The organism is Clostridium sp. CM039 (assembly GCF_055081075.1).
In genome coordinates this window covers 3,072,844-3,130,514 of record NZ_CM143649.1, presented here as the reverse complement: position 1 = coordinate 3,130,514, position 57,671 = coordinate 3,072,844, and the positions used below count along the sequence as shown (strand labels likewise).

The 57,671-nt window shown below is 31.0% G+C and carries 58 protein-coding genes and 1 pseudogene (2 of these 59 only partly in view); 11 read left to right on the top strand and 48 right to left on the bottom strand.

Going from position 1 to position 57,671, the window contains the following annotated elements; translation table 11 throughout:
- The 4 genes from ACWJJ2_RS14575 to ACWJJ2_RS14560 form a co-directional block, all read right to left on the bottom strand.
- Positions 1-187, bottom strand: partial view of a S24 family peptidase gene (locus tag ACWJJ2_RS14575; protein WP_216303769.1) — the 5' end (the start) only. Its footprint begins 479 nt before the window's first position; 187 of the gene's 666 nt are visible here — the first part of the coding sequence; the start codon lies at positions 185-187; the stop codon falls past the left edge of the window.
- Between the two features lie 88 nt (positions 188-275).
- Entirely contained in the window at positions 276-653 is a 378-nt protein-coding gene (locus tag ACWJJ2_RS14570) for a DUF3783 domain-containing protein (protein WP_216303768.1), read from the bottom strand.
- Between the two features lie 31 nt (positions 654-684).
- Positions 685-1,200, bottom strand: coding sequence for a peptidylprolyl isomerase (locus ACWJJ2_RS14565; RefSeq protein WP_216303767.1), 516 nt, complete (start codon positions 1,198-1,200; stop codon positions 685-687).
- Positions 1,201-1,355: 155 nt separating this feature from the next.
- On the bottom strand, positions 1,356-1,736 hold the full coding sequence (locus ACWJJ2_RS14560) for a hypothetical protein (protein ID WP_216303766.1): 381 nt from the start codon (positions 1,734-1,736) through the stop codon (positions 1,356-1,358).
- Positions 1,737-1,986: 250 nt separating this feature from the next.
- Between ACWJJ2_RS14560 and ACWJJ2_RS14555 the strand changes: the two genes are divergently transcribed.
- Complete coding sequence (locus ACWJJ2_RS14555) at positions 1,987-2,283, top strand: zinc ribbon domain-containing protein (protein WP_165412371.1); 297 nt, start codon at positions 1,987-1,989, stop codon at positions 2,281-2,283.
- Between the two features lie 126 nt (positions 2,284-2,409).
- Here ACWJJ2_RS14555 and ACWJJ2_RS14550 read toward each other — a convergent pair whose 3' ends face one another.
- The 17 genes and pseudogenes from ACWJJ2_RS14550 to ACWJJ2_RS14470 all read right to left on the bottom strand — a co-directional run bounded on the left by ACWJJ2_RS14550 (position 2,410) and on the right by ACWJJ2_RS14470 (position 20,226).
- Positions 2,410-3,774, bottom strand: a complete 1,365-nt coding sequence (locus ACWJJ2_RS14550) for an MATE family efflux transporter (protein ID WP_216303765.1) — start codon at positions 3,772-3,774, stop codon at positions 2,410-2,412.
- Between the two features lie 214 nt (positions 3,775-3,988).
- Complete coding sequence (locus tag ACWJJ2_RS14545; protein ID WP_216303764.1) at positions 3,989-5,437, bottom strand: HAMP domain-containing sensor histidine kinase; 1,449 nt, start codon at positions 5,435-5,437, stop codon at positions 3,989-3,991.
- Positions 5,430-6,119: a response regulator transcription factor gene (locus ACWJJ2_RS14540; protein WP_165412408.1), complete on the bottom strand. Its 690-nt coding sequence runs from the start codon at positions 6,117-6,119 to the stop codon at positions 5,430-5,432. The genes ACWJJ2_RS14545 and ACWJJ2_RS14540 overlap by 8 nt, the downstream gene beginning before the upstream one ends.
- A gap of 337 nt (positions 6,120-6,456) precedes the next feature.
- Positions 6,457-7,782: a pyrimidine-nucleoside phosphorylase gene (locus tag ACWJJ2_RS14535; protein WP_216302050.1), complete on the bottom strand. Its 1,326-nt coding sequence runs from the start codon at positions 7,780-7,782 to the stop codon at positions 6,457-6,459.
- A gap of 68 nt (positions 7,783-7,850) precedes the next feature.
- Positions 7,851-8,501 (bottom strand): deoxyribose-phosphate aldolase, encoded by a 651-nt coding sequence (deoC, locus tag ACWJJ2_RS14530; protein ID WP_216302051.1) that lies wholly within the window; start codon positions 8,499-8,501, stop codon positions 7,851-7,853.
- A gap of 1 nt (position 8,502) precedes the next feature.
- A complete protein-coding gene (locus tag ACWJJ2_RS14525; RefSeq protein WP_216302052.1) occupies positions 8,503-9,552 on the bottom strand; it encodes a LacI family DNA-binding transcriptional regulator in 1,050 nt (349 codons plus the stop codon).
- A 376-nt stretch (positions 9,553-9,928) separates the two neighbouring features.
- Positions 9,929-10,453 carry a VanZ family protein gene (locus ACWJJ2_RS14520; RefSeq protein ID WP_216302053.1) on the bottom strand — a complete coding sequence of 175 codons (525 nt, stop codon included), beginning with the start codon at positions 10,451-10,453 and terminating at the stop codon, positions 9,929-9,931.
- Between the two features lie 163 nt (positions 10,454-10,616).
- The gene (locus ACWJJ2_RS14515; RefSeq protein WP_462952663.1) at positions 10,617-11,555 is read right to left on the bottom strand and encodes a polysaccharide deacetylase family protein; all 939 of its coding nucleotides are present in this window, start codon (positions 11,553-11,555) and stop codon (positions 10,617-10,619) included.
- A gap of 347 nt (positions 11,556-11,902) precedes the next feature.
- A complete protein-coding gene (gene vanT / locus ACWJJ2_RS14510; RefSeq protein ID WP_462953435.1) occupies positions 11,903-13,066 on the bottom strand; it encodes a serine racemase VanT catalytic subunit in 1,164 nt (387 codons plus the stop codon).
- A 44-nt stretch (positions 13,067-13,110) separates the two neighbouring features.
- Positions 13,111-14,160: a D-alanine--D-serine ligase VanG gene (gene vanG, locus ACWJJ2_RS14505; RefSeq protein ID WP_216302055.1), complete on the bottom strand. Its 1,050-nt coding sequence runs from the start codon at positions 14,158-14,160 to the stop codon at positions 13,111-13,113.
- A 4-nt stretch (positions 14,161-14,164) separates the two neighbouring features.
- Entirely contained in the window at positions 14,165-14,989 is an 825-nt protein-coding gene (gene vanW / locus ACWJJ2_RS14500; protein WP_462953434.1) for a glycopeptide resistance accessory protein VanW, read from the bottom strand.
- A gap of 142 nt (positions 14,990-15,131) precedes the next feature.
- Complete coding sequence (locus ACWJJ2_RS14495) at positions 15,132-15,365, bottom strand: hypothetical protein (RefSeq protein WP_216302057.1); 234 nt, start codon at positions 15,363-15,365, stop codon at positions 15,132-15,134.
- 80 nt (positions 15,366-15,445) lie between these two features.
- Complete coding sequence (locus ACWJJ2_RS14490; RefSeq protein ID WP_216302058.1) at positions 15,446-16,417, bottom strand: D-alanyl-D-alanine carboxypeptidase family protein; 972 nt, start codon at positions 16,415-16,417, stop codon at positions 15,446-15,448.
- A gap of 848 nt (positions 16,418-17,265) precedes the next feature.
- Positions 17,266-17,496 (bottom strand): annotated as a pseudogene (locus tag ACWJJ2_RS14485) (aldo/keto reductase); the annotation flags it as partial.
- Between the two features lie 6 nt (positions 17,497-17,502).
- Positions 17,503-18,606: a sensor histidine kinase gene (locus ACWJJ2_RS14480; RefSeq protein WP_216302059.1), complete on the bottom strand. Its 1,104-nt coding sequence runs from the start codon at positions 18,604-18,606 to the stop codon at positions 17,503-17,505.
- Complete coding sequence (locus tag ACWJJ2_RS14475) at positions 18,584-19,294, bottom strand: response regulator transcription factor (RefSeq protein ID WP_216302060.1); 711 nt, start codon at positions 19,292-19,294, stop codon at positions 18,584-18,586. The genes ACWJJ2_RS14480 and ACWJJ2_RS14475 overlap by 23 nt, the downstream gene beginning before the upstream one ends.
- A 224-nt stretch (positions 19,295-19,518) precedes the next feature.
- A complete protein-coding gene (locus ACWJJ2_RS14470; protein WP_216302061.1) occupies positions 19,519-20,226 on the bottom strand; it encodes a M15 family metallopeptidase in 708 nt (235 codons plus the stop codon).
- 364 nt (positions 20,227-20,590) lie between these two features.
- Here ACWJJ2_RS14470 and ACWJJ2_RS14465 point away from each other — a divergent pair, with 364 nt between their 5' ends.
- On the top strand, positions 20,591-21,043 hold the full coding sequence (locus ACWJJ2_RS14465) for a YsnF/AvaK domain-containing protein (protein WP_216302062.1): 453 nt from the start codon (positions 20,591-20,593) through the stop codon (positions 21,041-21,043).
- A 62-nt stretch (positions 21,044-21,105) separates the two neighbouring features.
- Positions 21,106-21,561, top strand: a complete 456-nt coding sequence (locus ACWJJ2_RS14460) for a YsnF/AvaK domain-containing protein (RefSeq protein ID WP_253198099.1) — start codon at positions 21,106-21,108, stop codon at positions 21,559-21,561.
- 170 nt (positions 21,562-21,731) lie between these two features.
- Here ACWJJ2_RS14460 and ACWJJ2_RS14455 read toward each other — a convergent pair whose 3' ends face one another.
- The 6 genes from ACWJJ2_RS14455 to ACWJJ2_RS14430 all read right to left on the bottom strand — a co-directional run bounded on the left by ACWJJ2_RS14455 (position 21,732) and on the right by ACWJJ2_RS14430 (position 27,143).
- Positions 21,732-22,478 carry an ABC transporter permease gene (locus ACWJJ2_RS14455; protein ID WP_253198101.1) on the bottom strand — a complete coding sequence of 249 codons (747 nt, stop codon included), beginning with the start codon at positions 22,476-22,478 and terminating at the stop codon, positions 21,732-21,734.
- A gap of 143 nt (positions 22,479-22,621) precedes the next feature.
- A complete protein-coding gene (locus ACWJJ2_RS14450; protein WP_253198103.1) occupies positions 22,622-23,293 on the bottom strand; it encodes an ABC transporter permease in 672 nt (223 codons plus the stop codon).
- 16 nt (positions 23,294-23,309) lie between these two features.
- The gene (locus ACWJJ2_RS14445) at positions 23,310-24,233 is read right to left on the bottom strand and encodes an ABC transporter ATP-binding protein (protein WP_216302063.1); all 924 of its coding nucleotides are present in this window, start codon (positions 24,231-24,233) and stop codon (positions 23,310-23,312) included.
- Positions 24,234-24,392: 159 nt separating this feature from the next.
- Entirely contained in the window at positions 24,393-25,328 is a 936-nt protein-coding gene (locus tag ACWJJ2_RS14440) for a sensor histidine kinase (protein ID WP_216302064.1), read from the bottom strand.
- A gap of 1 nt (position 25,329) precedes the next feature.
- On the bottom strand, positions 25,330-26,028 hold the full coding sequence (locus tag ACWJJ2_RS14435) for a response regulator transcription factor (RefSeq protein WP_216302065.1): 699 nt from the start codon (positions 26,026-26,028) through the stop codon (positions 25,330-25,332).
- 149 nt (positions 26,029-26,177) lie between these two features.
- A complete protein-coding gene (locus ACWJJ2_RS14430; protein ID WP_216302066.1) occupies positions 26,178-27,143 on the bottom strand; it encodes a MerR family transcriptional regulator in 966 nt (321 codons plus the stop codon).
- 226 nt (positions 27,144-27,369) lie between these two features.
- Between ACWJJ2_RS14430 and ACWJJ2_RS14425 the strand changes: the two genes are divergently transcribed.
- From ACWJJ2_RS14425 to ACWJJ2_RS14410, 4 genes are all read left to right on the top strand, one after another.
- Positions 27,370-28,044, top strand: a complete 675-nt coding sequence (locus ACWJJ2_RS14425) for a response regulator transcription factor (protein WP_216302067.1) — start codon at positions 27,370-27,372, stop codon at positions 28,042-28,044.
- Positions 28,045-28,049: 5 nt separating this feature from the next.
- Complete coding sequence (locus ACWJJ2_RS14420) at positions 28,050-29,060, top strand: sensor histidine kinase (RefSeq protein ID WP_462953433.1); 1,011 nt, start codon at positions 28,050-28,052, stop codon at positions 29,058-29,060.
- A gap of 100 nt (positions 29,061-29,160) precedes the next feature.
- On the top strand, positions 29,161-29,955 hold the full coding sequence (locus ACWJJ2_RS14415; protein ID WP_462953432.1) for an ABC transporter ATP-binding protein: 795 nt from the start codon (positions 29,161-29,163) through the stop codon (positions 29,953-29,955).
- Complete coding sequence (locus ACWJJ2_RS14410) at positions 29,952-31,916, top strand: FtsX-like permease family protein (protein ID WP_462953431.1); 1,965 nt, start codon at positions 29,952-29,954, stop codon at positions 31,914-31,916. The genes ACWJJ2_RS14415 and ACWJJ2_RS14410 overlap by 4 nt, the downstream gene beginning before the upstream one ends.
- Positions 31,917-32,131: 215 nt before the next feature.
- On the opposite strand, the gene ACWJJ2_RS14405 is transcribed toward ACWJJ2_RS14410, so the two are convergent.
- From ACWJJ2_RS14405 to ACWJJ2_RS14365, 9 genes are all read right to left on the bottom strand, one after another.
- Entirely contained in the window at positions 32,132-33,991 is a 1,860-nt protein-coding gene (locus ACWJJ2_RS14405; RefSeq protein ID WP_462953430.1) for a glycosyl hydrolase family 18 protein, read from the bottom strand.
- 101 nt (positions 33,992-34,092) lie between these two features.
- Positions 34,093-36,300 carry a glycosyl hydrolase family 18 protein gene (locus ACWJJ2_RS14400; RefSeq protein WP_462953429.1) on the bottom strand — a complete coding sequence of 736 codons (2,208 nt, stop codon included), beginning with the start codon at positions 36,298-36,300 and terminating at the stop codon, positions 34,093-34,095.
- Positions 36,301-36,346: 46 nt separating this feature from the next.
- Positions 36,347-38,365, bottom strand: coding sequence for a hypothetical protein (locus tag ACWJJ2_RS14395; RefSeq protein WP_220319881.1), 2,019 nt, complete (start codon positions 38,363-38,365; stop codon positions 36,347-36,349).
- A 406-nt stretch (positions 38,366-38,771) separates the two neighbouring features.
- Complete coding sequence (locus tag ACWJJ2_RS14390) at positions 38,772-40,841, bottom strand: FtsX-like permease family protein (RefSeq protein WP_462953428.1); 2,070 nt, start codon at positions 40,839-40,841, stop codon at positions 38,772-38,774.
- A complete protein-coding gene (locus tag ACWJJ2_RS14385; RefSeq protein WP_216302073.1) occupies positions 40,831-41,598 on the bottom strand; it encodes an ABC transporter ATP-binding protein in 768 nt (255 codons plus the stop codon). The genes ACWJJ2_RS14390 and ACWJJ2_RS14385 overlap by 11 nt, the downstream gene beginning before the upstream one ends.
- A 94-nt stretch (positions 41,599-41,692) precedes the next feature.
- On the bottom strand, positions 41,693-42,727 hold the full coding sequence (locus tag ACWJJ2_RS14380; RefSeq protein ID WP_462952652.1) for an ATP-binding protein: 1,035 nt from the start codon (positions 42,725-42,727) through the stop codon (positions 41,693-41,695).
- On the bottom strand, positions 42,724-43,392 hold the full coding sequence (locus tag ACWJJ2_RS14375; protein WP_462953427.1) for a response regulator transcription factor: 669 nt from the start codon (positions 43,390-43,392) through the stop codon (positions 42,724-42,726). Before ACWJJ2_RS14375 ends, ACWJJ2_RS14380 begins: the two co-directional genes overlap by 4 nt.
- Before the next feature lie 159 nt (positions 43,393-43,551).
- Positions 43,552-43,866, bottom strand: coding sequence for a hypothetical protein (locus ACWJJ2_RS14370; protein WP_462953426.1), 315 nt, complete (start codon positions 43,864-43,866; stop codon positions 43,552-43,554).
- Positions 43,867-44,214: 348 nt separating this feature from the next.
- Positions 44,215-44,628 carry a hypothetical protein gene (locus ACWJJ2_RS14365; RefSeq protein WP_462953425.1) on the bottom strand — a complete coding sequence of 138 codons (414 nt, stop codon included), beginning with the start codon at positions 44,626-44,628 and terminating at the stop codon, positions 44,215-44,217.
- A gap of 292 nt (positions 44,629-44,920) precedes the next feature.
- On the opposite strand from ACWJJ2_RS14365, the gene ACWJJ2_RS14360 reads away from it, so the two are divergent.
- The 4 genes from ACWJJ2_RS14360 (at position 44,921) to ACWJJ2_RS14345 (ending at position 47,078) form a co-directional block, all read left to right on the top strand.
- Positions 44,921-45,301: a MerR family transcriptional regulator gene (locus ACWJJ2_RS14360; protein WP_462953424.1), complete on the top strand. Its 381-nt coding sequence runs from the start codon at positions 44,921-44,923 to the stop codon at positions 45,299-45,301.
- A 34-nt stretch (positions 45,302-45,335) separates the two neighbouring features.
- On the top strand, positions 45,336-45,542 hold the full coding sequence (locus tag ACWJJ2_RS14355; RefSeq protein ID WP_462954345.1) for a YjdF family protein: 207 nt from the start codon (positions 45,336-45,338) through the stop codon (positions 45,540-45,542).
- A 33-nt stretch (positions 45,543-45,575) separates the two neighbouring features.
- On the top strand, positions 45,576-46,547 hold the full coding sequence (locus ACWJJ2_RS14350; RefSeq protein WP_462953423.1) for a helix-turn-helix transcriptional regulator: 972 nt from the start codon (positions 45,576-45,578) through the stop codon (positions 46,545-46,547).
- A 72-nt stretch (positions 46,548-46,619) separates the two neighbouring features.
- The gene (locus ACWJJ2_RS14345) at positions 46,620-47,078 is read left to right on the top strand and encodes a GyrI-like domain-containing protein (RefSeq protein ID WP_216302090.1); all 459 of its coding nucleotides are present in this window, start codon (positions 46,620-46,622) and stop codon (positions 47,076-47,078) included.
- A gap of 124 nt (positions 47,079-47,202) precedes the next feature.
- On the opposite strand, the gene ACWJJ2_RS14340 is transcribed toward ACWJJ2_RS14345, so the two are convergent.
- The 12 genes from ACWJJ2_RS14340 to ACWJJ2_RS14285 all read right to left on the bottom strand — a co-directional run.
- Positions 47,203-48,396, bottom strand: a complete 1,194-nt coding sequence (locus ACWJJ2_RS14340) for an ArsA family ATPase (protein WP_462953422.1) — start codon at positions 48,394-48,396, stop codon at positions 47,203-47,205.
- A 19-nt stretch (positions 48,397-48,415) separates the two neighbouring features.
- Positions 48,416-48,640 carry a hypothetical protein gene (locus ACWJJ2_RS14335; RefSeq protein WP_216302092.1) on the bottom strand — a complete coding sequence of 75 codons (225 nt, stop codon included), beginning with the start codon at positions 48,638-48,640 and terminating at the stop codon, positions 48,416-48,418.
- Positions 48,641-49,819 (bottom strand): ArsA family ATPase, encoded by a 1,179-nt coding sequence (locus ACWJJ2_RS14330; protein WP_216302093.1) that lies wholly within the window; start codon positions 49,817-49,819, stop codon positions 48,641-48,643.
- An 83-nt stretch (positions 49,820-49,902) separates the two neighbouring features.
- Positions 49,903-50,391 carry a MarR family transcriptional regulator gene (locus tag ACWJJ2_RS14325; RefSeq protein ID WP_220286245.1) on the bottom strand — a complete coding sequence of 163 codons (489 nt, stop codon included), beginning with the start codon at positions 50,389-50,391 and terminating at the stop codon, positions 49,903-49,905.
- 110 nt (positions 50,392-50,501) lie between these two features.
- Positions 50,502-51,704, bottom strand: coding sequence for a BaiN/RdsA family NAD(P)/FAD-dependent oxidoreductase (locus ACWJJ2_RS14320; RefSeq protein ID WP_216302095.1), 1,203 nt, complete (start codon positions 51,702-51,704; stop codon positions 50,502-50,504).
- A gap of 231 nt (positions 51,705-51,935) precedes the next feature.
- Entirely contained in the window at positions 51,936-52,802 is an 867-nt protein-coding gene (locus tag ACWJJ2_RS14315; protein WP_165411753.1) for a phage holin family protein, read from the bottom strand.
- Positions 52,803-53,185: 383 nt separating this feature from the next.
- Entirely contained in the window at positions 53,186-54,043 is an 858-nt protein-coding gene (locus tag ACWJJ2_RS14310) for an AraC family transcriptional regulator (protein ID WP_462953421.1), read from the bottom strand.
- Positions 54,044-54,098: 55 nt separating this feature from the next.
- The gene (locus ACWJJ2_RS14305; protein ID WP_462953420.1) at positions 54,099-55,007 is read right to left on the bottom strand and encodes an alpha/beta fold hydrolase; all 909 of its coding nucleotides are present in this window, start codon (positions 55,005-55,007) and stop codon (positions 54,099-54,101) included.
- Between the two features lie 357 nt (positions 55,008-55,364).
- A complete protein-coding gene (gene rlmH / locus ACWJJ2_RS14300; RefSeq protein WP_220319886.1) occupies positions 55,365-55,844 on the bottom strand; it encodes a 23S rRNA (pseudouridine(1915)-N(3))-methyltransferase RlmH in 480 nt (159 codons plus the stop codon).
- Between the two features lie 2 nt (positions 55,845-55,846).
- A complete protein-coding gene (locus tag ACWJJ2_RS14295; protein ID WP_462953419.1) occupies positions 55,847-55,969 on the bottom strand; it encodes a hypothetical protein in 123 nt (40 codons plus the stop codon).
- An 87-nt stretch (positions 55,970-56,056) separates the two neighbouring features.
- Positions 56,057-56,854, bottom strand: coding sequence for an ABC transporter permease subunit (locus tag ACWJJ2_RS14290; RefSeq protein WP_220286242.1), 798 nt, complete (start codon positions 56,852-56,854; stop codon positions 56,057-56,059).
- A gap of 50 nt (positions 56,855-56,904) precedes the next feature.
- Positions 56,905-57,671, bottom strand: the 3' portion of a protein-coding gene (locus tag ACWJJ2_RS14285) for an ABC transporter permease subunit (protein WP_462953418.1). 31 nt of this gene lie beyond the right edge of the window; only the last 767 of its 798 coding nucleotides appear in the window; its start codon lies beyond the right edge, outside the window; its stop codon occupies positions 56,905-56,907.

Sequence of the window (57,671 nt, the reverse complement as noted above, 5' to 3'; positions counted from 1 at the left end):
ATGTATCTTCAATTTCTTCCCCTAAGATTTTAGAGATTTTTTCTAAAAATTTCTCATTTATAATCTTTTTTCCCATTTCAACTTCATTAATAAAATTTTCAGAAACTCCGATTTTTTTACCTAATTGTTTTTGACTTATCGCTTTTGATTCTCTTACCTCTTTAATTCTATCTCCTACTCTGCTCATAATTCTCCACCTTTCCAGTTGAATAATTTTCCGTAAAATATAAATCTCCTGCTATCTTGCAGAAGATTTATATTTTGTGCCACATGCCTTATTCCATTTTTCTATAGGCTTCTCTTTCTTCAATTAGATGTTGCATAAGATAATTAACCGTCCAGTTTATAGATGTTGGTGTTACAGCGGCTAGTATAGTATTACTGCTTTTAATTTGCCTTATACTATCAATTAAATCATACAGTTCCTTATCTTTATAACTATTAAATAAAAGTAATTTTTCGTGGGGTAGTTCGATTTTATTTTTTTCACTTTCTATATTCTCTAATACTTCTTTAATTGTTACATTGCCCATATTTTTCTCAATTACTTTGCAAGGTAACATATTTTGTTTTGATAGTAAACTATTAAGTTTTTCTTCTTCATCCTCGTTTAGTCCATATGCAAGGATAAGTTTTTCATTAATAAGCTCCACAATATATACCCCCTACAATTTAATATTTTTATTACATTTTTTCTGGCTGATCGTACTCAATTCCTAAAGTATCAACGCTCATGCTTTTTATCCTTTGCACCTTACGTGGCATATCTCTAAAATCTCTTTCTACCTTAGCTATTTCTAAAGCATGCTCCATACCCTCAGTTACTTTTCCAAAAGCTGCATAACTTCCATCTAAATGATAAGAATTAGCTACCATAACAAAAAACTGGCTTCCTGCTGAATCTGAATCATTAGATCTAGCCATTGATAGAACACCAACTGAATGCTTTAAATCATTTTTAAATTTATTAGAAGAAAACTCACCTTTTATTGAATAATCTGGTCCACCAACACCTGTTCCCTCAGGGCAGCCACCTTGAATCATAAATCCTGGAATTACCCTATGAAAAGTAAGTCCGTTATAAAATCCCTTGTTTATAAGACTTATAAAATTATTTACCGTGTTAGGTGCAACTTCTGGGAACAATTCAGCCTTTATTACTTTTCCATTTTCCATATTAATTGTTACTATTGGATTCATATATTTATCTCTCCTTCTATTATGTATTCATTATAAATTATATCACATTTTATGTTATTTACTAATTTATATATATAAGCCGTATATTTAGTAATCTAAAAAAATAACTAGTAACTTCCCTAGTTATTTTTTTAGATGATGCGCCTTGTAAAAAGTTAAATAACTTGATGACCGACACTTATTTGCAAAATCATTTTTTCTTGAGGGTTCTCTAATTTTATATGAATGTTACCTCCAGGAAGTATTATTAGAAAATGTTCATCTAGCATGTCTACCTCTCGATTTTTTTCAATATTTACTGTATCTATTTCTAAGTTTCCGTAAGCCTCCGCTATATTGTATTCATATCCAATGTTTAAACTACCAAAGTTAGTTATATTTTCTAACTGTTTATCCTCATTTGCAATGATTAAATGTGCGATATTTTTATTTTCTTCGGATTTACATACTAGATGATTTATAATACATAAACAATCACTTTGAACTGGATTATTGATAATTATACAATTAATTTTTTTTGATTCTTCAATTTCCATATTAAATATATCCTGACCTATATGGTGTTCATTATTATTTTTTAATTGAAATACTCTGATTTTATCACCTTATTTCTGTTGTTCTTTGTATAGTTTAGTCTATTCTCATAGTCATGATATTGCTATACTTAATTAAAATAAAATATGTAACATCTTCATGTTTTTTAGTCACAAATACACATTATATTAAATAATATATTATTAAGTCTATGCATTAAATTCAGACTGCACCATAAAAAGGAGGAATATTATGCCTTCCGCACCCAATTTGGACAAAATTAAAGATTCAATAAGCAATAGTTTAGATATTATATCAAACAAGTCTGAATATTTTATTGAAATATCAAAACTTAAATATAAAATTCATTCTGAAGAGAACAGTATGGAAGATCTCTACAAAGATATAGGAAAAGAACTGTACGCAATTTTTAAAACTAATAATCACATTGATGACTCCCTTTTAGATTATTGTAAGACATTAAAAAAAATAGAAGCCCGAATAAAAAATCTAGAAAAAAAGCTCAATAAAATTGATAATAAAAAATAAATAAAAAAGTATATATTACTATTAATGCATTCATTTCGCTATGAACTACTAATTTCAATGCATTATACGTAATATATACTTTGTTTTGCGCATGAAAATATTTGTTATTTATTTTAACGTACCCTGTTATGTAATTACATCCATGCCTTCATCATGTAGTTTATTTAAATGTCTTATCTCTACAAAAATAAACACGGCTGTTATAATTGAAGCTAATGCATCTGAACTAGGTCCCGATAACCATACACCATCTAATCCAAAGAACCTTGGCAGAATAAATAGTAATGGTATGAGGAGTATTACTTGTCTGCTTAATCCTAAAAATATGGATATTTTAGCTTTACCTATAGCTTGGAAGTAGTTCGAACTAACTATTTGAAATCCTATTATAGGGAGCATAAACAGGTATATTCTAATGCCATGGCTACCTATTACTATTAGTTCTGGATCCTTATTAAACAAACTTATAATTTGTTTTGGAAATACCTGTATAATTATAAACCCAGTTGTAGTAATAGTTGTAGCTGCGATTATTGCTAATCTTAGGGCATGTTTTACTCGTCCATAATTTTTTGATCCATAATTGTATCCGATAATTGGTTGACACCCTTGGTTAATTCCAAAAGTAGGCATCAACACCATCATCACCACACTCATAATAACTCCCATGGCTCCGAGTGCCATGTCCCCACCATATTTAACTAAACTTCTATTAGAAATAATAGACACTATACTTGCAGCAAGTTGCATTGAAAATGGCGACATACCTATAGCAAAAATGCTTTTTACAACCTTAGCATCTAATTTTAAATTTTTATAGCGTATTTTTAGCACACTATTCCCACCAAAGAAATAGGATAATACCCATATCATACTTACAGCCTGAGAAAGAATAGTTGCAATAGCTGCACCTCTAGTTCCCATATGAAAAACAAAAATGAAAATTGGATCTAAAATTGTATTTAATACTCCCCCAATCAACATTGTAACCATAGCTGCTCGCGGGTTACCCTCAGACCTTATTATATTATTCAGTCCAAATCCTACACTTTGAAACATTCCGCCTATAAGTATTATTGTTATGTATTCCTTAGCATATGGCAATATATCTTTACTCGCTCCAATTTTAAGTAACAGGGGTTCTAAAAATATAAGCCCTAAAATAGTTACTACAATTGAAAGTATAATAAGAAGAGTAAAGGCATTTCCTAAGATATGTTCTGCCTCTTCTTTTTTTTGTTGTCCAAGTTTAATAGATATAAGTGCGGCACTTCCAATTCCCACAAGCATTGCAAACGCCATAATCATAATAGCAATAGGAAATGTAACTGTAACTCCTGATAGTGCAAGTTTTCCTATTCCTCTTCCTATAAATATTCTATCTACAACATTATATAAACCATTAACTAGCATCCCTATAATGGCAGGAATTGAAAACTTCATAAGCAATTTACCTATATTTTCCTCTCCTAATTGTTTTGAGCTATCCAAAAAATCTCCTCCTCGTATGTATAATTATATAATCTTATCACAAAAGCTATCATTAATACAAAAAAGTATATAATATTACAAATTAGTTTAACGATATTTTAGAATAAAAGTCCTCCTCTTCTATAAGATGGGTTACGGACTATAACAAATAAAAAACTTCAGAAGGAGTATAAATCTCCTTCTGAAGTCGTCGATGCATTATCTCCGTACCCCTTTACTTTAATTTAATTATAAATTTGCAACCTTTATCTATATCGCGCCCTAAATATATACTTCCTCCATGCTTTTCAATTATTGCCTTTGATATTGCAAGTCCAAGTCCTGTACCACCATTTTTAGAGTTTCTTGTAGAGTCTACTCTAACAAAAGGCTCAAAAATATCTCCTTCAAATTCCTTAGATATTCCTACTCCATCATCTTCAATAATAATTACAGCCGTGCCATCATCTATTAACAGCTTGATACTAATAGTAATCCCTGGACCATTGTATTTAATACTATTTAGTATAATGTTACTTATAGCTCTATCTAAATTTTTTCTATCAAACGGTATTTCAACTTCATCTTCGGTAATATCAAATTCATATTGAACACCTTTTTGCTCCATCATTGGTACATACCCGGCAATAAGTTCTCTTAAAAACTCGCCTACATCATGATTTCCTATATCTAATTTATATTCCGTACTTTCAACACGAGAAAATTCAAAAAGATCTTGAATTAAGTCATTTGCTCGTCTACTATTATTATTAATAACTTTTAATAACTTATTTTTATCTTCTGATGAGATATCCTCATTTTCTAATAAGAATTCTGAATACCCCAATATACTTGTTAATGGATTTTTTAAATCATGAGATATATCAAGAATCATCCTCTTCCTGTTATGTTCCGCTTTTTTCTTTAGTAGCTTTTCTTGCTGTATTTTTTCAGCCATTAGATTAAAAGCATCTTTTAGTTGACCTATTTCATTCAAAGAATTAATTTCAACTCTCGCTGAATATTCTCCATTTTTTATAGTATTAACCCCTTGTAATAGTTTTTTTAATGGTTTAACAAAAATCCTTGATGTGAGTTTAGAATAAAGTACCATTGTAGATATTAAAAATATAAATATTATAAAGGGAAATATATTTAAAAAAATATGTCTTGTGTTTTTAGGTTTAGCGGCTTCTTCTATTTGATCTTTATGTTCAAGCCCCCAGGTATATGCGTCAAAAATACTGTCAGGCATAGCAGTTATTAAAATAAAGTCTTTATTTTCTCCATATTTACTAGAATAAAAATAACCATCTTTTAAATTATTAGTAATCATATCATTATAATAATCTAGTGAGTACTTAAATCCTGCTTTATGGTTACTTCCATTTTCCATCACAATAACTAGGTTTTTATCAAGCACTTCAACATATCCCTTATGTTTTATAAAATTCGTTACATTAATATCCTTATAATTTTGTTTTATCATATACTGTGCTGTAGCCTTATCCGTTGATGGATCAACATAATCAATAGAAATGTAAAAAAATAAAGCACCCATGGCTAGCATAAATATTGCAATTATAATAACCAAAAATAAAATGTAATTTTTAAACAATTGAGTTTCCATCTTCTTACTTTTAAAATATGTTGCTATCTTTTTTAATTTATTTCTATTAATCATGGTTCTTCTCCATTTTATATCCTATACCTCTTATTGTTTTTAAATATTTAGGATTTTTAGGGTCGTCTTCAATTTTTTCTCTAATATGGCTTATATGCACCATAATAGTATTAGAATCTCCATAATATGTATCACCCCAAACTATTTCATATAACTGTTTTTTGGTGTATACCTTTCCTGGATTCTCTAAAATAAACCCAAGTAGCCTATATTCCTTTGGATTTAAAACTATCTCTATATTGTTTTTATAAATAATACAACTTTCCTTGTCTAGCATCAACTCTCCAATTATTATTCCAGTTTTATAAGTTTTATTAGAATATTTATAATACCGTCGTAGCTGAGCCTTAACTCGTGCAATTATTTCAATGGGACTAAAAGGTTTTAATACATAATCATCAGCCCCTAGTCCAAGACCAAGGATTTTATCCGACTCTTCTTCTCTTGCAGTAATAAAAATCACCGGTATTTCGCTAGTTTCCCTAATCTTTTTTAAAACCTTAAATCCATCAATTTTCGGAATCATAACATCAAGTAGTGCAATATCTATATCTTTATTTTCAAATATATTTAAAGCTTGCATACCATCTTCTGCTGTGAATATTTGATATCCTTCTTTTGATAAATGAATCTCTAGCAATTCTCTAATATCCTGTTCATCTTCTACAATTAGAATATTCATCATATATCTCCCCCCAGCTTATATACATTGTACCTCTAAACTGCACTTTAACTCAAATAAAAAAAGAAAAAAGTATATATTACTGGTGCTTGCTCAAATGCATTTTCCATAATATATACCTTTCTCAGCCTGCTAAAATAATGTAAATCATATAATTTCTAATGAAAAAAGAATAGAGGGTATTCCCCCTCTATTCTTTACTTTATTAAATCATCTCCTGCGGAGCTGCAATATTAACGACTTCAGAAGGAGATTTATACTCCCACTGAAGTTTTCTATTTGTTAGGGTATGTAACTCCCACTTATATATGTGGGAGACTTTCCCTCTGAAATGTCGTTAAAATCTTGTCGTACCGTCTTTCGTAACAATACCTTTGATTAATGACTTAGCTATTATTTTTTCTTGTACTATTTCATACGCATCTAATACCATTTTTACAGATAATTTTTGTTTTTCAACACTACTTGCATAAACAGTTGCAATAGCCTCACCCTTGTTTACAAAATCTCCGATTTTCTTATGAAGAACAATTCCCACTGATAAATCTATTTTGCTTTCTTTAGTTTCACGCCCAGCCCCTAAAACTAAAGCAGCCTTTCCTATGTCGTCAGCTTTTATTCCTTTCACATAGCCTTCATGGATTGATATAATGGGCTCTATAATAGCTGGCACTGGGAATATAGATGGATCGTCTACGTAAGCTGGATTTCCACCTTGTGATACTACAAGTTCTCTTAATTTCTGGATACCTTTTCCTGATTTTATAATATCCACAAGCACTTTTCTCGCCTGCTGCGCGTCCGTTGCTTTTCCTCCTAATACAAGCATATGTGCTCCTAAGGTTAAACAAAGTTCTGTAAGATCTTCTGGACCTTCACCTTTTAATGTATCTATAGCTTCTTTTACTTCTAAAGCATTACCAACTGCATAACCTAATGGTTGGTCCATATCAGTTATTACACCAATAGTATTCCTACCTACATTAGTTCCTATATCAACCATCTCTCTTGCAAGTTCAAAGGCATCATCCTCATTTTTCATAAATGCACCACTACCTGTTTTTACATCGAGTACTATGGCATCTGCTCCAGAAGCTATTTTTTTACTCATTATACTTCCTGCAATTAAAGACATATTATCAACAGTCCCGGTAACATCACGAAGTGCATATATTTTCTTGTCTGCTGGTGCTAAATCAGCAGTTTGACCACCTATAGCAATTTTGGCTTTGTTTACATTTTGCATAAACTTTTCAATTGACATGGCAACTGAGAAGCCTTCAAAAGATTCTAGCTTGTCAATAGTTCCACCAGTATGTCCGAGTCCTCTTCCTGACATCTTAGCAACTGGCACGCCTGCTGCTGCAACAATAGGCCCAAGAATTAAAGTAGTTGTATCACCTACACCACCAGTACTATGCTTATCAACCTTTACACCTTCAATAGACGATAAATCAATAGTTTCACCACTATTCACCATTGCCATTGTTAAATCTTTAGTTTCTCTCTTATTCATTTTTTGAAAGTATATAGCCATAAGCAATGCTGAAACTTGATAATCCGGGATAGTTCCATCTGTATATCCGCCAACAAAAAAATTAATTTCTTCTGTAGTAAGTTCGTTGCCATTTCTTTTTTTTATTATTAAATCATTCATTCTCATACTAATCACCCCTAATTATTCATTTTAAATATATTTATATGTCTTCAAATTTAATAATTATAATTTGACTATTTAAATCCCTGGACTATTGCTATAGAACTACTAGCTCCTACTCTACTAGCGCCTGCTTCAATAACAGCTTTTGCATCTTCAGCTGTCCTTACTGCTCCAGACGCTTTAACTCCCATTTCTGGTCCTACAGTCTCTCTCATTAATTTTACATCATGAATTGTTGCTCCACCTGTTGAAAATCCTGTTGAAGTTTTTACGAAGTCCGCTCCAGCTTCTTTAGCTATTTGACATACCCTAACTTTTTGTGCATCTGTTAAAAGACAAGTTTCTATTATTACCTTTACTAGTGCGTATCCTTTACAAGCACCAACTACTGCTTTAATTTCATCTTTTACTACATCAAACTTGTTTGATTTTATAGCACCAACATTAACTACCATATCTATTTCCTGCGCACCATTTTCAATTGCTTGTTTTGCTTCAAATGCTTTAACTTCTTTTGTTGTAGCTCCCAGTGGAAAACCAACAACGATACAAGTTTTTACGTTACTTCCTTCTAATTCTTTTCTTACAAGTGATGCGTAATATGCATTAGCACATACTGAAGCAAATCCGTATTCTTTAGCTTCAGAACAAACTTTTATAATTTGGTCCTCGCAGGCTTCTTGTTTTAATAGTGTATGGTCTATATATTGTTCTATTTTCATATTAATCTTCTCCTTTATTTTTTATAAAATTATTTCCTATATACTTTTCTGATCCTTTTAAGAGAATCTCTGGCAAAATAGTTACTCTTTTAATTTCGGTAGGCTTGTTACTATTTAAATTTTCTAATAACATTCTCATACCAATTCTGCCAAGTTCAATAGATGGCCCATTAATAAAACTAATGTCCATCCCTATTATATTTAACATATCAAGCTTATCAAACCCAATAATCGCCATATCACGCGGTACATCTATTTTTTCTTCATAAAAAGCTTTTATGCATCCCAAAATCATGGTATTACTACTTACAAAAATAGCAGTAGGTCTATTATCCATTTTCAATATTTGCTTTGTGATTTCATAAGCAGTTTCATATTTGTAGTCACCATAAAAAATATATTCCTTTGCTACAGGAATATTATTAGCTTCTAATGCTTTTTCATATCCTAGCAATCGTTCTTTTGCAGGTCTAGAATTCATATTTCCTGTAATTATAGCAATTTTTGTGTGACCTGCTTCTATTAAAGTAGTTGTTCCAGCATCAGCCCCTTTTATATGATCTATAAAAACTCCACTAAAATCAAGATACTCAACATGCCCATCAATTAAAATTATTGGAATTTCTAAGCTTTTAAGAGCATTTAAGTTTTCACTATTACCTGAATCTTTGTAGAACGTTGGAGTTATAAGGAGTCCTTGAATCCTTTGCTGCTTAAGAACATTAATAGCTTTTAGTTCCTTATCTTTATTCTCATCAGTATCACAAAGAATTATATTTAGATTATGTTCATCCGCAATTTCAGTTACACCTTTAATAATCTCCCCAAAAAACAAATTGTTTATATCAGGAACTATAACTCCAATAGTATTAGTTTTACTTTTGGATAGGCTTCTAGCTATAGCACTAGGTGTATAATTTAGATCTTTTATTACCTTTTGAACTTTTTTTCTTGTTTCATCTTTTACATAACCTGAATTGTTTAACACTCTTGACACTGTTGCATGTGATACTTTAGACTTTTGCGCAATATCACTTATTGTCACTGTCATTTTAGCCATCCTCACTTTCAGGAAAACGATTGTAAAATTCTAAATAAATACCCTTAAGACTCAATTTTCTGAAATATGTTACCGCTTTCACATTTAGTATACTGCAAGGTTATGTAAATTTCAATAGGATTTATTCGACATTTTTATGAATTTTATAACTCTATGTTTGTCTTTCAAAACATGTAGTCACCATTTGAAATATGTCAGAAATAAATAAGATGTACTTTTGGTACACAAAACAAACGCCTAAGGACTATTTCAAAAAGTATACTTTATGAAATAGTCCTTAATCCACCTTTTGGATGCTGCATGTAAAAATATAACATACATGCCATCATTAACTAATATGATAGAAAGGAATAGGCAATAAAGAAATTCAGAATCTCATTCTCACCATGAATAAATAATATAATATACAAGGTAATCCGATGGCAGATAGTATTGTGATTGCAGTATGTACTTTTTTCTCATCTCGTAATATACACAATAAAAACTTATACCCTAAAATACCAATCAATCCACCCAAACAATTTAGAAATATATCATCAATGTCTGATGCTCCAATGCCTAAAAGCCCCTGAATGATTTCAACAAACAAACTCACTATAAATATAAACAACAAATTGGTTATTACTCTTTTATCATTTTTGAATAATGACAAATATGTACCAAGTGGAATAAAAATAACTATATTGCCACCCACATTACCAAAAGCAAATGCTTTTATATTCGCAGAACTGCCAGTTATATATTGCATTATACTATAAAAAGGAATGAGATTGATTGACCTATGCTCCAAATGCGAAATTCTTGATAACAACAATATTTTACTTAATAAAAGTATGTAACAAATGAAAACACCATATAAAAAGACTGTTTTAATTCTCTCTCGTTTATTCATAATACCTCCATTTATTCCTCTATTGATTTATTTAATGGTGCATGGAATCTAATCGATATGATGTTCTGTACACTAAAATAAGCGAACTATTAGATATTAAAAAAGCTACGGAAGATTAATAATTTTTCTTAGCTTTTTTTTAGCTACTAAATGAATTTTAGCCCTATTTCAATGTTCTAAATTCATATCCTTTTTCTTTTAAATACCTTATGATTCTAGGTAATGCTTTAGCCGTTTCTTCCTTACCATATGTATCATGCATCAAAAGGACTACCTTTTCAGTAGTTCCTATAGATGCTTTTGTTAACTCGAATATTTCATCTGCAGTTTTCTTTTTCCCCTCTGAATCGAAATCATAGGCATTCCAATCAATCTCATACATATTGTTTTCCTTTAATCTAGTACTAAACTCATCCAAATTAGGGTCATTATAGTGTTTTCTAGACATATATCCACCTGGCATTCTCAGAACTCTTGTATGAAAATCTTGTCCAATAATTCCTCTTATTACCTCATTGGTTTCATTAACTTCATTCATGTAGGTTCCTATATCAATCTTATTCCCAGGATATATCTTTTTTAAATCGTGGCTATATGTATGATTTCCTAAGGCATGACCATCTTCAAAAGCTCTTTTTACTATCTGCTTACTTTTTTCATCAGCTTCTACGCTTTTCCCAATTAAAAAGAAAGTTGCTTTCACTTCTTCTTCATTTAATACATCCAATATTTTAGAAGTCACCGTGACAGATGGCCCATCATCAAAAGTAAGAAAAACCATTTTTTTACCATCTTTCTTACTACTCATTAAACCCTTTAATTTTGAAATATCATAGGTATACTTATCCCCTTTTTCGTTCACATTTGACCCCTTGATAAGACCTCTATCCGTTGTACTACCTTCATTTTTAGGTTTAGTTTCTTCAACATCCTTAACTATTTCTACCCTACTAGCTTGTCCATCTTTATTATAAAAATGATTATATACCTTATAACCCCCAGAAAAACTTCCAATAATTAAGGATAATATTAAAATATTCTTTATTGTTACAAGGCCTTTGTTTTTTCGCCTATTTCTTCTTATCATTTGTGTTATTTGCATTATTTTTTCTCCTCATATAATCTAGTTATGAATTTTATCGCTTTAGTTCTCACAGGGACAATTAAAATGGCCGCCCAAAGCTTCCCATTCCCATACAGAATATCAATAACGGCTCGGGCTTCTTCTCAGCATTTCCCTATTATTTCATAGGTTCAAATTCTGGTTCAGAAGTAAAATTATTTTCATGATCAATAAATGTTATGCATACATTATTATTTTCTAAGTGTACTGAAACTGCTTAGCCATTTTGATCCTTGCTTTGTTTATAACGTACATTTATATACTATTCCTTTTTTTTAAATAATTATATTAATTTCAATTGTAATTACTTGTAAATTTTTGCAGATTCATAAAATTACCCTTTTCAACCGACCTCCTAAACGACTTAGCAGTTCACTGGCAATTGTCCCAGCATTTTTAGCTAATTGTTGTGCTGTAATTTTCTCTGGGCCATCACAACCAATCAATGTAGCAATTTCATTTTTACGAGCATCAGGAATATCGGTGACATCAACCATGAGTTGATCCATACAAATCCGGCCAATTGTTGGTGCAAAGCAGCCGTGAATCAAGACATAACCCACTCCACAGGAAAGGCTTCTCGGCAGGCCATCTGCAAAACCTATAGGAAGAATGGCAACGCGTGTCTCCCTTTGTGCAATAAATTGACGGCCATAGCTGACACTTTCTCCTGTATAAATTGTTTTTACGAGTACAATTCTCGCTTTTAAAGCCAGAACAGGTTGCAAATTTATCTGCATTCTTGTTTTATTATCGGGCGAACTTAATGCACCGTATAGTGCATCTCCGATTCTGACATAATCGCATTGGAGTTCTGGATAGTTCAAGACTCCATAACTGCTTTGAATGTGAATTTTAGGTAATGTATGCCCAAGTTTCTCAAGCCGATGCAACAGTGCATAAAAACTATGAAATTGATTTATGGTAAATTCAGTATCATCTGCTTTTGTGCTATCTGCGACGCATAGATGAGTGAAAATTCCACAAACCTTCAAATTCTCGCATCCCAGGATTTTATCAATCTCCATCGTGTTGTTGCAGCGTTCACCCAAACGATGCATACCAGTATCAATTTTGATGTGAACCTGTATAAGTTTTCCGAACACATTAAGCTGTTTTGCGTGCTCATAATCGGTTATCGTCTGCATCAAATTGTAACAAAGCATTTCTCTAGACCACTTCGGTGAGGTATAACCTAAAATCAGTATATTGCCTTCAATTCCGTGCATCCGCAAATGGATAGCCTCGTCTATTGTGGCAACAGCGAAAGATTTAACGCCCAATTGGTTTAGATTGGCTGCTACCTCCACATCGCCGTGCCCATAGGCATTGGCTTTCACAACAGCCATCAATTCGCATCCATCTGAAAGAACCTCACTTAAGGCTTTCACATTATGTTTTAAGTTGGTTAAATTGATTTCAATCCACGCTCTGTCCATATGTGTTTGTTTTGAATTAAATTCCATTCTTTTCGTTTTTTTTAAAATCATACTGCTAAGGTTCGCAGTATCTTTAGGGTCTAATGTCAGTGTCCTCATCGTCTCATCTCCAGCATTATTAGGGAATCTACAATTTCATCAAAAGTCATACCAATTCCTTTAAGCATATTGGGATAGCGGCTATGAGAAGTAAACCCGGGAATGGTATTGACTTCATTAAAAATGATATCTCTATCCGGTGTTAAAAATAGGTCTACCCGTGCAAATCCGGAACATCGCAGCGCCTGATAAATTATGACAGATGTCCGCTTGATCCGCACAGCCATATCTGCGTCAATGCGGGCAGGCATATGAATTTGGGAGGTTTTCGGGGTGTATTTTTCGATATAATCATTAAACCCATTCGACAGTTCTATCTCATCCACCTCTCCAATAGTAAGTGAATCATTGCCAAGGACAGCGCAACCAACTTCGAATCCATTGATTGCTTCCTCTATGAGGATCTTATTGTCATACTGAAAGGCGACAGCGATCGCACCTTGAAGTTCACTCTCTTGCGAAACCTTTGTGATGCCAAGAGAGGACCCTCCACTTACGGGTTTAACAAACATTGGAAATTTTAAGGGAACAATCCGCTCCATCAGTTCTGCATCGGAAATCTTAGATCTAAGCAAAATTGATGGGGGCGTTTTTACTCCAGCCAAATGAACGATTTTATGGGCAATGTCTTTGTCCATGCACATTGCCGAGCTCAACGTGTCGCATCCTACAAAAGGGATACCAGCCATCGTCAATAAACCTTGTACTGTTCCGTCCTCACCGTTTTTTCCATGAAGGACGGGAAAAACCACATCAATTCTGGTCGCAATTATCTTATCATCATAAAACTCAAGCATCCCATGAATATGCCGATCAGGTGAAATAATAGCCGGAACACAGGCCCCAATATCCATCCATGTATTGTCACGAATTTGCTCCGGTGAACCATCATATCTCATCCAAACTCCCCACCGCGTAATACCGATTAGGATTACATCGTAATATTCCATATTAAGGCTTATAATAACAGAATAAGCAGATTGTAAGGAAACCTCATATTCGCTAGAACATCCCCCAAATATGATTGCAATTGTTTTCTTTTTCATTGTATTATTCTCCTTTTTCTATAATTTCTATATCATCATGTAACTGATATCCTATTTCACATATATTGTTATAAAGAAGACTATCGTAAAACTGTTGTAATTTTTCATCTGACTTTCTTTGATAAATAGATACCTGCTGAAATACATTGCACCCTTTTCTATAATAGGATATATCTCGATCAAATATTTCGTACGTGAAATCTAGCTCTTTATTTGTCAAAATACAACCCTGCATATAGCTGTCATTGAATGTAATCTTTATTTGGAATATGGAATTTGTCTCATTTTTAACCTTTAAATCCAACCACCCCTCACTGACAGTAGCATCCGTAGCTTCGGGAATATCACTTGCTTCTGATGAAAATGTTTTAATATCGTGGGTATGTCTCTCTACAATTGTAAGTGGGGTGTGAATCAGCAACAAAAAAATTAAATTACTTAATTGACAAAGTCCACCACCATACTCCCCTACTATTTTTCCATCCTGTAAGACTAATCCATCTTTATAATTTTCATAACGGTCGGCTGATTTGACAAGTTGCCAAAAGGAAAAGGTTTCTCCAGGTTGTATTAAAATATTGTTAACTGTTTTGGCAGCAAGTTTTAGGTTATATACTTTATTAATTTGATATTGTAAATCAAATCCACTGTTGTCGTTTATCAACAAAGACCCTGCTTCGAATACCTTGTAGGGTAATTCATTATCTTCTTTCGTTTTCGCATAGCTGTTTTTATCAAAATACATATGTATGTAGAAGAAATTTTTTCTTTGCATTTTTCTAAGTGGCAATAAAAATGGGAATATATGTGTAATTCTCTTTCGTGTCATATAATCTATCCTTCCATCTATTTATTTGTAATATCTTTTCCTTACTCTCTAATATTACAAGAATTAGTTTAAGAAAATTGTAATTAAATCTTAAGATTTCTTAAGATTACAACTTATTAAGCAATATAATTAAACAATAGTTTTAATTTTTTTTTGTAGCATTTTTGTTAATTTTATCATTTGCATCATATGGAGATATATTCATTATTGAAAACAGATCTGAAAATAGCCTACGTGCTGCTGGTACTGCTGTCTGTCTCGCATAATATTTCATTGAGTTTGGCTCCTCTATAGTAGCTATTGAGCTTACCTTTGTATTACTTGAAGGGTCCATACCTACAGTTGAATTTACAGTAATTATATTTAAATACAACAATACAGTATCCTGCATTTATCATATTATAAATTAGGTAATCATTATACGAGTAGTGTTGTTAATAAGTTTTTATGGGAAGCTTATTTTTTTCCTAAGTTGTTGTACACTGTTAATGCATCGGTAATATTGTACTGCTCAGATTTGTGATTTCCCTTAGCACCGACTGTAATCAAAATATATTCTTTCCCGCCTACTTTAGCGAGACTTGCGAGGCATAGACCAGCCTTATCGGTATACCCAGTTTTTCCTCCTAAAATTTTTCCGCCACCAATATTTGAACCGTTAAGTTTTTCAAACATTGTACTGTTAAATGTTATCCCATCAGGGTGCTTATTCGTGGATTGGGTTGAATAGCTGGAAGAAGTGAAAATCTTACGGAATGTATCATTTTTAAGTGCATAGCTAAGAATTATAGTCATATCCTTAACCGTTGTATAGTGATTTTTATTGTCAAGTCCAGTCACATTGTCAAAATGGGTGTTATTCATACCGAGCTCTGCCGCCTTTTGGTTCATCATCTTTACAAAGTTCTGCTCTGAACCAGCAATTTTGTCGGCAAGCCCAATAGAACACTCCCCACCACTTGGTAGCAGCGCCCCGTATAGCAGGTCAATTGCACTGACTTGCTCATTCGGTAAGAAGCCGGCCATTGAAGCATCTGCATTGTACAGCTTTTTAAACATAGAATTAGGGAGTTCTATCTTTTCCTGCAAATTTGACAAATTTTCTATTGCAACAATTGCGGTAATTATTTTGGTCAAGGACGCAGGATTAATTTTTTCTTCACTCTTTTTCTGCATCATGATAGTGTGATCATTTAAGCAGACCAGAATCGCATGAGGACTATTCAGATTATTTGAAGATATAGAACTAGATGGGTCAGATGCTACCATTACCGAGGGCCTCAGCGTGGTTTTATTATCGCCACTCTTATCATGTAAAGATCGGCCTCCAACGATAGTAATAGATTTATATACGAGAAGGACAATGACAACCATCAATAATAATGACAAAAAAATTACTTTTGTTTTCTTCTTAGGTTTTTTAAGCATAATAAAACATCTCCTTATTTTGTGCTGGTTTTGTTTAATCACAGAAGATTGCACTTTTCTTCTCTTATGTATTATTTATTCATCACGTTTTACAAGAGTAAAATTATAAACTCCTTAATTTAATATTTTTAAAACTCATCCTTTTAACCATTTAAAGGATTGCTATTTTAATAACCTGTTTATTTTATGGTATTTACATATCTCGCCTTACCCTCAAAATATATATCTCACCTGGATGTTACCTTTCCATATCTCTGCACCTAGTTTATTATCATGTTCAAAACATATTTACTCTTCAAAGCTTGTACATTACCTTCTTCACTATCTTATTTCTAATATTACCAAAAGGAGTTTAAGAAAATTGTAATTAATTCTTAAGATTTCTTAAGATTACAATTTATTAAGAAATATTATTACAAAGCTTTGGTCCCAATTCTCATATTATAAACAACCGCTCCATAAAAAAAATAAAAAGGCTACATTCCTTTAAATTATCTTAAAGGGAATGTAGCCTTTTTATTTGGATATTTATTCTGAAGTCATAAATTGACTTTATTAAGAATTTTGCGGTAACTTCTAAATTTTTTTACCATTTTATATACCCAAAATCCTAAAATTGATCCTAAAACATTTAATATAATATCATCAATATCCAAGAACCTAAACTAAAAACTAACTGTATTATTTCAATTGATAAACTTACTGCAATTGTATAAAGAAGATATTTTTCAACTTGTTATATTCATTAAATACCTGTAGCCTAAGATGCTTTTATATTAATAGCTACAGATGTGAATTAACCTATACCATCCTTAGGTAATTCACTTTATTACTCTTATATCAGCTATTTATGGAAGCTTATTACCCGCTGCCCTATATATCTCATACCACTCAATCCTTGTTAGTTTAACCTGCGAGGCCTTACAAATATCCTTTAAACGCTTTTGGTTTGTTGTACCCACTAATGGCTGGATTTTAGCAGGATGCCTTAGAATCCAAGTAATTGCAATTGCTGTATTTGATACACCTCTAGTAGCTGCAATTTCGTTTATTTTATTGTTTAGCTCTGGGAATTTATCACCTTATTAACTATCCAAGGGCAATTTAATTATAAAAGCAGTTCTCTCATAATTGCTTTCAACAAAAATTTCACCTTCATGAAGCTCTATTATACTTTTGGTTATAGCGAGACCTAATCCTGAACCTCCAGTAAATCCTGAACGTGATTTTTCAACTCTATAGAACCTTTCAAAAATAAAAGGTACATCTATACTTGGTATTGGCTCACCATAATTAATTATCTCTATAACCGCACTATTATTTTCTTTCCTAGTACATATGTCAATATACTCAGTCCCACTACCATAGTTCATGCCATTAGAAATTAGATTTTCAAATGCCCTAGCCATTTTAACTGCATCAGCCACTATTAAGAGTTTATCCTCCGAAAAATATGTCCTACACTCTATATCTACTTTTCTAAACTCTAGCCTAAATTCCAATACCATTTGATTTATTAGTTCAATTACGTTTATTAATTCTTTATTTAATTTTAAAGTACTATTTCTCATTATAGTATACTGAAATAAATCATTGATTAAATTATTCAATCGTTTTGATTTTTCATAGGCAATATTCACATAATATCTAAGTTCAACTTCATCTTTATATTTATCCTTATCTATGAGTTCAAGATACCCTAGTATTGATGTTAATGGAGTACGTAAATCATGAGATACATTTGTTATTAATTCATACTTTGTTTGTTCGGATCTCCGCTCTTCCTCTATTGATTTATTTAATTTTTCTATTATTTCATTCATATTTTTAGCTATTTTCCCTAGCTCTGCTTTCGATTGTTCTGGTATCTTTTTATCTATCCTACCCTCTGCTATAGCTTTTATATGTTCATCGACTTCTACAAAGTACTTAATCTTCTTGTAAAGCAATAAATGGGAATAACTTATAAAAATTATTATCCATAGTTCAATTGCTATCTTTATAAAATCGTAATGTAGCCTTGCCCTATAAATTCTATCTAAAACTTGTTGTGAATAGATTGCACCTATTTCCAAAAAAAACTTCCACATAATATACATTACTGCCATTGTTAATGCTGATAATAGAAAAGCAAGTAATATATTAAAAACTACTTTTAACTCTAATTTATATATAAGTTTTCTTTTCAATTTTATACCCTACTCCCCATATAGTATGAATAAGTTTCTCACCATCTAAAACCTCATCAAGCTTATCTCTTAATTTACTCATGTGAGTCATAACTGTATTATTAGATTGATAATATTTTTCCTTCCAAACTCTTTGAAATATTTCTTCTGCACTAAAAACCCTCCCTGGATTATTAGCTAAGACGTGTAATATTTCAAACTCTGTAGAAGTTAAAGCAATAATCTTATTATATACTTCTACCTGATGAGTGGATTTTTTAATTTTAAGTGGTCCTATAACTATAATATCTCTATCTTTTAATTCGTCGCTATTTTTATCGAATTCGTAAATTCTTCTAAATATAGACTTAACTCTAACCATAAGCTCTAAAGGATTAAATGGTTTTACCATATAATCATCAGCTCCTGACAATAGCCCTTTTATTTTATCTGAATCTTGATTTTTAGCACTTAACATAATTATAGGTATATTAAGCTTCTCGCGAACTTTGTTACACACTTCTATACCATCAATTTTAGGCATCATTATATCTAGTATTATAAGATTTATATTATAATTATCTATAACCTGCAAAGCTTGTTCCCCATCATATGCTTTGTAAATATTATGTCCTTCATTGGTTAAATATATTTCAATTAAATTAACTATTTCTTTATCATCATCTACAACTAATATATTTTTACCCATATAATCACTCCATTTATTTGTTCAGATAGCATTTTGTTCAATATATAACTTCTAAGCGTACTTAAGGTTGAAACTTATACATTTTTAATAAGTATATAACTTAAAAATATATTTGTCGAACATAAATATAGAAACACAAAATATGGAGGATTTATTCCAAGTTCATTTACTAAAAACACAGGTAATATCATACCAAACATACTTTGATTATATGCTTTGATTGTTTAAGATTCTAAAAACTCCTCCAAAGTAATATCTTTTGAGTAAATTTTCTCTGAATTTTCAACACCTACATACCTTATATGCCAAGGTTCATAATTATAACCTGTAATATCTTCTTTTCCTTTTCCATACCTTATTATAAATCCAAATTTATAAGCATTCTCTTGAAGCCATTTACCTTCTTTAGTGTTTTCAAAACCTGTACTCTTTTCAGCATTAGTTATATCCATTGCTAACCCTGATTGATGCTCACTTTTACCTGCCGTTGCCACATACTTATATGTATACCCTTTCCCTCTTATTTTAATACTATTTTCATATAACTCTTTTTGAGTTGCATAAGACCTATAACCAGATAATGCATAAAGTATAATTCCTTCCTCCTCACCTTTATCAAATAGTCTTTTAAGTGCATCTACTGCATTACCTTCCATTTGCATTTCTTCATTTGACACGTTAGGATAAATTTTAACCTTTGCCACTTTTAAATTATGTGGAACATAATCCTTATCCAGAGTATTTTTTCTATTCACTAACATTAACTCTCCATCATCTACATTGCTATTGTCATTAGACATATCTTTAATAGATTCAATATAAGCATTCCTTTCAATTACATCCCCTATAACTTTTATACTACCATATTTGCTGTTTATATACATTAAGCATACAATTCCTAAAATCAAAATCACTCCGATTTTCTTCTTCACCTTAAACTCCTCCTTATTTACTTTTAAAACTTAATTTCAAGTAAATAACACATTTATTTTATTTGAAATTTTTCAACAAAGTAAAATGTATATTCCTTACTTTCTTATATTACAAAAAGGAGTTTAAGAAAATTGTAATTAAACCTTAAGATTTCTTAAGATTACGGTATGATTATCTTTATGTAGAATACAGCTACACCTTCAAGCTTCATTATTATGTATAAGTAAACAATAGAAAATGGTTAATTTAAACATTTTAGTATTTATTGAATCAATCATTACATACAAATCTTTAGGATAATATATTTCTTTAAAGGACAATATATTAATGAATTAAAATTATTAATATATGGAGGTATTATATATGAGCATACTTGATGGATTTTTTGAAAAAGGTGATTCCGCTGTCAAAAAAACTACTGATGATACCGCAAACCTTAGTCTGCGCAAAGAAGAGCTTGATATTTCGAAAAGCAGAGTACAAAAAGGTGATGTAGAAATTAGTAAGGAAATTTTAGAAGAACATAAAAAAGTTGAAGTACCCGTAATACGTGAAGAAGTAGTAATTGAAAGAAGAACCTTAAACAATGAAGCAAGTGATTCCCCTATTACTAGTGAAGAAACCATTAACATTCCTGTAAGTGAGGAGAAAGTTAATGTAGGTAAACATACAGTAATAACAGGTGAAATTTCAGCTCATAAACACGAAATTGAAAATACAGTGCATATAGATGAGACCCTTAAACGAGAAGAAGCTCGAATAAATAAAATTGGTGATGTCAATATAATTGACAATGGAACCGATCAAAAACAATAAATTAGAAAACACCTCACTAATGGCTCGTGAGGTGTTTTTCAAGATAAGTGGAGGGAAAAAGCATGGCAATGGATTCCACAGAAAACAAAAACGGTAAATATATGCCAAAAGCAGCTGCTTTGAAACAAAGCATATGTGACCCTAATAAAAATGTTACCCTTAAAATTAAAGAAGAACAACTTGATATCTCTAAAGAGTGGATGCAAACAGGAGATGTTAAGATTTATAGAGAGTCTTCTACGCTACAAAAAAGTTTTACTGTGCCTGTTGAACTCGTAGATCTTGTAATAGAACATACAATTCCTGCAGATATTACTACAAAACACAAAGATATGCATACAGAAGTAATACGCATCCCTCTTAGTGAAGAAAGTATCGAATTTACAAGGCACAAAGTTACTTTAGAAGATGTATCCATATATAAACAGAAGATACAAGATATAAAAATCATTGAAGCAACATTAAAAAGAGAAGAAGCTAAAGTTAAGATATCTGGCTCCCTAAGAATTAAAGACTAATTAAGTTTAAAGCGCTTTTAATTTCTAAATTTTATGTTACTTTTTCAAAGATTGAAAATATCCACATAAGTATATTAGGATGAATAGCTCTAGAATCTAGAAATTAAACCATCACCGTGTTATTGAAAACTCACTGTGATGGTTATTTCCATATCTTTCAATACAATACCTTATTTAATCGCATCTATATGTTCTATATTCCTTATAGATAGATACGCAATAAATCCTCCTATAATAGAAAGTGCTATTGATATTGAAATAATATTACTTAATGAGACCCCCCCCATATCGGAGCATACAATAGATACTATTAATATTGAAGATACTATCGTAGTAGGTACCGATTTTTTTCTCATCCCAAAATATAGAGGGATTAGTCCCATACCGGTAGAAGCTAAAGCATTAATACCAATAGTCATAAAACTCCTTATTATTGTGGAACTGGTTAATTTATCAGGCGTAAAATTGTAAAAGTTATTAATAATGCATAAAACAAGATCTATAAAAATATTAGATAAAACTGTAGATATAAAGGTGAATAATACAACAATAAGTAATTTAGCCATAATCAATTTTTTTCTACTTATAGGATACATAAACAATACCGTAATTGTATTGCTTTTATATTCTTCAATTATGAACCTAGCAATAAGCACTGAAGCAAATATTGTGAAATTAGCTTTTACCATTCTATCAACCATAGAAAAAGTAAAAAGAATGCTAGTAAACTCTATTTCCCCTTCATGTTTGGATACAAAAATTATTGCTACTAACATAGCTATTATAATTATGTTTGCGATTATCGCTCCTTTTATATACCCCCCCATCTTAACCTTTTTCATTTCTAATTTCATTAATTTAAACATCCATGTCATCTCCATGTAATAAATTTTAAAAGTGTATTTACCATTTTTCATACCTCTAAATCTACTTGCGGTTCCTTAATCAAGTTACTTCTAACAACCTGTACTCATTACTGTACTTACCCTTCCCATCATTGATAAATGCAAGAAGTTTCAACTTCAGTTATTCCTCCGTCAATATACAAATTTGCTAAATATTATTTAATAACATCTACATGTTCTATATTCCTTATAGATAGATACGCAATAAATACTCCTATAATAGAAAGTGCTATTGATATTGCAATACTATTACTTAATGAATGACCGCCCCTATCGCCACATACAATAGATACTATTAATATTGAAGATACTATTGTAACAGGTACTGATTTTTTTCTCATTCCAAAATATAGAGGAATTAGTCCCATACCGCTAGATGCTAAAGCATTAATACCAATAGTCATAAAACTCCTTATTATTGTGGAACTGGTTAATTTATCAGACGTAAAATTGTAAAAATTATTAACAATACATAAAACAAAATCTATAAAAATATTAGATAAAACTGTAGAAATAAAAGTGAATACTACCACAATAAGTAGTTTAGCTATAATCAACTTTTTTCTACTTATAGGATACATAAACAATACCGTAATTGTATTGCTTTTATATTCTTCAATTATGAACCTAGCAATAAGCACTGAAGCAAATATTATAAAAGTACCTTTTACCATGCCATCAACAAATGAAAAAGTAAAGGGGATGCTAGTAAACTCTACACCGCCTTCATTTTTTGTTGAAAAAATCATTACTGCCAGCAGCGCTATTATAACTATATTTGCGATTATAACCCCTTTTATATTTCGCCATACCTTACTCTTTTTCATTTCTAATTTTATTAATTTAAGAATTTATGTCACCTCCATTTAACAAGTTTAAGAAGTGTTCTTCTAATGAACTGTTTTTCTTAGTTATTTCTTCAATGAGAACATCATTTAAAACTAAGGTTTTAGATATAATGCTTTGTGGTACTGTAGCTTCATATATCCTTATTACACCAATATCCAGAACTTTAAAATTGGATATATTAAGATTGTTTGATAGAATATACGACGCTTTTTTGTAATCTTTAGTAACCAGTTCTATATATTCTGTATTACTTTCTCTGATGCTTTGCATAGAAACTTCTTCTATTAATCTACCACTATTTATAACTCCTATGGTATCCGCTATTTGCTCAATTTCTCCTAAACTATGACTAGATAACAATATAGTTATTCCGTACTCCTTACTCAACATTTTAAATAAATTTCTTAAATCCTTAATGCCTATTGGGTCAAGTCCATTGATAGGTTCGTCTAGTATTAATAATTCTGGCTTGGTTGTGATTGCTCTTGCAATTCCGAGCCTTTGCTTCATACCAAGAGAAAAATCTTTAACTAGTTTATTATCAATATTTTTTAGATTTACAAGATCTATCGCTTTATCAATTGCTCCCTTATCGTGGTAACCCATGTACCCACAGTGAAGCTCCAAATTTTCTCTGGCTGTAAGCCTTTCATAAAACACGGGATATTCAATGATAGAACCAAGCCTTTTTAAAACCTCATAGGAGGTATCTGTAAGCTTTTCGCCGAAAATTTCAACTTCACCACTTGTAGGCTTAACTAGATTTGTCATTATCTTCATAATTGTTGTTTTCCCTGCACCATTTGGTCCTAGAAACCCATAAATTTCACCCTTTTTAATATTCATATTCACATTTGCTACCACTTCTTTGCCATTATATGTTTTAGTCAGATTACTAGTTTTTAGTATATATTCCATTTTATCTCCCCCTTCAACCACTTTCCATATTTATATTATAGCAATTGAACTTCTCTTTTTTATTACTTAAATCTTACAAAATTCTTAAGTCTTTTCTAAAAAAAGGTGCCCTATCTTTATAGTGGTACTATAGACAGGTCACCTTGCTTTACATAATCATTAATAGGTTATTCTTTTTAATTTAAAAATAAACGACGTTTTCTCATAAGGTTTGCTCTCGAGGATTATCTCTCCCTCTAATTTTTCTACAAGTCTTTTAGTTATTGTAAGACCAAGACCACTGCCTTGATACAGTTTATTTCTTGAATCCTCAAGAGTGTACATCCTTTCAAAGACCCTATCTTGATGCGTTTCACTAATGCCTTTACCCTTATCCCAAACCTCTACATATACATACTCCTCATCACTTCTAAGTGTTAATCCTAAAACCATTCCATCGTTTCCATATTTAATGGCATTTGAAATGAAATTATTTATAATTCTATCTAGCGCCTCTTCATTTCCTAGACAATAAATGTTGATTTTTGGAATATCAATAATAACCTCAAAGCCTTTATTAGTTAAAATATCATAAAAAGCTAATATGTTTTTTTTGCAAACCTCATTAATATTAATTCTTGTTAGTGGTATATCCGTGTCCCCTGACTCTAGCTTTGCTAAGTCAAAGAACTTATTAATGAGCTTCATCACTTCTTTTGTTTTATTTTCAACCTTTGATAATAAGAAATTTCTTTCTTCGCTGCTTATATCGCTGTCCAGTTTTATTGTTTCAATATACCCAAGCACCACTGTAAGTGGTGTTTTTAAATCATGAGAGATATTTGAAAGCATTTTCTTCATTGTTATTTCAGCCTTCAAATAATCTGCTAGTATTTTTTGATTATGTTCTAAAACCTTATTAATCTCTATTAAAATGGGTATAATCTCTTTATCGTCAGTAAAGACTAAAAGCTTTTCACTGGTGTTGCTTTTTATAATATTGTTTAACTTTTCATGAATGTACTTTAAATTGTCACTTCTATGTTTTTTGGATTTATGCTGAATGTAAATGATACCCAATAAAATAACTATTACTATTAATAAAAAAATAATCATTTTAAAATTCTCCTAATTTGTAGCCTATGCCCCATAATGTTTTAAGATATTTAGGCTCTGAAGGATTGTCCTCTATTTTCTCTCTTAATCTTCTCATATGCACATTTATAACATTCTCATCTCCAAAATATTCATCATTCCAAACAACACTGTAGATTTGTGCTTTAGTAAAAACTCTATTTGGATTCGAAATGAATAGTCTTAAAATATCAAATTCTTTTGAAGTCAGCTGTAGATTTACACCCTTTTTAGTAACTGAATAGTTTTTCAAATTAACAGTAAGGTGGTTAACATTAATAATAGTCGCTTCTTCTTTCTTATCGTTTTTAGCATATTGATTGGCACGTCTTATCCCTGCCTTAACCCTTGCACAAAGCTCTATCATTGAAAAAGGCTTTGTGATATAGTCATCAGCACCGAGTCCCAGTCCTACAGCCGTGTCTACATCACTGTCCTTTGCTGACATAATTAAAATAGGTATTAAGCTTGTTTCTCTTACAATTTTCATAACTTCCATTCCATCAAGCCTCGGCATCATTATATCAAGAACAATTAAATCAAAGGAATTATTTAAAAACTTACCTACTCCTTCTTCTCCATTGAAAGCAGTAGTTATGTTAAAACCCTCTTTTATTAGGTAATTCTCAACCATTTCACTAATAGCTATATCATCTTCAACAAGTAGAATTCTATTTTCCATAAAAGTGACACCTCTTTTTTTATAAATATTTATAACTTTATTATAACTTAGTTATCAGTGTAAATAAATACCTGTAAATTTACACATTCATTGTTCTCTCTTTCAATAGAAAATACAATGACTACACCTAATTTGATTATGTAAAATATTTATTTTTCTATAATATATCTTTCAAAAAATTCATTTACATTCATCCCTGTTTCTTCTTCCATCTTTTTATTTAATTCATCATTCATTTTTGTCATATTTTTTATATATTTTTTATAATCTTCATTAAGAATAGTCAAATATTCACTAAATTTCGTGTGAAAACGCCCAAATTCTTTAGAATAATCATCGCAAAATGAACCGAATTCGTTCACTTGTTCCTTTTCTTTTTCATCTTCTTTTAACAATAGGTAACTGTCCTTAATCCTTTTTATATACCCTTTAATGTATGCTTTATCATAATTTATTATATTTTTAATGCCAGACAAATGTCTTCTCTTATCTTCTTCTGAAATACCTTCATTTTCAAGCTTATTTTGAAGTTCCTTAAAATAGTTATTATCCAAAAAAAATTCTTCGGTATTTATTTCATCCAATTCCTCCACAAGTTTTAACCACACTCTTCTTTTTCCCTCGTTATCAATAACAATATTCAAAAATGGTTCAAAGTTCATAATAAGACTTTCACCAAATATTCCTGGGAATATTCTACTAAGAGCATTTGAAATATATTCTTTCTTTTCACCTATGGACAATTCTAATGTTTCCCTAAGCAGCTTTATATGTTCTCCCGCAGCGTCATAATCAGTTAAATTTTTCTCTATAATATTTAAAATAATTAGTCTACTTTTCTCTAAATTTTCAATATCTTTATCTATTCTAGAAAGCGCTTGCGCCATAACTTCGGGAATACTTTTGTTACCAGAAGTCACAGTTTTGATTTGTGCAATGGGAATACCCAACGTTCTAAGCGCTCCTATTAAATTAAGCTTTATGACATCTTGACAAGTGTACTCTCTATAGTTATTTTGAATATTTTTTAAAGGCATAATTAACCCTTCACTTTCGTAATACTTTATTGCCCTTTTGGTTAATCCAGTTTTTTCAGCAGCATCTTTTATGTTCATGCGTCACCCCTCCCTTATAATAATTCAATTTTAAACCTGACAGTGAGGTACATGTCAATTCTTTTTATAGTATTGTTAAATAATCTAGAGATTTACCCTCATTATTATTAATGTTACAATTATACTAAACAAGGCAAATTTTACTGGAAATTTTCAGATTTCTATTATATATAATATTAGGCGAAACTAACCATTGATGTTTCACCTTATTTTAGGGGTGTAAAAAATGTATAAGATAATGATAGTTGAAGATGATAAATCACTGTGCACTAACATGAATGAAATGTTGATAAAGTGGGGGTTTGATGCAATGCCTGTGGATAACTTTGAGAACATAACTGCAGAGTTTGCTCGCAACAATCCAGATTTGGTTATTATGGATGTAAATCTACCTTGCTTTGATGGATTTTACTGGTGTAATAAGCTTCGCGAAGTATCAAAGGTGCCTATAATATTCGTTTCTTCAAGGGATACGAATATGGATATTATCATGGCCATGAATACCGGTGGTGATGAATATATAACCAAGCCTTTTTCAATGGATATTTTAATTGCTAAAATAAATGCATTGCTTAGAAGAGCCTATTCTTATGGTGAGCAAACTTCTGATTTAGTAGAATGTGATGGAGTAATCCTAAACTTAATTGAAAATACTCTAATGCATAAAGAAGCGAAAATTGAGCTGACAAAAAATGAATTCAAAGTAATGCTACTTCTTATGAAAAACAGGGGTAAGACCATATCTCGCGAGAGGATAATGAGGGCACTTTGGGATGATGATAATTTTATTAATGACAATACTCTTACAGTAAACATTAACAGGCTCCGCGAGAAACTTTGCGGTATTGGCCTCAATGATTTTATAGTTACTAAAAAAGGATATGGGTACATGATACTATGACTATAATGACATATATTAAAAATTCAGCCTTAAAAATATTATATTTCATCTGTATTTTGTTTACTATAAATCTAATCCTATTAAGCAGCAATCCTATTGATGCACAATTTACCGATATAGCATACATGGATTTTTTGCTCCTTTTTATATCATTAATCTTTACATTTATTGATTATAAAAGGTGGGCATACAGTTACAAAGGGATTTGCGAAGCTATAAATAATAAAGATAAAGTAGATACAAGCTTACCAAGTAGCAGTTACTATTTTGAAGTTCAGCTTATAAAAGATATAGTCAAACTTAAAAATGTTGAAATGGAAGAAAAAGTTCAAGAAGTAAAGTCAGACCTTGATGAAATGAATGATTATATAACAAAGTGGGTTCATGAAATAAAAATACCTATTTCGGTATGTGAGCTCATCGCTGGTAAAATAGAGGAAATAGATATGTTAGAGCAGCTTATACTTGAATTTAATCGAATAAATTTCCTTATTGATCAGGTCCTTTATACAAGTAGATCATCTAGCTATTCGGAAGATTTACAAATCAATGAAATTAATATTGAAACTCTGATAAAAAAAGTCGTTAGAAGAAATGCTACACTTTTCATATCAAAAAACATAAGTTTAGAACTTGGGAATCTAAACTACACTGTTACGACAGATGAAAAATGGCTCTCATATATTGTTGATCAGCTTATTAATAATGCCTGCAAATATGTACCTAATGATGGTAAACTAACTATTTGTGTTAATGAAGAATCGAAAGTTATTGTACTTCATGTTAAAGATAATGGTATTGGAATAAAAGAAAAAGACATAAAAAGAATATTTGACAGGGGTTTTACAGGAGAAAACGGAAGAATCTTAGCAAAATCCACAGGCATGGGTTTATATTTATCTAAAAAAATGGCTCATAAATTAAGTCATAATATATATGTTAAATCTGAGGAAGAAAAGGGTACAGAATTTAGTGTGTGTTTCTATAAACTATCAGATTACGCAAAGGTTACATAAATGTAACCTTAAAACATTAAATGTAACTTAAATTCGATGGCAGGAAGCGAGGTCAATAGGTAGAATAAAGGTAAGCTTTTATTTTATGAGGAGGATTTTTATGAGTATTGTTATTGAAACTAAAAATTTAAAGAAAGTTTACGGCTTAAAAGGTATGGCGTCTAACGCTTTAGACGGACTTGATTTGCAAGTTGAAAAGGGTGAATTTCTAGGCATAATGGGACCTTCCGGGTCAGGTAAAACCACTCTTTTAAATATTATTTCTACCATTGATGAACCTACTAGTGGGAGCTATTTCTTTGAAGAAAATGACATGAAAAGAATTAAGGGACGTGACCTTGCAACTTTTAGAAAAAACAAGATAGGCTTTATATTTCAGGATTTTAACCTCTTAGACACAATGTCTGTTCAGGATAATATAGCCCTTCCTCTTGCCCTTAGTAAAGTAAATCATGATGAAATAATAAAAAAGGTAAATGAGGTTGCTGGCTTTTTAGGCCTAAAGGATCATCTAAGCAAATATCCATATCAGCTTTCTGGCGGTCAAAAGCAAAGAACCGCTGCAGCTAGGGCTCTTATAACTTCACCTTCGGTTATATTTGCAGACGAACCTACAGGGGCCTTGGATTCAAAATCGGCAGCAGAACTTCTGCAATGCCTTACAGACCTAAATGAGAAATTTAAAACTACTATAATAATGGTGACTCATGATGCGTTTGCTGCAAGCTATTGCAGAAGAATAATGTTTATAAAAGATGGAAAGATTCATGCAAAACTTGATAAAAATCAAGAAAGAAAAGAGTTTTTTAAGCGAATTATGGACATGGTTGCATCAATGAGCGGCGGTACAGATTATTACGCGCAAAAGGAAGAAAACAGGAGGAATTTCAAATGAATTCCTTCAGCATAGCTTTCGATAATTTTAAAAGAAACATAAAAGTTTACAGTCTATATATAATGTCTATGATTTTTTCAGTGCTTGTTTTCTACAATTTTGTAGCACTAAAATATAATCCAGATTTTCAAAAAGCTAATGAAACTAGTTTTTATATTAAAGACGTATCAAGTTCAGTTTCTTGGTTGCTACTTTTATTTATTATATTTTTCATCTGGTTTTCAAGTTCTTTCTTTTTAAATCAAAGAAAAAAAGAAATAGGAATTTATGCTTTTATGGGCGTCTCCAATTCTCAAATAGCACTTATTTATTCTATAGAACTTATTTTTATGGGAATAACTGCAACAGCAGTTGGGCTTTTACTTGGAATTATCTTTTGTAAGCTGTTTCTAATGATGCTGGCTAAAGTAGCTCTATTAAACATGAAAATAGGTTTTTTCATATCTACTAAAGCAATAATTCAAACTTCCATCACATTTTTTGTAATCTTCTTTTTAAATGCAGTTTTAGGTTATATAAACATATCTAGAAGTAAGTTAATTGACTTGTTTAATGCAACCAAACGAGAAGAAAAACTTCCAAGGGCTAATTATGTAAAAGGTTTGTTGTCTATAATATTCATATTTACGGGATATTACTTTGCAAGAAATGCTATTGGTATGAAATTTACTGCAAACCTACCTCCTGCCATTATATTTGTAGTAATAGGTACCTATTGGTTTTTTGGCTCTGTGTATTCTATAATAATGAAATTTATAATAAACAGAAAGAAAATATTATATAATGGAGTAAATATAGTATGCATGTCTAACATTGCCTTTAGGATAAAAAATAACTATCGAACTTTAGCGGCAGTTGCCATATTAGCTACAATTACTTTAACTTCTTATGGAACAGTAGCATCTCTTAAGTATTTTATTGGAATAAGAGATTATATACAATCTCCTTATGAAATTTCCTATGTTTCTTCTGAAAAAACAGTTAAGCAGCAGGTAAGAGACAAGTTAAAGGAATATAAAAAAGATATAATCCTTGAAGAAAACACTGAATTTCTTATTATAAAACCTCACGTTTATGTAGAAACCAAATTGAAGGATTCAGAAACAGTAGCCTTAAAATATTCAGATTTTATAAAAATAAGTTCTGACCTAGAAGCAAAGAACATTAATGATTTTAAAAAAGAGACCTTGTCCAGTGGCGAAACAATATATGTAGCACCACCTACTGTAGTAATGAGTCTTTATGATTATAAAAATGAAAAAGCTTCTATAAATAATAAGGACTATACTATAAAGAATACACTTAAAACTCCTGTTTTTGGTATTGGCATACCCACATCATGTCTTATATTAAATGATAAAGACTATGATTTCCTTAAGGCTACTTCTGACACATATCAGTTTAATGGGATAAAAATAAATAATACAGACAATATGAAATTGCTAAAACAGGAATTATACAAGATTAATTCACCTAAAGAGCCTTCGCGTGCAAATGTGAGTGAGAACATATCTTCTTTCCGTGAATTATTCACAACTAATTCAATTAAAGATTCTTTACGTGTAAATGCCAGCAAGGATACATCTTCTTACAATATTTTTGGAATAATTTATTTCCTTGGAGCTTTTCTTTCACTAGTTTTCATAATTGCAACAGGAAGCATAATATATTTCAAAATTGTAAGTGAAGCCTATTTAGATAAAAATAAATATGTTTTATTAAAAAGGCTTGGAATGACAGAGAAAGAAATTTTCAAAGCTACTGCAATACAAATAGGAATGTCCTATCTGTTGCCTTTAGTTGTTGGCATAATCCACAGCTGCGTTGCAATGTCTGTTTTAAGCAAACTTATGAATTATAACATAATAGTACCCGCTATCAGTAGCATTATTATTTTTGTAGCTGTATATATTGTTTACTTTATTGCTACTACAAGGAAGTATATGAAGATAGTTATGTAAATGGTTTTTTTATTATGGACATGAAAATAGATTAGCACATTGACTTGTTATTTATTTAAATGCCCTCTCATTTTTAAAATAAATAGAAGTAGGGAGTCATTCATCCTGTAATCACTTTACAGCTTCTTGACCCCCATACTTCTATTTATTTAGTCTACTTTTTCCCAAGCTGTCCATGGTGTTTCTGGGTTTGTTGTTCCACCCGCTCCAGCACCTTAGTATAAAGTAACTCTACCGAATTCTGGACCATTTGCATGCATTCTTTGAGTCATTTCAATACTTACTATTCCGTCTAATCCATTTAATACTTTATCAGTTCTTAAATTAAACTTCATTGAAGCCCCTGGCTTTATAAGTTTTTGTTCTGACCCATCAAATGAAAGAACATAGTATCCATTTTCTTCTTTAACTGCTGGTGCTGGATATTCTCCTCCAGTAATTTTAACTCCATTAGTTTTTATATATAATTTAGTATGCTTTAAAGTCTTTGCAGCTGTTTCTGTAAGTTGTATAGTTTGGCCGCTTGTTTCTATTTTACAATCATTTTTTAAATCAATAGATAAAGCACCTCCATTTCCCCATGCTGGTTTGCTTGAAGTAACTGAAGCTTTTGCATATACTTTTGGTTGAACTATTTTATAAGTAGGTAATGCATCTTTCCCAAATAAACCTTCTTTAGTTGCTTTTGTTAACTCATCTCTCTTAGTTGAATCTGTTTGCTTATCTTGAGATGCCATCCATGCAATCATCCCACCTAAGTTATTATCCTTAACATACTTAGTTTTTTCTGCAATTGATCTTGGGTTATCATAAGTGAAGAACGCTCCTGTCTTTTCATTGTACATGTATGGTGCTTTTGCAGTATCATCCCAATATTCTTTTATTCCTGGATATTTAGCTTTTAACTCATCTTGATTTCTCCATCCCCAAACTCCACTGTTACGACCACCGTCTCCCGATTTTACCGGAGCATAATTGGTAGCCCCATAAGAGAGTGTTCCATCTGAATCCTTTTTTATTTGAGTTGCTTTTCCAAATAAACCTGGAAGATTTTTATCTGGCACATCATTTGAAACTTTTTCCCAGCCTCTAGTGTAATATGCAGCACCTATAACTAACTTTTCTGATGGTGCCCCAAGTTCAATATATTTCTTAATACTTGAATCAACTGTGAATCCCTTTCCTGCAAACGGATCATTAGGATTATCATAAAGAGCAGTTTGATGACCACTTGTATCTGACCATGCACCTGCTGCATCATAAGTCATAATGTTACCAAAATTTAATATTTTAAACATTTCATTAACATTAATACCAACATTAGTTTTTTCATGTGCCATTGGTAACGCTGCTGACATCTCATATTTCTTATCTAATATTTTTTCCTTTGCATCTAATGCTACTCTAAATTCTTTAAGCATCGTTATATAATTTTCTTTATCTGCCGGAATTGAATCGGGATTACCCATATCATTTTTGTTATCAACCTTGTCTGCCGCCCTAACTTCGCCTGGATATTCCCAATCAAAATCTACGAAATCTAAATTAGCATACTCCATAAAATCTAATACATTTTTAATAAACTTAGCTCTAGTTTGTGGATTTCTAGCTACCCATGTAAAATTATTTGATTTAGACCATCCACCTAAAGATGTACCAATTTTTAGATTCGGATTTTTCTCTCTTAAAGATTGGTATTCATTTATGATACCACCATTAATATCTCCATACGTAACACCTGCATTTCCTAGCGGATGTCCAATATTAGCGTCCTTATCACAAAATACCAATTCACCATCTTTAGTAAAGTCCATGAATGCAAGATTCAAATGTGTTAGTTTATCTACCGGTATATCTTTAGGAAAAAAGTTTCCTTCTCCTCCCCAAATTGACCAATCTCCATAATACATAACATTACGAAGTTTAGAAGTAGATGCTTTTTGCTCGACCTCCTGTGGTGGTGCTGCTAAATTATTAACTGTAGCTGCTGGTACAACACTTGTCATTGTTAACGTGGCAATTGCAGCTAATGCTACTACTGATTTGATATTTTTAAATAATTTCTCTTTTGACATGACTTTTCTCCCCCTTAATAATTTTTTTCATTTAATTACATATCTTTTCCTACTATAACTAAGTCATATATATCAATGATATTATCACCATTTGCATTACTTTACAGTGATAAATCAACAATAACTTTGTAATGTGACACACTCGTTGGTAATGTTCCAGCAGGTGTCCACCACGAAATATTTTCATAAATCTTACCTTCATATACTACTTTTTGTCCATTTGTATATAAAGTTGCGGCATCCCAAATAGCTGCATTTGAATGAGCTTTAGGAATAACATATATTTTTGCATCTTTTTTATCTACCATTCCAGCCTTATCTGTAATACTATATTTTACTGTATAAGTTCCAACTTTTTTTGTATCAACTTCACCTGATACAGCTATACTACTAGTTATATCTCCATCTTCTACATCATTTGCAGAAATACCATTCATAATATTAAAAGGTGACCCTTCTACTATAACTTGATCTTTAACACCTTTAAGTGTAGGAAGATGATTACCATTAACAGGTTGACTAGCAGGAATCTTCCCATTAATCTTTATATTTCTAACTCCCGAGAAACATAACTTCATCTTAGCCTTAACTGATGCGGTCCCACCATTTGGAATATCAGTCCAACCAGATGTTTTTAAGTTTACTCTATAGAAATCGCCAACTTCTGTAACAGTTCCAGTTCCTCCTTCCGCTCCAACGTATAAAGCAGATTTAGGTATATCAAATTGAATCTCCCATCCCTTAGGAATCGTTGCTCCAGTATTGTTAGTTACTGTGAATACGGTTTCTCCATTTGGATGATCATATTTAGTAATAGTATCAACTTTAACATCGATTGCTTGAGCATCTCCAATATCTTCTTTTGTTTCTTTACAATTTCCCATTTTATCTAATCCACTTTTCAGATTTTTAGTTAATGTATCCCCGAAAGTATATTTACCTTCATTTGTCTTATCTGAACCTTTAACATAGTTAGGATTAACACCATAGTCACCATTCATAACCCAGATTAAAGCTCCACCTAAGTTTTTATCTTCAATGTACTTAACTCTTTCATCTATAGATTGTTCGTTTTCGAAAGATAAAAATACTTTTTTATCTCCTTGCCACACATATGGCACCTTACCAACATCCTCCCAGTGAATTCTCAAGTTAGGATCTCTTTCCATAAGGTTTAATACATGCCATAATGGATTAGTGCCAGCGGGGTCCGGAGTTCCATCTTTATTATCATCATCTCCCCAAAGGTTGTACTTTCCTGCGGCAGGTGTTTTACTTTTACCATGTAAACCTGAGCCATTTCCACCTTGTACATTTTCCCACCCTCTTGTATAGTATGGAATTCCCATTAAAATCTTTTCTGGAGGAAGCACCCCTCTATAGAACTTGTATGCCCAATCCATATTAAGAGTTGGCATCGCCATTCCAGTAGTTTCATTATCAGCTGCATCTGGGTAAATATTTGCTAAGTTTTCAACATATTCATTCCATCCACCATGAAAATCATATGACATTATACTTAGAAAATCTAAATAACTTGCATATCTATTATCTTGAACTCCACCAAGCACCCAAGATGAAGCAGTAACTGCTGCAGTTAATAAATATTTTTCATTATCTTCTTTTGAAGCTGCATCTAATTTTTCTCTTAACGTTTTCATTAAAACGTTGTATCTTTCATTTAATACAGCTCTTCTTGGTTCTGATAAATCTGCATCCGCAGGATTCCCAGATGTAGCTACTGATGATGGATATTCGAAATCAATATCCACGCCATCAAACCCATATTTTCTAATAAAGTCAACACAAGAATCAGCAAATGTGTTAATCCCAGAATCTGTATCTATCATTTTATAAAAACCTCTAGTTCCCGTCCATCCACCTACAGATATTAATAAATCTACATCTGGATATTGTTTTTTCATTTGTTGTAATACATTAAAGTGACCTTTATATGGTAGATTTGGATCCAACTTTACCTCCTTCCCATTATGCTCTAATTTATGATCTGCGAAATCCTCTTCAATAGCTGCTTTTTTATCTCCAAATCCAATTTTATTGTCTTCTCCAACCATTGCAAATGAATATTGGATATGTGTTAAAGACTCCCATTGTAAATCAGCTACATCGAAATTACCTTGAACTTCACTTTTGTAAGCCCATTCTGGGAAATATCCAACAACCTTTCTTTCTAAGTCTTTCGTCTTTTCATCGCTTGTAACTGCCTTCGCCGGTGTTGCAAATGTACTAACTGCAAAAACAGATACCATAATTGCTGCCATCGCCTTTTTAAATTTGATTACTTTCACTTATTACGCCTCCTTATTTTTTATAAAATTTACACTAACAGAAAAGTTATTGATTTACAGTTTTATTTAAATAAACTGGATTTTTATAATATTGTTGCGCTTTTGTAATCCACCAATAATCTTCAGTAGGTGGTGATCCAACTGCATCAGTACTAGAATTAACACCAGCACCAAACAACATTGATACTACTCCCGCATCTCTAGCTTCACCCATATGACTTCCCCAAGTAATAGTGTCTCCTTGCCTTTTTATATCAGGATCATTAGCCCCATTTGAAGCAAAATAATCTACTCTATCAGAATTTCCAGCTTTAAATGTATCTCCAAAGAAGAATGATGGTGCTGAATCTTCACCTGTCGTATCCTTGTTAGTTAAAGTTTCAAATGGTTTGCCAGTATATGGACTGTTTTCAACAGTTCCATTAATATGTCCCACAGGAATTTGCCATAGTATAACCGGCTTTTTTGTAGTTTCATGAAGAGTTTTTGTATATAACAAGTAATTATTCCAAAGGTCTGCATTCCAAAACCATTTAGAAAATTTTGGATTTACAGCTGCTCCTGTTTCGCAAACACCTCCATCTAATCCATACTTATCTATAGAAATAAATTCTGCATCATAGCTTGTAATTCCAGCTGCTAAATAATATTCAGCAGTTTCTTTCGCCACTGCTTCAATTTGTTGTCTTCCCGCTGCCCATCCATCTCTTTCAGTTAAATGCATTAAGCCTTGTCCTGGTATTTCTCCGTTTTCATAAGCCCATGTATTAAATTGCCATCCATTATATGCTTTAGGATAATATTTATTAACAGTATAGTTAATAGAAGTAACAAGGCCTTCCACCGTATTATTAAACTTTGGGTCTACACCCTTTTGTAGCACACCCGATGAATAAGCGGCTTCAACTAAAGCTGATATTTCATTTGGTTTTTTCTTAGATTGTTGCATCATATATCCTAAGAAATCTGGTTCAAATACCATTCCTATAGTTTCACCTTGTCCATATTCAACACATATATCTAAAAAGAATTTTAAATTTTTGAAATAAGCTTCCATATATTCCTTACTATTGATATGGGCTAAATCTAATTCATAGTTTTCTCCGCTATCCGGAATGTTATAGTAAACAAAGAATGGAATTATTCCAAGCTTTAAACTTTCTTTAATATAATTCTTAGCCCTATCTCCATCAACAGTTGTCCACTCTCTCCACCCATTAGCTAGAGGTCCCCCATTTATATATATATATCTAACATCCATTCTCTTATTTGTATTATCTATATCTATATCTTTCCAAAAATCTAAATCTCCTTTTTTATCCTCTGAGACTTGTCCTAAAGATAAATACTTAGGCATACCCGGTAAGTCACCATTAGCCTCTTTAATTTTTACTCCTATGTATCTAGTTTCATTTGTGCTTGCTTCATGGATTTGAAGTCCACTTCTTCCAGCCGCAAGTCCTTCTAATGTTAAATTACCATCATTGTCTATAGTCGCTTTAAGTACTGATGAATTACTTATTTTCACGCTATATTGCGGCTCCTTTGTATTATTATTAACTACTTTATATTTATTTGTACCCTGTGTAATTACTGCTTGAAGCGCTTGAGAATCTCCATCAATGCCCTCAATTAGTATTTTACTTTCATTCGCTGTTCCAACGGAAACTTCAATTACATTACTTTTTGATTTCCCAAAACTATTAATTAATTCAACATAATAAAAATATGTTGCAGGAATTGTTCTTCCTTTAATACTAATCGCTTTAGATTGTGCTGCTGGTGTGTTATCAGTTAAATCCCCCTCGTCAACCACCTTAAATTCACTTAATCCTCCTATCTTTTCATAAAGTTTGTAGCTTGTCCCATTATTTCCATGCCACATACTTAATGTAATATTGTAATTACCATCTAAATCACCTGACCATTGATCATGAGATAATGATGCTACCCCTGGTGCATCTGCTGCTGACGCAAAAGTAATTTTTGCTGGAATCATAGTAATAAAAAACAACATTACTATAATTACTGATAGGCATGAGTTTTTATTAATTCCTCTTTTCATTTTTTTCTCCCTTATATATGTATTTATTACCATTATTATGTCATGATAGCAGGTCACGTTTCAACCAAAATCACTCCCTTTTTTCGGTCATTTTTAATTATTTTCCAATTTTCTTCTAGGATTTAATACTTAAAGCGATGTTTTCTTTGGATTAATGGTCGATAATGGTTTAAACATGAAGTATAGTGGAACAAATCTTTTGAAAAATTTACACAAACAAATTTGAAAAATGCCTTTAGATCCATTTACATTAACTTTAATATCCCGCCAGGAGCAGTTTTCCCACTAGGTTTTAACTTTTATTCAAAAAAAATAAAAGTAGAGTATCATTCATCCTGTAAACACCTTCCAGATTCCTGACACCTACTTCTAACTTTAGTTATTTATTAGTTTATTTAATCACCCTTTAACAAGATTTACTTCTACCCTTAACGTTCCTCTTAAATGTATAATATGTTGCAAGAAAATAGCATATATAGATAATTAAAATTATTGCCAATGATATACCTATGTTAAACACAAATGCGCTATCCCCTATAAAGACGCTTATTACTTTACTGTTTATGCCTTCAAAATTATACATACATATTATGAATCCTATTATGGCTACCGATATTGGCATAATAAAGTACAATACTATTTGTTTTAATATTATCTTATTGATTTCATTATTGTCTATTCCTAATTTCTTTAGCGTTTTAAATCTTTCCTTATGCTCAATGGAGTCTGATAACTGTTGCAAAGCAAGAACTGTCAAACTAATCATTAATAAGACTGTTCCTAGGTACATCCCTAGTATTCTCATTGCTAGTGTAGCATTTAATATCTCACTAACTTCAGCTACTTTTATGTTAGTAAAAATCGGATAAAAAGCTCGACTTTTATATTCACTTAGTACCTTACTATAGTTTTCCTCAAACCATTGTGGTACATACTGTTTTTCAAAGCCTAATGCCTTATCATAACTAATCTTCTTTTTTGTATTTGCGAAAAGATCAGTGCCGGCTAATATTAATTTTTTACACCATTTATCAGGAACTACTATCAGAGCATTTGTATTTCCGCTATAGATACCTTCTCCAATAGATTCTTTATAGTATGAATTTGAGCTAATCTTTAAGTTATTACTATTTATGTTAATAGTTGAATTTTGTTTTATATAATTTTCAATATCAGTATCTTCTATCATTTTCGCCCATTGCATGGTAAACTCATTATTATTTAGCGTTACTTTCTCATATCCTCGCATTTTCCTTAGCTTATTATAATCACTTAAGCTAATTACTAACATAGGCTTTTTTCTTTTATCTCTTGCCTTAAAATCATCGACATTTAAGAAATATTTCTCTGCCTGACAGTAATCATCCATATTATAGTCATCATTATTTAGATGTTCTATTATTTTCTTATAATCTATTTTAAGTAAATTACTTTTTTTAGATATATCACTTCTATCTGAAATTATAGAATAATCATTGTTTATGATTATATCGTAAGGCACTCTATAATCTAGAAATCCTAAAGTCCATTGTGACATCAGTAAAGTTAGTGAAAAGCTTAATGCAGCGCCTAAAAATGTTATTGAAATTGTGGCCATTAAAATAGGCGCTGTCTTTATTTTTGAAACTATAGCCCCTATTAAAAATAAGTTTGTATATTCATATTTAAAATTTGTCCACTTATCCTTAACATCAATAATTATATACGCTAATGAATAAAACAATGCATATGTTCCTATAATGTATCCTATTAATCCTACTGCTATACAAATTGCCTTATCACCTTCTGTAACTGTAGTTTTTAAAATCTCATAAGAACAATATCCACAAACACTATATAGAACTATTGCCACAATAAATATGCTTACATATACAAACTTACTTCTTTTAAACTGAAACTCTGTTTTCTTTTGTGCATTTATCATATCAATAATCTTAACTTTCCCTAAAGCTTTCATATTGAAAAATCCAATAATACAAAACATAACTATAAAAAATATGAACGTTATAATTACAGTATCCATATATAATTTAAAAGAGAAATTTATGCTCTGCTTTGCAGTCATAAGAACTATTGCAGTAACTACTTGTGAAAATAATGTGCCTATAAAAATCCCTAATATAATTGAAGCAATTCCGATTATTAGCATTTCTATAAAAAACATTAATGCGACGCTTTTCTGCTCAGTTCCTAGCAATATATATGTAGCAAATTCATTCTGCCGTCTTTTTATCATATATTTGTTTACATATCCTATAAGTAATACTAATAAAGCTGTAACTATATATGTGGAATATTTCAATATTTGCTTTAATAGTTCAAGGTTAATAGAATCCTCTGTTATTAATTCATAGCTTGAGCTTGACATTGATGTAAACGCATAGAACAAGCTTACACATAATGTTATTGTTATAAAGTAAATTAAATAATCCTTAATAGACTTTTTTGCATTGTTAATTGCTAGCCTAACGTACATCTCTTATGTCACCTCCTAGCAGTGCAACCACATCTAAGATTTGATTTAAAAATTGTTTACGTGTATTTTCTCCCTTAACGAGTTCCGTGAAAATCTTACCGTCTTTAATAAATAGAATCCTCTCACAATAACTTGCTGTAAATGAATCATGCGTTACCATTAAAATAGTTGCTCCTAATTCCTCATTTAAATGTGAAATCATTTCTATTAGCATCTGAGACGCTCTTGAATCTAATGCTCCCGTTGGTTCATCTGCTAAAATAAGTTTAGGATTTGTTATCAACGCTCTTGCACATGCAGAGCGTTGCTTTTGGCCTCCCGATACCTCATATGGGTACTTTAAGAGTATATCTTCTATACCTAATTCTCTAGCAACTTTACTTACTTTTCCATCTATTTCATTCTTTTTACATCTATTAATTGTTAATGCTAAAGCTATGTTCTCATGAATAGTCAAAGTATCTAATAAGTTGAAATCCTGAAATATAAACCCTAGATTCTCTCTCCTAAACTTTGCAATATCCTTCTTACTTATCTCTGTTAAATCCTTATTATCTATATAGATGAATCCTGAACTAACTTCATCAATAGTTGCTATAATATTTAATAGTGTGGTTTTTCCGGACCCAGAAGGCCCCATAACCCCAACAAATTCTTCTCTAAAAACATCAAAACTAATATCATCAATCGCCTTTACTACATTCCCCTTGTTACCATAATACTTTTCAACATTTTTCAAACTTAATATCTTATCCATTACTCTCACCTCAATATCATTGTACATTATTTATATTACACCTAATTCGATTAAACCTTACTTTTATGTTACAACTTTGTCACCAAAAAAATTCCTACACCTTATGGTGTAGGATTAAATTTGAGTTACTAAAACTTCCCTTTGGGAAAGCAATTATTACTCTGGTATATAAATTTTCATTTGATTCTAATGTTATTAATAAACCTAATTTGTCACATAATTTTTTACAAATATATAATCCTATCCCTGTAGATTTATTATTAAGCCTTCCTTTGGTTCCTGTGAATCCTTTTTCAAACACACGATTAATTTCATTCGATGGTATTCCTATACCGTTGTCTTCAATACTTAACTGAACACCATTTTTAATATCATCTGTATATATTTTAACCTTTGGAAAATTCTTTGTTCTATACTTCACTGAATTAACTATTATTTGATTTAATATAAACTCTAACCATTTGCTATCACAATAAATGCTTTTATCTAGGCTTATTAACTCAATATCTATACCGCTAGAAATGAATATTTGTTTATTTCTTATTAGAACATGACTTACACATTTCTCTAGCGAAATCTCTTTTATAAGATAATCCTTTTCAACTTCCTCACTTCTAGCATAAAATAAAGCCTGTTCAACAAATCTATCTATATTCTCTAATTCTTCTAAAACTACTCTAGAAGTATTCGTCTTATTATTTTCTTCTATTAACTTAATCGATGATATTGGTGTTTTTACTTCGTGAATCCACTGCTCAATATACTCTTTATAATCTTTACGTTGGACTTTGCTCTTATATATTTCTTCACGCATAGATTTACTAGCCTTTTTCATCATAATGTAGTATGGTACTGAATCACTATATGGTGGTACTTCTATCACTTCACTAATAAGATACTTCTTATCCAATCTATCAATAGTATTTAGGATATCATTAAAATATAATTTTCTTTTTCTATACTCATATGTAAAAAATGTTATAACCACTGTAATCCAAATTACTACTATAACTTTTATGGTATCAAAAGTATTTCCTACACTAAAGAGAAATATTACTAAGGTACCAAGTGATATAATATTTAGTAGTATCACATTAATTATTCCTTTAAAATAATCACTTAAACTCATATTATATACCCTTGTCCTCTTTTAGTTTTTATAAAGTCCTTAACTCCAATATCTTCAAATTTATTTCTTATTCTAGTAATGTTTACAGTAAGGGTATTATCATTTACAAATAATGAACTATCCCATAAATACTCCATAATATCTACTCTAGATACTATCGTGCCTCTGTTATTTAATAAGTAATGAAGTATTTTCAACTCATTTTTAGTAAGATCAACTTCATTACCATTGTGCTCTATGGTGCTAGATAATATATTTAACCTTATGCCATTATACTCAACCACATCCATTGTTTTTTCATTAGGGTAGGCTCTTTTTAAAAGCGAATTTATCCTAGCTAATAAAATTTGAGTATTATATGGTTTTGTAATAAAATCATCTCCACCTAATGTTATACTCATAAGCTCGTCAATGTTAGTATTTCTGCTTGTAACAAATATAATTGGTACTGTTGAAAAACTACGTATTTCTGTACATATCTTAAACCCATCATCATAAGGTAAATAAATATCCAACAAAATTAGATTAGGACTTCTCTCCTTAACCAATTTAGGAATTTTATTAAATTCATTAGCTTTTATAACAGAATATCCATTGCATATCAAAAGACTTGCTATTTCATTTTTTAATTGTTCATTATCCTCAACTATCATTATGTTAAACATCTATTACCCCCTATTCTTAGATTAACTTCTATGCTTTATTATAAGACTACATGTATTTGAAAGACGACGTAAAAATGCCGTAAAATCCAATCTTGAATAATACGGTGTTTTAAATAATTATTCGGTTTTTATTGTTGTGACGTTAAATTAAGAATATTGTCATATGCTATTATTGGGTTGTATAAATAAGTAAAAGTTTTTTAAAACTGTGATGTAAAATAAAAAAAATAAACATTTTAATCCCTTCATTGAGTTACCACAATTAAATTCTAATAATTCATTACTGTTAACAATGAAGTTTGATTTATTACTTCTACACCAATCAATTTTTAGGTAAATTGAATGTTCTCCATTCTCAATATCCAATTCTTTAATTTCACCATCTTTTATATCACCACAATATATATCATCAATATATATTTTATAACTTCTTAAAGAATCAAAATATCTTGGTTGTCTTGATATTCTTATCATAAAATATCCATTCCTTTCTCCGTGAAAATTTACAATTTTGACTTAATTATTGGTAATTATACCATATAATTCACTATTATTTTTAGATAACTAAAGGTTTTAATTTTATTTTTTCACCGTATTATTCAATTTTCAAAGACCATTGTTCGTGCTTTCAATTTCAATAGTTGCATCGTGTAATAATCAAAGGTTGAAATAACTATTTGCGCCTATTATCCAAACCCGTTCTTACTTATCTAATCCCCCTTTGCTATAAATGTAAACAACCCCCCCCTGCAGCGATTACTATCCAAGCCAAAATTACAAATAGGCCATAGGACGATTCAGCACCTATGGCCTATTTGACCTTTAAATACCTTTTCCAGTTCTTCTTTGAGAATAATTCAAATTTTTTATTTTCATATTTCCAATGTCTAAAAGACCCAATTTTAACATTATCTCTTTATAATCTACTTTTAAGCCTAGAAGATTAGAGAAAAACTTCATATAATCCTCTATAGTCATCCTCTCATAAAAATCCTCTTCTCTTAATACAACTCCAACACTACCAATATTAGGTTTAATATACTGGTCGTTTCTTACGTCTTCTATATATATTTCACCTTTGGCTGGTGTTTCGTTTCCTAAAATCAAATTCACCAGCAAATCACTTACTTCATTGCTACACTCTATACTTATGGAACTACCTTTGTTTAAATTAATATCTATATCTCTTATCACATTATTCTTTTGTTCTTTGTATAAACCTTTAATTCTAAGCATATAAAACATCCTTCCTAATTTTATATCCTAATATTATCACATAAATACATAATACGTTAATTTTTAGATTACTAATAGGCTCCTTGGTGATATATATTATTTCAAAAATATAGAAAACATGTTACAATTTTATTGTTGGTTTTGTATATTCTAAAAACACCATACATACAGCATTGTAGAAAATGGTAAAGTAACTTTATTTATATAATATTTCTCTAAAATATAAAAGCCCTATTGACACTCCCTTTAGAGGATACTGTAATCTAACTTCACAAGGAAAGGAGATGTGTATATGTTTCGAATAGGCGACTTTTCCAAACTTACGAAAACTACAGTAAAACCATTAAGGTATTATGATGAAATTGATTTATTAAAACCTGAATTTGTGGATGAGGAAACAAACTATCGTTTTTATACAACGAAACAGTTGATAAAGCTTCACAAAATTCAATCTTTTCGCCAAATCGGTTTATCAATTAATGAAATCAAGCTGATCATGTCCGGACACTGTATAGAATTAATTTTGGAAAAACGAAAAAGTGAAATTGAAGATACTATCGCTGAAAGTAATTCACAGCTCTCTCGAATTGAATTTATATTACAAGGGAAAGGGGAGGAGTTAATCATGAATTATCAAGCGATTTTAAAGGAACTACCAGTTAAAGTTTACTAATCCCTTACGTACTGAATCCGTTGAAAAAAGAAAGATAAACCCTAAAAGATACCAAAGAGAAATAAAGAAATCAATGGAAAACAAAGGTACAGGTACGAAAGCTCAACTTGCTATGCAACTACAGCATGAGCTAACTAAAACAGAAAGAAAAATAGTTTCAAAAGAAGAAAAAGAAGAAGAAAGGCAACTAAAATATAAATTAAGACAACAAAATAAGAAAGATAAACATCGGGGCCACTAATTAGTGAAAAATTAATAATAAGGGTGTGATTTCATGAGACTTCACAGGCTGCTCGGAATTATTATGTTGCTTAATACACGAGGAATAATGAAAGCCGGAAATTTATCAAAAATACTTGAAACCTCAGAAAGAACTATATACAGAGATATGGATATATTGTGCGAATCAGGTATTCCTATTTTATCAATTCCAGGTCCCAGTGGAGGTTTTTCTTTTGTTGAGGGGTATAAAATCAATTCTAATAACCTAGCGAGCGGAGATGTAGTTAATCTATTGCTTTCAGGTATGGGTATACACTCAGAAAAAAATACTGAAATGTCGCAGCAACTAAAACTTGCCGTCATTAAGCTTGAAAATAGTGTATCAAAGGAACATAGAGAAGAAATTATTAAAGCTAAGGAAAGGTTTTTTATTGATTCGCAACCTTGGTGGGGCACGCGAATACAAAATCAGAATGTAGATATAATAAAAAAATCAGTGCTTAATTTAAAAAAGTTAAAAGTTCACTATAAAAAATTTGACGGAGAAGTATCCGAAAGGATTATAAGACCTTATGGTGCTGTGGTAAAAGATTCTCAGTGGTATGTGGTAGCGTTTTGTGAATTAAAAAACGAGATTAGAATTTTTAAATGTAGCAGAATTGAAAGTATTGAAGTGCTAGATGAAAGCTTCAGCATGGATGAGAACTTTAACCTGGGAAAGTTTTGGGAAAATAGTAAGCATCAATTTGTGAGACAATCCTACCTCAAAGTAAACCACGCTTCATACCCTGTTAAAATTAAATTCTATGAGGAAAAGAAGCGGACCCTTGAAGGCTTTTGTGTACTCTCTTCCATGAAAGTTAATGATAATTGGTTTTATGATATCGACATGATAAGTTTTCAAACTGCCTGCAATGTAATTTTTCCTTTAAGTGATATAATTGAGGTTTTAGAGCCTATAGAGCTTAGATCGTACATAATTAGAAAAACAAATATAATTTCAAATTTATATAGGGCTACATAATTCCTGACATACTGTTGGCAAGGATTCCCTGATATAATTGTGATATCAAATAAATGGATGGAGGCAATAATTATGGAAGAAAAAATAGTAAGCTTTGAAGGATTTAAGGCTGTAGGTATACCTTATTTTGGAAACAATAGTAATAGTGAAATTGCTACTCTTTGGGAATCATTTAACAAAAACTGCGGAGACATAAAGCAAAAAAGCAAGTCCATGCTGTATTATGGTATATGTGATTATGGAAATTGTGGAATGGATTCAGAAGGTAGGTTCAACTATACTGCTTGCGCCGAAGTAGACAGCTTTTCTGATGTACCTGAAGGTATGGTAACAAAGGTTGTCCCAGAGGGTAAGTACATGGTGTATACTTATAGTGGAGCTATAAAAGATTTAGGTGCATTTTACAATGATGTATTTGAAAAGTTCATTCCATCCTCTTCGTATGAATTTGATTGTAGACCCCTACTAGAATTGTACGACGAGAGATTTATGAATAATGGACAATTTGACATATGTGTTCCTATTAAATAACACTTTTATAACTCATAATTGGGTGACTTCCACCAAATTATGAGTTATTATCACATATAACGAATTATACCTGCTACCCTAGCTAAAATATTGATTTTAAGATAATCAGAACTTCTTATATCTACTAAATATATTTCACTTTTTGCTCCCTAAAATTAAATTGTATTCTTAATTTCCCATCCTTGTAACCGGCTTTAATGATTTCCTTTGATTGTAATTTTTGTGGAAGTACAAAATTTCGTTTTTCATTTTTAATGGAAATACTAATTTCATCTCCATTTTGAAGTAAATTTAATTCATTTTTATCTACAAAAGGCATATTGATATTTAAATAATAGCTTTCATCTGTACTTGATTTTTCAATTTCAAAAATTTTGTCTTTAAAGAGCACTTTGTCTGCAGAAACTTCTTTAAATATACTTTCTCCCATATTTAATAGGACCTCATAATTCCTAACCTCGCTATGCATTAACTCAGTTTTGAAAATTGGTACCGGGCTAAAACTTTCACTTATCTCCTTAAGATTTTCACTTTGAAGCTTCATCCATTTTTCGAAATATCCTTTCCCTCCCTCTTCTGAAATTATTTTATTTACAATAATTGCGTCTACATTAAAATCATAGAGATGCAAATAAGAAAAATTTCTTTTAGCTTCCTTGATAACAATCTTTTCTGGAGTAGTAACTATTCTAAGGCTTACCTTATCCTTTTGGAGCATTAACTTATGGAGTTCATCAATTTTCTTATATAGCATTTCTATTTCATCAAAAGTTCTCTCATCAGGAAGCGGAATCTTTACTGTATGCTCAATTATTGGCTTTGCAATTTTTGCCATCTTTCTTTTCATAGGAAAAATTTTGTCCATCCACCACTTGAAAAGCTCTGGAAACTTCAAAAGCGACATAGTTTCGCCAGTAGGAGCACAATCAACTATTAACACCTCATAGTTATTTTCATCATTAATCTGTTTAATTTTAAGTAAGGAGATCAGATCCTCGAACCCTGGGAAAACCAGTAATTCTTCAACCTCAATGGTTTTTGCATTTTTTAAAAGCATCAATTTTTCTATATAGCCTTTGATATTCCCCCAAATAGCTTCATTTTCAATAAGAGCATCCACCTCTATAGCTTCTAAATTTTCTGAAATTTGGGTAGGTGTATTCGATAGCTTTACACCGAAGGCATCGGAAAGACTATGAGCCTGATCAGTGCTCATTATAAGCACATTTTTCCCCTGCTTTGCAATCTGGCAGGCTGTGGCTGATGCGACACTAGTTTTTCCAACTCCACCTTTTCCTGTATATAAAATAATTCTCATTTTAATCCCTCCAATTCAATTATAAAAAATCTACTTTAACCTTTTTAATCTCTTGGTTTGCTTCCTCTTCCGCTTTTTCACAACCCTCGTTAATAAGATCCAATCCAATATCCTTAATAAGGATAATTGCTTCCTTCTCAAAGTTATTGATCTTGTGCAAGATTTTTTCTGGCAAAACATCTTTTATAACCTCATATTTAAGTTTTTCTATTCTTATCAATTTTTTAATTATTTCACCATTCATCTAATCCACCTTCTCATCAAAATAAATAGATAGATAATCCTCATTAAAATCAGCTTTACTTATTGAGTACTTTCTCAGTGAATTTGGACAAGGAATATTCCTCTTAAAATTACCTATTTTTATGGATATATCGGAACCAGTTTCATACAGTTCTAAGTCTTTTTTATCTCCAAAGGGCACATAAACTTGAAGCTTATAACCACCCTCAACCTTTTCAAATTTCTCGTTAAAGGTTATTTTTTGAACCTTAAATATATCCTTAACATTCAGAGAATCCACAACTATCCTTTCTAAGCCGCAAATTCCATTAATATCTACCTCATACCATTTAATTTTGAACCTCGGTAAATTCAAAAATACTGAATCTATTTCTTCCATGTACTTTCCTTGAATGCATTTCCACTCATCAAAAAATTCATTACCTATATCCTGGGGTATTATCCTGTTAATATATATTGCATCTACATTAAAATTATAAAGATTTAAATACATGTAATTTCTCTTGGTCTCTTCAATAACCATTTTTTCAGGAATTGTAACCAATCTTATACTGCAACTCTCTCTATCCTTAAATAAGTTTTGAAGATCTGTTAGCATTATATAAAGTTTTTCAATATCATTCATAGCTTGCTTATCAGGCATTTCTATTTTAAATGCTATTTTAGAGATAGGTCTGAGCACTTTCATTGCAACCTTTCCAATGGGAAATAATTTCTCCATGTACCAACTCATAAGCTCTGGAAATTTTAAAAGGGATATGGTCTCTCCTGTGGGTGCACTATCCACAATTATTAGGTCATAAGTACCTTTGTCATATAAATCTTTAATTTTCAAAAGACAAAATAGCTCTTCCATTCCTGGAAACACAACAATATCCTCAAAACTTTCTGCTTGCTCTTCATCTTTAAAAACCATCATTTTTTTAAAAGCAGCTTGAATACTCCCATAATAATTCTCCATTTCATAATTAGGATCAATTTCAAGCCCCCATAAATTTTCCCGCATTTCTGTAGGCTCATTCTTTATTTGTTGCATAAAAATATCACTCAAGTTATGTGCCATATCAGTGCTAACAATTAAAGTTTTTATTCCCTCTATTGAAGCCTTAAGTGCATGAGCTGCTGCGGCGCTTGTTTTACCCACTCCACCTTTTCCAGTAAAAATAATTATTCTTTTCATATCAACCCTCCTAATTTTAATTCTTTAATTGAATAGTTCTTTTAACGAAGTATTTCTTCTTAAAATAACTCAGGTTCACTGAGCTATTCAATAATTATTTTTCTTAATTTTTTAACAGGAACATCTTCTTTAACTGGATTCTTAATTCCCTTAAAAACTCCCAGTACTTTGTTATAAATACTTAAAGCTGAAGAAATTTCCTCCTCGGTAAGCTTTCCGTAAATCTCAATAAAATATTTAACAATCATAGCCTTTTCCTTCTCAATCACAGTACTTGCAACCTCTGTAAGGGTTATTAAAACTATTCTTCTATCCTCTGCACTTCTTATTCTTTCTACCATTAGCTTTTTTTCTAATCTAGCGATAACCCCTGTGGCAGTATTTAATGGAGCATTTATGTACTCTGCTATTTCCGTCATATTAGCATTCTTTTTTCGATGCAAGAATAATAATGCTAATATTTCATTCTTAGAAAAATCTAAGAATATATCACTCCACTGTTCTGGAAAAAACAAAACCTTAAACTCATCAATATGATTAAAAATAATTTGCTCTATTTTGTTTATATCCATAAACTTCCTCCGAATTAGTTCTTGTTACGAATTATATTTTAATTCTATCACCGAAGTATTTTCTTGTCAATAAAATTGCATGAAAAAGTATTACATGTACCCTTCTGTGCTTAATTGCTTCCCGCTAAGTATCCTGTAGAAAATGCCATTTGAAGATTATATCCACCTGTCTCAGCATCAATATCCATAACTTCTCCTGCAAAATAAAGATTTTTTATAAGTTTTGATTCCATAGTTGAAGCATTTATTTCTTTAACTTTAACTCCACCTGAAGTTACTTGAGCTGCTTTAATCGATAAAGTTTCTCTAACTGTTAGTTTCATTTCCTTCATATAAGTAATTATCTTATTCTCATCAGTCTTCTTTAAGTCATTAATCTTAACCTCTGTTACTCCTAACATATCAAATATTTCTTTCAAGTAATTTTGTGGAAGAATGCCTTTTAAATTATTAAGTACAGTCTTATTTGGATTGCTCCACATAATCTCTGATATTTCCTCCTTAGACTTATTTCTTAAAAAATCTAAAGTAACTTGTACTTCTCCCTCTCCTAAAGCTTTGCTTATATAAGATGAAAGCTTTAACACTGCTGGTCCTGATATTCCAAAATGAGTGAATATCATATCACCAAACTTTTCTATACTCTTCTTTTTAATCTTAGCTGAAACTACAACATCCTTCATTGCAACGCCTTGTAAACTCTTAACAAACTCTTCCTTTATAACTAATGGGATTAATGCTGCGTATAAAGGTGTTATAGTGTGTCCACATTTACTTAATACTTCAAACATAGAACCATCTGAACCAGAATCTGGGTAGCTCTTTCCTCCTGTTGTAACAATTACCTTTTCGCCTAAAATCCGCTTGCCATCATCCGTTACTACACCTTTAATTTGTCCATCTTCAACTATCAACCCTTGAACCTTACTGTTATACATAATCTTAACATTATTTCTTTCTAAATCATTTTTCAGTAATTCTATAACTTCATCGGCCCTATTACTTTTGGTATATATCTTTTGGTCAAGCTCCTCCTTATATTCTAATCCAATTCCTTTAAAGTATTCTAAAAGTTGATTATTTGAAAATGTATAAAGAGCGCTATATAGAAATTTCTTATTACTTACTATCTTATCAAAAAATTCCTCTATATCTCTATTATTTGTAATATTGCATCTGCCTCCACCCGTAAGTTTTAGCTTTGCACCAATTTCTTTGTTTCTTTCTATTAATATAACTTCACTATTTTTTGCTGCACTGATAGCTGCCATGATACCAGCAGGTCCTCCTCCAACAACAATAACTTTTAGCATAAACACACCTCACTAATTTTCATTTTTTAGTCCTTTAATACACTTTTTTAAAATCCTCATAATATTTTTATCGCAAGTTTCACCCTGAAAAATAATGCTTAATACGCTACCTTCTAAAATGCCTTTTAATAATTGTGACTCATCTATAATAATCCCTCCCTTCTATTCTATTTATAGTAGTAATTATACTAATAATAAATCCTAGAATTCAAATGAAGCTAGGATTTATTATTATATCATTTTACGTGCATCAATTATTGTTTGATATAAAGCTATTAGAATACAATCAATAATCTGATCTTTTTTCTCCCCTGTAGTTTTCTCAGAGTAACAAATGATTTTTAGCTTCTCTATGCACTTATCTATTTTAGACTGATGTTCTTGCGATATTTTTTCAATATATTTAATTGGAATTTTCTCTTCTACCCATCTCTTATTCGTATCGTTAATGCCTAACTCTACTAATGATAGTATCTTACAAAACAAAATATCTGGATTATCCTGAATAGTTTCATTTATAAGCATGATTTGATTAATAATAGACTTCCATACATCATATTTAATTTCTAAAAACATCCTCATATATTTATCCTCAAAAGTAGGAATTTGATAATTTACTATATCATCAATATCATCAATAGCAGAGGATTCTTCCTTCTTGTGTTTCGAATCTTCCAACAAATTATTTAATCCTGGTATCTTTAAGGTCTTAATCAATAAAGGTAAAAAATTAGAAGGTATAGGCACTCCGACTAATGTTAGATTTTCTAAAATACTTATACTCTCTGTAATTGCTAGAAAAGCTATAACAATTTGAGATAACATGCTTGTATTTACTATTGGAACTATAATATTCTCTAACAATTTAACTGTAATTATGGAAAGTGTATAAGTGCTAACTTTTTTAGTAAATTTACGTAATCCCACACTTGAAAACCTTTTATATTTTATAGCAGTATATATTCCTGTAATAGTATCTAAACTAATAAGCACCAAAAGTATAGTATATGAAGTTTGTATGCTTGTGAATATTTTAGAAAGGATGCCCAATATTCCAGATATTCCATATATTTTTAAAAAAATGTTGTTCTTGTCCATTTTCTCATCTCCATTAATACTAGACAACTATAAACATGGGACAAATAATTAAAACAAATTATTTGTTCCATATAATATATGCAACATTTAAGAGTACTGGCATAGATATATTTATCCATATTCTAAATAATATTAGTTGGAGATGACAAATGACTGTATACTAATATGAATAAAATGTTGATAAAGTGGAGGTTTCATACTATGGTTGTGGATAACTTTAAGAATACATCTACAGATTTCGATAAACTCGTATTAAGCAAGGTGAACTGTACCACAAATAAATTCTCCGTTACTTATGGTATGGTTCACCGTAACGGGTATAACGTAGACTTTTCCTAAGTTGTCTACTAGGAATATGGTATAAATATATTATACTAATTAATCTATTTTCTCCTTATAGGAATCCATACTTCGCATCTATATCCACTCTGCCCATCATCATTCCAAAAGTTTTTTTCAATACATGGCCCCTCCGTTTGTTCAAATCCAGAAGAGGGGAACCATTCTGAATATATACGTCTCCAAATATCTTGTATAATCAAATTATTGGGCACAGCTCCATTACCTTCAAATACTGCCCATGTAAGTTTTGGTACCTCTAGTATAGTAAATTCATCTGGTATATCTTCTTCGAGAATTTCATCTCCCATTATATATTTTCTTGTTCCATCTTCTTCAAATCCATAATGAAATCCATTTAACAAAGTGCCTTTGGGGTTTCCTCGAAGTTCATTTATCCTATCATGTGTTCCATTTTTAAAAATCTTATTAATAAATTTGGGTATCTCCTCATACGCAGCATCATTAAGCGCCGTTGTTACAAATTCTGCACCAAATACTTTGAGATCTCCCTTTTCAACTATTCTATAAATAATTTCATATTCTCCTTTTATTGATATTTGAAAAGAAATTTTGGGAAAAGCTTTAATTTTTCCATTAAGCTTTTTTAAAGCTGATGGTGATATCCCATGCAATCTTTTAAAAGCTTTGGTAAATGCTTCGGGATTTTCATAACCATATTTCAATGCTATATCAGTTACTCTTTTGTCTGTTGCAACCAACTCTTCTGCGGCAAGGGTAAGTCTGCGATTTCTTATATACTGAGTTACTGTAAATCCTGTTAATGCATAAAAAACACGCTGAAAGTGATATCGTGATGAACATGCAACTTTTGATATGTCATCTATATTAAGTACTGCGTCCAAATTTCTTTCAATGTATTCAAGTGTATTGTTAAGCAATGTAATTATTTCTAACTTCCTCCTCTCCTTTCAAAATCATTATATGAAATTCCACTTATTTCATCATCTTATATATATAACTTGTTATAACTTCACAATACTTATCAGATTCTTCAATTCTAGCATAATGACCAGAAAAATCAAATGTAACCACTTGTTTGTCTTTCGCTCGCTTCATAAATTCCTCTGTTTGTACTTCACAAGTTATTGGATCATATTTACCTTTAATTAATAAAGAAGACTTATTTACATTTGATAATTCAGTAAATACATCATTATATACTCGCCAATCCTTTAGTAATTTCATTCTTGTATTTGTAGATTTACGCCATAAGCTTCCACCATCTTTAGTAGCCACAGCTATTTTTTCAATTATTCGCTTATCATTTCCATACCACATAAAGTTATTACAGTTCCCTCCAAGCTCATTTAATGCCTTCATAAGAAGTTTATTAATTTCTTTGTAATCTTTAATATCTTTTAATGCTTTAAAATATTCTTCTGCCAATATAGGGTTTCCTAACTTAGCTAATTCATTAGCTGCCGCCTTTAGCATAGAACGCTCTGAAAGTGCAAAATCAAAAGACGGACATTCATATATCATATATTCAATAGAATCAGGGTATAAATTAGCATAAAGAACAGCAATATACCCACCAAATGAGTGACTAAGCAGTGACCATTTATTTATATGTAATTTTTTTCTTAATTCTTCAAAGTCTTCAATAATATCTTCTAGTGAAATATTTTCTTCATCTAAAATAGCCTCAGATCTCCATACTCCCCTTTGCTCTGGAGCTATAACTTTAAAGTTCTTTGATAATCTTTCCCCTTGATATTGAATAAAATCTACAACACCAATTCCACCGGGCCCACCATGAATAAATAACAATACTGGTGATGAATCCTCTCCTAGAATTTCAGTATAGATATCTTTTCCCCTAATTTTATAATAATCTCCCATCTAATACGTCCTCCCTATAATAACCTTAATTATTTCCTAACTTCTTACCTAAACTAAAGTATATCAGAATATAGAATCTTAGTTCTGTCTTTTTGTGCTTTAATTTGTCTGGATTAATTCATTCTAAACTAATTAAATATTAACTACATTTTACTACTGCTATTTGTAGGCATGATAATTCTTAATAACACTATTAACATTAATAGTGTTACAGATAAAAAAAGTCTCAAAAAATAGCAGCCCCAGTTGCAATTGGATAGCTACTATTTCTGTAATTCATTTAAATTATGATACGCTTTAGATCACCATTATCTCTTTTGAAACCAGTCATATCAGTAATTTGGAGAAAAGTCTACGTTACTTATGGTACGGCTCCCCACTTATTATTCTAAACCCTCTATAAACCTGTTCCAGTAGCATTACTCTAAATAATTGATGTGGAAAAGTCATCTTTGAAAAGCATAATTTATAATTAGCTCTTTCTAAAACAGCCTTAGATAGTCCCAATGAACCTCCAATAACAAAAGCTATATTACTGTCACCTCTTATACCTAAATCCCTTATATAATTGGACAACTCCACTGAGGATAACGTCTTTCCATTTAGCTCTAGAGCAATTACAAACACATTATCCTTTATGCTTCTAACTATTGCCTCTCCTTCTTTGTCCTTTATTATAACCTCTTCCTTTTCAGAGGCATTATCAGGAGTTTTTTCATCACTTAATTCAATTATATTAAGTTTACAATATCTAGATAATCTTTTTGTATATTCATCTATAGCACTTTTTAAATACTTTTCTTTTATTTTTCCTACACAAATTATAGTTATATTCATTTTTAGCTCTCCTTTATTTCACTTAAATTACATTTATCATAAATATAATATAAGATTGCATCACATATTTCAAAATTACAAACCAAATCATTACCTGCGCAGCTATCCACCTTCTGAACTCTCATTAAATCATCTCCTGCGGAGCTGGAATGTCGTTAAAAACAAATAACATGGATAAACCCCCATGTTATAACTAAAATTCGAATGGCATTCTATATGCTCAAGTCTCTTTTCTTATAAAACACATATGTGATGCTTATGGTTGCTGAAATAATTATAATTGATAAAACTACAAAACTCAATTGAAAACCACCACCATTAATCAAATTCTTAGCTTCATAATATTTGAATGGTGTAAAGTATTTAACATTTTTAAATTTACCGCTTAAGTCTATTGCCATAGATAACATATACGTTATTAAAAGAACTGCTGTAGATATTGATGTTGCAGTCTTTGGATTTTCGCTTATTGCAGCTATGGCCGTGCCAATAAACATAAATATAAGCTGCAAAACAAACATTCCGCTCATTAAGATTACTATCTCTGTGGTTACTGCTTCCCCTTTACTGTATTTCCCTACCACAATGATCGAAGAAACCAAAGTAATAATATTAAATATTAAAACATTCACAAAGGCTGCCAATAGTTTTGATGTTATGATTTTATTTCTTGAAATAGGTTTTGAAAGTAGAAACTCTGCAGTTTTATCTCTCTCTTCTTTTGAAATTATATCAGCCCCAAGCATAGCAGCATGAATAGTTGCCATAAGCGCCAAATATAAAAAGAGCATTCCATAATAACCACTAGCCTTTGACAAATCAAAACTACCTATACCAAAGATTGTTTGCATAGATTTTGGCATTTGATCAAATAAATCATTCATTGACTGACCTGAGGCTGATAATGCAACATATTTGCCCATACCAGCAATAACCATAAATAAAATACCAAAAGCCCATATAATAAGCCCTTTTCTATGGGCCCTCATCTCTACAATAAATACATTCATAAACTAACCCCCTCGTATCATTCATTAATAAATATTAAGTGTTAACATATCTAAGCAGCATGAACATCTTTTTTAGAATATATAAAATAGCTGGCAGTAATTGCAAAAGCAATAAATCCTATTCCTATTATAATAAATGAAACCTCATAACTTGAATTTTTGATGATGTAATTTGCGTCAAAATACTTAAAAGGAGTAACGTAACGCATGGCAGCATCTCCCGATGTAGCTGCAAACATACCAATAATGAAAAATGTAAATACAGTACCAAGGGAAATAGGTAGCACCGATTTAATCTTTGGCATCACAACTGAAATTATAATCCCCAAAGCAAGAAACATAATCTGAACGAAAAACAATGTAATAGAAATCATAAAAAATAGCTTGTAACTATAGTCTTTTTTTGAAACAATGGACACCATAATGCTAGAAGCTAACAAGTAGATTATATTAGTAATTACAAGACAGGTTAATGCAGCCATTAGCTTTGATGTCATAATCGCCCTGCGAGTAACAGGCCTAGTTAAAAGAAAATCTGCTGTTTTTGCGCCAACTTCCTTTGATACAATGGAGGTTCCTAGATTCATAGCTTGAATGGCACCACAAAGTGTTGTATATAAAAACATATAGGAGTAAAACCCTAAAATAGAAGACATACTATCTACAGAGAATCCCATTGCTTTTCTTACTGGCTCTGGAAATCCTTTCATTATTTCTTTAAATGCCTCAGCTTCCTTTGAAAAAGCGGGGAACATTGATAAGAAAAGAATAACAAGTGTTATTAAAGAACAAGTCCATATAATAGTGGATTTCCTAT

What these genes read in the sequence shown, in the direction of transcription:
- ACWJJ2_RS14330 (WP_216302093.1), bottom strand. Translation starts at nt 49,819, where the DNA reads ATGAAAAGAATAATTATTTTTACTGGAAAAGGTGGAGTGGGTAAAACA.
- ACWJJ2_RS14405 (WP_462953430.1), bottom strand. Translation starts at nt 33,991, where the DNA reads ATGTCAAAAGAGAAATTATTTAAAAATATCAAATCAGTAGTAGCATTA.
- ACWJJ2_RS14290 (WP_220286242.1), bottom strand. Translation starts at nt 56,854, where the DNA reads ATGAATGTATTTATTGTAGAGATGAGGGCCCATAGAAAAGGGCTTATT.
- ACWJJ2_RS14435 (WP_216302065.1), bottom strand. Translation starts at nt 26,028, where the DNA reads ATGGAAAATAGAATTCTACTTGTTGAAGATGATATAGCTATTAGTGAA.
- ACWJJ2_RS14425 (WP_216302067.1), top strand. Translation starts at nt 27,370, where the DNA reads ATGTATAAGATAATGATAGTTGAAGATGATAAATCACTGTGCACTAAC.
- ACWJJ2_RS14450 (WP_253198103.1), bottom strand. Translation starts at nt 23,293, where the DNA reads ATGAAAAAGAGTAAGGTATGGCGAAATATAAAAGGGGTTATAATCGCA.
- ACWJJ2_RS14335 (WP_216302092.1), bottom strand. Translation starts at nt 48,640, where the DNA reads ATGAATGGTGAAATAATTAAAAAATTGATAAGAATAGAAAAACTTAAA.
- ACWJJ2_RS14430 (WP_216302066.1), bottom strand. Translation starts at nt 27,143, where the DNA reads ATGAACATAAAAGATGCTGCTGAAAAAACTGGATTAACCAAAAGGGCA.
- ACWJJ2_RS14465 (WP_216302062.1), top strand. Translation starts at nt 20,591, where the DNA reads ATGAGCATACTTGATGGATTTTTTGAAAAAGGTGATTCCGCTGTCAAA.
- ACWJJ2_RS14365 (WP_462953425.1), bottom strand. Translation starts at nt 44,628, where the DNA reads ATGCTTAGAATTAAAGGTTTATACAAAGAACAAAAGAATAATGTGATA.
- ACWJJ2_RS14440 (WP_216302064.1), bottom strand. Translation starts at nt 25,328, where the DNA reads ATGATTATTTTTTTATTAATAGTAATAGTTATTTTATTGGGTATCATT.
- ACWJJ2_RS14415 (WP_462953432.1), top strand. Translation starts at nt 29,161, where the DNA reads ATGAGTATTGTTATTGAAACTAAAAATTTAAAGAAAGTTTACGGCTTA.
- ACWJJ2_RS14565 (WP_216303767.1), bottom strand. Translation starts at nt 1,200, where the DNA reads ATGAATCCAATAGTAACAATTAATATGGAAAATGGAAAAGTAATAAAG.
- ACWJJ2_RS14520 (WP_216302053.1), bottom strand. Translation starts at nt 10,453, where the DNA reads ATGAATAAACGAGAGAGAATTAAAACAGTCTTTTTATATGGTGTTTTC.
- ACWJJ2_RS14295 (WP_462953419.1), bottom strand. Translation starts at nt 55,969, where the DNA reads ATGAGAGTTCAGAAGGTGGATAGCTGCGCAGGTAATGATTTGGTTTGT.
- vanW (WP_462953434.1), bottom strand. Translation starts at nt 14,989, where the DNA reads ATGACACGAAAGAGAATTACACATATATTCCCATTTTTATTGCCACTT.
- vanT (WP_462953435.1), bottom strand. Translation starts at nt 13,066, where the DNA reads ATGATTTTAAAAAAAACGAAAAGAATGGAATTTAATTCAAAACAAACA.
- ACWJJ2_RS14375 (WP_462953427.1), bottom strand. Translation starts at nt 43,392, where the DNA reads ATGTTTAACATAATGATAGTTGAGGATAATGAACAATTAAAAAATGAA.
- ACWJJ2_RS14555 (WP_165412371.1), top strand. Translation starts at nt 1,987, where the DNA reads ATGCCTTCCGCACCCAATTTGGACAAAATTAAAGATTCAATAAGCAAT.
- ACWJJ2_RS14525 (WP_216302052.1), bottom strand. Translation starts at nt 9,552, where the DNA reads ATGACAGTGACAATAAGTGATATTGCGCAAAAGTCTAAAGTATCACAT.
- ACWJJ2_RS14350 (WP_462953423.1), top strand. Translation starts at nt 45,576, where the DNA reads ATGAGACTTCACAGGCTGCTCGGAATTATTATGTTGCTTAATACACGA.
- ACWJJ2_RS14455 (WP_253198101.1), bottom strand. Translation starts at nt 22,478, where the DNA reads ATGAAAAATGGTAAATACACTTTTAAAATTTATTACATGGAGATGACA.
- ACWJJ2_RS14490 (WP_216302058.1), bottom strand. Translation starts at nt 16,417, where the DNA reads ATGCTTAAAAAACCTAAGAAGAAAACAAAAGTAATTTTTTTGTCATTA.
- ACWJJ2_RS14445 (WP_216302063.1), bottom strand. Translation starts at nt 24,233, where the DNA reads ATGGAATATATACTAAAAACTAGTAATCTGACTAAAACATATAATGGC.
- ACWJJ2_RS14325 (WP_220286245.1), bottom strand. Translation starts at nt 50,391, where the DNA reads ATGGATATAAACAAAATAGAGCAAATTATTTTTAATCATATTGATGAG.
- ACWJJ2_RS14535 (WP_216302050.1), bottom strand. Translation starts at nt 7,782, where the DNA reads ATGAGAATGAATGATTTAATAATAAAAAAAAGAAATGGCAACGAACTT.
- ACWJJ2_RS14345 (WP_216302090.1), top strand. Translation starts at nt 46,620, where the DNA reads ATGGAAGAAAAAATAGTAAGCTTTGAAGGATTTAAGGCTGTAGGTATA.
- ACWJJ2_RS14540 (WP_165412408.1), bottom strand. Translation starts at nt 6,119, where the DNA reads ATGAATATTCTAATTGTAGAAGATGAACAGGATATTAGAGAATTGCTA.
- ACWJJ2_RS14385 (WP_216302073.1), bottom strand. Translation starts at nt 41,598, where the DNA reads ATGGATAAGATATTAAGTTTGAAAAATGTTGAAAAGTATTATGGTAAC.
- deoC (WP_216302051.1), bottom strand. Translation starts at nt 8,501, where the DNA reads ATGAAAATAGAACAATATATAGACCATACACTATTAAAACAAGAAGCC.
- ACWJJ2_RS14410 (WP_462953431.1), top strand. Translation starts at nt 29,952, where the DNA reads ATGAATTCCTTCAGCATAGCTTTCGATAATTTTAAAAGAAACATAAAA.
- ACWJJ2_RS14370 (WP_462953426.1), bottom strand. Translation starts at nt 43,866, where the DNA reads ATGATAAGAATATCAAGACAACCAAGATATTTTGATTCTTTAAGAAGT.
- ACWJJ2_RS14340 (WP_462953422.1), bottom strand. Translation starts at nt 48,396, where the DNA reads ATGAGAATTATTTTATATACAGGAAAAGGTGGAGTTGGAAAAACTAGT.
- vanG (WP_216302055.1), bottom strand. Translation starts at nt 14,160, where the DNA reads ATGAAAAAGAAAACAATTGCAATCATATTTGGGGGATGTTCTAGCGAA.
- ACWJJ2_RS14545 (WP_216303764.1), bottom strand. Translation starts at nt 5,437, where the DNA reads ATGATTAATAGAAATAAATTAAAAAAGATAGCAACATATTTTAAAAGT.
- ACWJJ2_RS14360 (WP_462953424.1), top strand. Translation starts at nt 44,921, where the DNA reads ATGTTTCGAATAGGCGACTTTTCCAAACTTACGAAAACTACAGTAAAA.
- ACWJJ2_RS14390 (WP_462953428.1), bottom strand. Translation starts at nt 40,841, where the DNA reads ATGTACGTTAGGCTAGCAATTAACAATGCAAAAAAGTCTATTAAGGAT.
- ACWJJ2_RS14395 (WP_220319881.1), bottom strand. Translation starts at nt 38,365, where the DNA reads ATGAAAAGAGGAATTAATAAAAACTCATGCCTATCAGTAATTATAGTA.
- ACWJJ2_RS14380 (WP_462952652.1), bottom strand. Translation starts at nt 42,727, where the DNA reads ATGAGTTTAAGTGATTATTTTAAAGGAATAATTAATGTGATACTACTA.
- ACWJJ2_RS14515 (WP_462952663.1), bottom strand. Translation starts at nt 11,555, where the DNA reads ATGCAAATAACACAAATGATAAGAAGAAATAGGCGAAAAAACAAAGGC.
- ACWJJ2_RS14475 (WP_216302060.1), bottom strand. Translation starts at nt 19,294, where the DNA reads ATGGGTAAAAATATATTAGTTGTAGATGATGATAAAGAAATAGTTAAT.
- ACWJJ2_RS14560 (WP_216303766.1), bottom strand. Translation starts at nt 1,736, where the DNA reads ATGGAAATTGAAGAATCAAAAAAAATTAATTGTATAATTATCAATAAT.
- ACWJJ2_RS14305 (WP_462953420.1), bottom strand. Translation starts at nt 55,007, where the DNA reads ATGGGAGATTATTATAAAATTAGGGGAAAAGATATCTATACTGAAATT.
- ACWJJ2_RS14315 (WP_165411753.1), bottom strand. Translation starts at nt 52,802, where the DNA reads ATGGACAAGAACAACATTTTTTTAAAAATATATGGAATATCTGGAATA.
- rlmH (WP_220319886.1), bottom strand. Translation starts at nt 55,844, where the DNA reads ATGAATATAACTATAATTTGTGTAGGAAAAATAAAAGAAAAGTATTTA.
- ACWJJ2_RS14460 (WP_253198099.1), top strand. Translation starts at nt 21,106, where the DNA reads ATGGCAATGGATTCCACAGAAAACAAAAACGGTAAATATATGCCAAAA.
- ACWJJ2_RS14420 (WP_462953433.1), top strand. Translation starts at nt 28,050, where the DNA reads ATGACATATATTAAAAATTCAGCCTTAAAAATATTATATTTCATCTGT.
- ACWJJ2_RS14320 (WP_216302095.1), bottom strand. Translation starts at nt 51,704, where the DNA reads ATGCTAAAAGTTATTGTTGTTGGAGGAGGACCTGCTGGTATCATGGCA.